The following is a 57671-nucleotide window of genomic DNA, read 5'->3' as shown; positions in this document are numbered from 1 at the left end:
TGAACTACAAGAACGGCGATGCCCTGCAATATCGACGGACGATGCAGCCGCGGGCTGCCGGTGCAAAACCGAGCAGCAACCATATCCAGTGGTGTTCAAACCGCTATCGCAGCTACCGGACATCCGACAATACATACCAGCCATTGGCCGGTCCAAGAACAGGCTGCAATTCGCCCTTCCAGTAAGAAAAAGCCGGGCTCGACGCCCGGCTTTTCGTCTGCCGGTCAGGCAGCGGCGGATTTTGTGTGCGCGCGTATCAAACGGCCAAGACGCTTGATGCCTTCATCGATCATCTCGTCATTGGCGCATGAATAGCTCAGGCGCAGCGTGTTGGCCCCTGTGCCATCGGCAAAGAAGGCGCGTCCGGGAACGAACGCCACTTTTTCACTATCGATGGATGCGGCAAGCAGTGCGGCGCCGTCCATGCCTTCCGGCAGCGTGACCCAGATGAACATGCCGCCTTCCGGCTTCGTCCAGCTGGTGGTTTCAGGCATATATTTCGCCAGCGCCTCGAGCATCTTGTCCCGGCGGTGCTTGTAAACCTTGTGCAGCTTCGCGACCTGGGTGCCAAAACCCTGGCTTGCCACGCGTTGAATGGCGATCTGGTTGATCGTGGATGAATGAAGATCCGCTGCCTGCTTCATCAGAACAAGCTTGCGAATAACCGGCTTCGACGCCACCACATAGCCGACGCGCAGACCCGGCGCCAGCGTCTTGGAGAAAGAGCCGCAATAGATGGTGCGGGTCTTCTCGATGTCCCCGTCGTGACGGGCAATATCGAGCGCCAGGATCGGCGAAATCGCATCGCCATTGTAGCGAAGATACTGATAGGCCGCATCCTCGATGACGGGAATGTCGAGTTCGTCGGCTTGCGCGAGCAGTTTCTCACGACCGGCACGATCAACGGTTTCCCCGGTCGGATTGCTGAAATCGGCAGACAGATAAGCGAACTTGACCTGCCCGCCAGCTTTCTTCGCCGCCTGAGCATAGGATTCCGGCGTGCGATTGCCGTTGATCGCCAGCGTATCGTAATTGGGCTCGTAGGCATTGAAGGCTTGCAGCGCGCCCAGATAGGTCGGCGCGGTCACGAGCGCCGTGTCGGCAGGCGACAGAAACAGCTTGCCCAGATAATCGAGCGCCTGCTGCGAACCCGATGTGATGAACACATTGTCTTCCGTGCAGGGAATACCGATCTTGGCAAGCTCTCCAACCAACCAGGTGCGCAGCGGCTTGTAGCCTTCCGAAACGGAATATTGCAGCGCCGCATTGGCTTCCGGGCCACCCAGAATATCCTTGTACGCAGCCTGGAATTCTTCATGCGGGAAAAGAGCCGGATCAGGAATTCCGCCTGCAAACGAAATAATATCGGGGCGCTCCAGGAGCTTCAGCAGTTCGCGAATTTCCGATGCGCGCATACGTTTCGAGCGCGTTGCAAATACATTTTCCCAGTCCAACACGGGAAATCTCCTCAATTAGACTATCCGTACATTTTACGGAATTTGTAATAGCGAAGTCTCCTCAAAACTTGGCTATTGGATATGAAGCTCTAGCGCACTTTTCGGCAGACGAGAACATCTTTTCCCATGCTTCTATGGAATAAAGATATTCGGAATTGTTTTGGGCCTCAAAGTGCATGAAACGAAAAATCCGGTGCGCAATTCGGGTAGTTTTTGTTCGTGACGGACCATTGGCAAAGCCTTCTGCCCGTACCAAGGATGAAGGGGCGCACGAAACGCCCCCAGACACCGAAGGAAATTTCCCGATCCCGCGAATAGATGACCCTGGCGGACCGAACGCCGCCAGAGCCGGATCATCGCTGATTTTAGTTGCGGGCCTTGTCGACCAGCTTGTTCTTTTCGATCCACGGCATCATGGCGCGCAGCTTGCCGCCGACTTCCTCGATCTGATGGGCATCGTTGAGACGACGGATGCCCTTGAAGCGCGCACCGCCGGCCTTCCATTCCTGCATCCAGTCCGAGGTGAACTTGCCGGTCTGGATATCCTTGAGAACGCGCTTCATCTCAGCCTTGGTTTCCGCGGTGATGATGCGCGGGCCGGTGACATATTCGCCCCATTCGGCAGTGTTGGAGATCGAATAGTTCATGTTGGCGATGCCGCCTTCGTAGATCAGGTCCACGATCAGCTTCATTTCGTGCAGGCACTCGAAATACGCCATTTCCGGCGCATAGCCAGCTTCGACCAGAACTTCAAAGCCGGTACGGATCAGTTCGACAACGCCACCGCAAAGAACAGCCTGCTCGCCGAAGAGATCGGTTTCGCACTCTTCCTTGAAGGTGGTTTCGATGACGCCCGAACGACCGCCGCCAACGCCCGAAGCGTAGGAGAGCGCCAGGTCATGGGCGTTGCCCGAGGCATCCTGATGAATGGCGATAAGGCAAGGAACGCCGCCGCCGCGCTGATATTCGCCGCGAACCGTGTGGCCTGGGCCTTTCGGGGCGATCATGACGACGTCAACAGACTTCTTCGGCTCGATGAGGCCGAAATGCACATTGAGACCGTGCGCGAACGCAATGGCCGCACCGTCACGCAGATTGTCGTGAATGTGTTCCTTGTAGATGTCGGCCTGCAACTCGTCAGGCGTCGCCATCATCATCAGGTCGGCCCACTTGGCGGCATCGGCAACATTCATCACTTCGAAACCGTCAGCCTGGGCCTTCTTTGCGGTCGCAGAACCTTCACGAAGGGCCACACGCACGTTGGCGGCACCGGAATCCTTGAGGTTCAGCGCATGGGCGCGGCCCTGGCTGCCATAACCGACGATAACCACCTTCTTCGACTTGATCAGGTTAACGTCTGCATCCCGATCGTAGTAAACGCGCATTTCCTTATTCCCTTCGTTGAGATTGTTCTTCGGCTTTCTTGCGTCCGCCGATGTGTTAGGCCCCGTAAAGGGCGAAAAACTGCTTGGTGGCTCGCCGGGCATCCCGGATAACCACGTCATCAGTCAGCTCCAGATGGTCGCCAAGCAGCAACCGTATTTGCATGTCCCGGACGACGAGCCCGAAAAATGTGCGGAACGCCTCGTCGACATCATCAAAGGCAAGCAATCCCGCCTCCTGCCCCATATGAAGAATGGGCTTGAGACGCCTGGCCATAGCCACCGGACCATTGGCCAGGACGATATCGCCCATGGCCGATTTGCCGGAGGCTGCATGGCTGACCGCCAGCCGGTTCAGGGCAATTGAGGTCTTCCCCGACAGGACCAGCAACCAGTCGCGCGCGAAATGCTCCAGGCTTGAGAAAAGGGATTCCGCATCGAGCTTCTCGCGGGTCAGCGGCACCACGCGGACCTTCGATGCCTGCCAGCGAACCATCGCCGTCAGCAGACCGTCGCGATCGCCGAACCATTTGTAGAGGCTTTCTTTCGAGCAGTTGGCGGCACGCGCAATGCTTGCCGTCGTCAAAGCGCGATCCCCGCCCTCCACTAGAAGGCGCAACGCCTGCTCCAGAACATCGTTCTGACGCGGCGAAAGAGCTTGCTGCTTTTGAGCCTGCAATTCGTCGCTGGTATCAGTCACGGGTTTTCCCTCCACCTTGTACCGTACGGTACGGTTCCCAATTTATAATTATTGTTTCGTCAGCGGTCAAGCATGTTTTCCAAAATTACGGTTGCCTGATGTCGGAATAATTTGCGTCGACATTAAATACGAAAGAGCGCCTTCCCGACATCGGAAAAGCGCTCTTCGAAACAATCGATTCAGGTGGCTTACAGATTCACCTGCGTTCCGATTTCCACCACACGGCCGGTCGGAATCTGGAAATATTCGGTCGCGTCCGACGCCGTTCGCGCAAGCAGGATGAACAGCTTGTCCTGCCAGAGCGGCAGACCGGAATGGGCCGAAGCCTTGAGCGACCGGCGCGACAGGAAGAACGACGTCGTCATGATATCGAATTTCCAGCCAAGCTTGCGACAAATGCCGAGAGCACGCGGAATATTCGGCTGCTGCATGTAGCCGAAGGTCAGCGTCACCTGCATGAAACGCTCATTATATTGCGAAACACGCGCGCGGTCGGCGCTTGAAACCCATGGCTTCGATGCGGTCACAACCGTCAGTATGACATTGTTCTCGTGCAAGACCTTGTAATGTTTCAGGCTGTGCATGAGCGCCGTCGGAGCGCTTTTGGGGTCGCCCGTCAGGAATACGGCCGTGCCCGGCACGATGGTCGGCGGGCGCTTGGCCATCTGTTCCACGATGAGATCGAGGGGCACCTCAGCCTTGCGGGTCTTGTTGAAGAGGTGCCGCGTCCCACGCACCCATGTCCACATGATAAGGACGAGCACCATGGCGATGCCGATCGAAGCCCAGCCGCCTTCATGAACCTTGATGATGTTCGCGCTGAAGAACATGATATCAATCACGAGAAAGCCCAGAATGATCGGCAGGGCGCGGCTCACGCGCCAATTCCAGATACGGGTCATGACGATATAGAGGAGAACGGTCGTAACCAGCATGTTGCCGGTCACGGCGATGCCATATGCGGCGGCCAGATTGCTGGACTTCTCAAAGCCAAGCACCAGAATAACCACCGCCAGCCCCAGAAGCAGGTTGACGCGCGGAATATAGATCTGACCGTGCAGTTTTTCCGATGTGTGCTGGATTTCCAGACGCGGCAGGATGTTGAGCTGAACGGCCTGACGCGCCACCGAATAGGCGCCGGTAATGACCGCCTGGCTGGCGATAACGGTAGCCGCTGTTGCCAGCAGAACCATCGGCAGCAGCGCGAAGCTTGGCATCATCTGGAAGAATGGCAGCGCAGCAGCCTCCCCATGAGAAAGAATGAACGCAGCCTGCCCGAAATAATTGAGCAGCAGGCAGGGGAACACGATCCACAGCCATGCACGCACAATCGGTTTGCGTCCAAAATGGCCGAGATCGGCATAGAGAGCCTCGGCGCCCGTCATTGCGAGGAACACGGCGCCAACCGTGACGAACGCAACACCGGGACTGACCGTCAGGAAGCGCACCGCATAATAGGGATTGAGCGCCATCATGACCGTCGGGTCGTCGAAAATATGCCACAGACCCGATGCGCCGAGCGCCAGGAACCACAATGCCATGATCGGCCCGAAGACGATGGCAACCTTGCCGGTGCCCAACTTCTGCACCGAGAACAGCGTCACCAGAATGACGACGGTTATGGGAACCACGAATGGCGTAAGATCGGGAGCGACGATCTCCAGACCTTCCATTGCCGAGAGGACCGAGATTGCGGGCGTGATAACCGCATCGCCAAAGAACAGCGCCGCGCCGCAAATGCCCACGCCCAGGATGAGGTCCGGCCGGCCTTTCAGCGCGCCCCTGACAAGCGCCATCAGCGAAAGAATGCCGCCTTCTCCATTATTGTCGGCGCGCAGCACGAACAGGACATATTTCACCGTCACAACCAGCGTGAGCGCCCAGAAGATCAGCGAAACCACACCCAGAATGTCGCTGCGGGCGAGAATGCCGTCGGTCGCCGCCGCATGGAGAGCCTCGCGAAAAGCATAGATCGGGCTGGTGCCGATATCACCATAGACAACCCCCAGCGCGCCCAGCACCAGTGTCTTCATGCTCTCATTATGCTGCTCTGCATCCTCGGCAAAAGCGACGCTCTCAGGAACGCCAACGGCAGGCATAGCCTCCTGTGCCGGCGTGTCATTGCCATTTAGCTCGCCGCTCATATGCAGGCACCTCGCAACTTCCTGAAACGGTTCTGGCTGGACTTATTAGGGACAGAATTGGGAGAATGGATGTATTCGCAATAAGTTGCGAATTGCAGCATTGCCGCGCCCCTGCTCGAAGCAGCTTCAGTCATCGGCATCATGCCGATTGAACACAGCAACCTGTCCGATTGCGACAATGATCAGATTGCCTCGGCGCGGACAGCAAACATCGGAAAACTGCTTCAATGCTCCCTCATGCAATCCCGCGCGCCCCCAACGCGCTTGAATAGTGGCGGACGCCTAAAGCTTGTATCGCTCGAATGCAAATGCACTTTTTGCAAAGCTCCAAACCAAGCCATGCACTAAACGCATTACGCCAAGGCTGCGATGTAGCGGCTCACCGTCACCGGCATTCCATACATCAATGCGTCGGCCGTCAATCCATGTCCGATAGAAACTTCGCTCAACTGCGGGACACGTTTCACCAGCGCGGGCAGATTGTCTACTGTCAGATCATGCCCCGCATTGATGGCAAGCCCCAGCGCGGAAGCGGCCTTCGCAGCCTTCTCCAGACGATCCAGCTCACGCGCGGCGGCAGCCGGATCATCATAGGTCGCTCCATAGGGACCGGTATAAAGCTCCACACGATCCGCGCCGATATCCTTGGCACGATCATAGCCAAGCGGATCGGGATCGGCGAACAATGACACCCGCATCCCACTCGCCTTCAGACGGGCCACGACCGGCGCCAGAAAATCGGCTTTCGACACGAAATCCCAACCGTGATCCGATGTCGACTGGGTCGGATCGTCAGGCACCAAGGTCACCTGTTCGGGCTGATGCTTCTCCACCAGATCGAGAAAGGCCTCGCTCGGAAAACCTTCAATATTGAATTCGGCCTGCGGAAACTCGTCATCGATCAAGGCGCGGATATCACCGAGATCGGAAAACCGGATATGACGCTGATCCGGGCGGGGATGGACGGTCAATCCCGCCGCACCGGCGACAAGGGCGGCACGCCCCAGACCGGTAACGCTTGGCCACGGCAAATCGCGGCGGTTTCGCAGCATCGCAATGGCGTTGAGATTGACCGATAATTTCGCAGGCATTGGCGACTCCCGGATGAATATTCCGCTTTATAACGCCTGCCGCGAAAAAATGTGAGTGTTTTGCCGTCGCACCACCGGCGCAATCCCCAATCGTGAAATCTGCGTGTAACAAACTGGGTTTGCAGGGCTTTTGCCGTTCGTATCAATTTACAGCGCAACCGCAACCTTTGCCCCCGCTTCGGCGTTTAAACAGATCAATGATGGAGGTCTACAATGCGAAATGAGGACATACCCGTCATTCGCCGCATTCCAACAAACCGGGACGATGTTTTCGCTTTTGCCATCGAAGGACATCTCGACGATGCGTCGCTGGAAAATCTCTACGGGCTTCTCGACGCAGCCTATGAAACACATGACGAGATCGATCTCCTGATCCGTCTCACCGGCTATGAAGGGGTCGACTGGACGGCTGTCTTTTCGGAAAGCATGATCTCCATGCGGTCGAAATCGCTCAAGAAGCTCCGCCATTATGCCATTGTCGGCGGCCCGTTGTGGATTCAGGCCAGCATCACCCTCATGCAGCCCTTCCTGTCCATAGAGCTGCGCGCATTCGAGGCAGATGAAGAAGACGAGGCGTGGGAATGGCTCGGTGCAAAACCGGCGGAAGAGTAATCACTTCACGACAGTCAGACGTTCGGCCGCCCGTGTGATTGCCGTATAAAGCCAGCGCTCACGCGTGTCGCGAAAGGCAAAACTCTCATCGAAAAGCACGACATTGTCCCACTGCGAACCCTGCGCCTTATGAACGGTCAGGGCATAGCCATAATCGAAATCGTCGTAACGCTTCTTGGTCTGCCACGGAATTTCACTGTCGGGCTCTTCAAACTGGGCTTTCAAAAGCTTGATCTTTGCAACGCCGCGATCATCGTCCTCGGGCGTTACAAGCAGGTTGATACCGGGCTTTACGGTTTCCTTGGACGATGTCATCACCTTCCATAGCGATCCGTTGAGAAGTCCCTTGGCAGGATCGTTGCGCAGGCACACCAGCTTGTCGCCCGCTTGCGGATAATCCGCCGTAAAGCCCTTCAATTCCCGCAGGCGCTGGTTGTAGCGGCGTCGGGTCCGGTTGGTGCCGACAAGCACCTGATCGGCAGCCAGCACCATTTCCTGATTAACATCACCCTTGCCGATAACCCTCGCAGCGCCGTGGTCGCCATAGGAAAGCTCGCGTCCCTCACGCACATCGAGCGCCATGCGGATGATCGGATTGTCCTGTGCCTGACGATGAATCTCGGTCAGGAGATAATCCGGCTCGTGTTCCGTGAAAAACCCGCCGCCGGAAATCGGCGGCAACTGTCCCGGATCGCCAAGCACCAGGATAGGCGTGCCGAAACTCATCAGGTCCCGCCCCAGCGCTTCATCGACCATGGAACATTCGTCGACAACAATCATCGCCGCTTTCGCGACAGGGCTCTGCCGGTTGAGCGAAAAGGTTGGCGCGATGGAGGTCTTGCCGGTGGTTTCGTCCTCAATCGCTTCTTCACCGCGCGGACGATAGATCAGTGAATGAAGCGTGCGGGCATTGCTGGCGCCTTTTGAGCGCAGCACCTGTGCGGCCTTCCCGGTAAAGGCGGCAAACTGCACATCGCCATCCACATGCTCGGCAAAATAGCGGGCGAGCGTCGTCTTGCCCGTGCCCGCATAGCCGAACAATCTGAAAATGGGGCTGCGGCCGTCTTTGAGCCATTGCCCGACCGCTTTCAGCGCCTGATCCTGTTCCGGTGAAAACTGCATGATCCTTTCAGACAGGATTCGCCGCCTGAAAACAAGATCAAACCGTGATCAAGCATTTTTGCTTATCAAAGTGGCAAATCTGTCGAGATCGACATTGCCGCCACTGACGATCACCCCCACGCGCTTGCCCCGCAGTTTCGACGCCATCTGCCGCGCCCCGGCAAAAGCGAGACAGCCGGTCGGCTCGACAACCATTTTCATGCGGCTTGCGAAAAACTTCATTCCCTGGACCAGTTCATCGTCGCTGACGACCAGTATATCGCGAACGGTTTCGCGGATGATGGCAAAGGTCATGTCACCAAGCGCCTGTGTCTGGGCACCGTCGGCCAGGGTCTTCGGCACATCGATATGGACTATCTTGCCGGACCGGAACGATTGCTGCCCATCATTGCCAGCTGCCGGTTCCACACCATAAACATCGCATCCCGGCGACAAGGCCTGTGCAGCCAAAGCCGAACCGGCAAGCAGGCCGCCGCCGCCGAGACAAACGAACAATGCATCGAGAGGCCCGGTTTCCTCGATCAATTCCTTGGCGGCAGTTCCCTGTCCGGCAATGATATCGGGATGATTGAACGGCGGGATGATGGTCAGCCCGCCCTCCTCCGCCAGCCGGTTTGAAATCGCATCGCGATCTTCTTCATAACGGTTATAGGTCACTACCTTCGCCCCATAGCCGCGCGTCGCATCAAGCTTCGCGCGCGGTGCATCCTCGGGCATGATGATGGTCGCGCCGATACCGAGCAATTTTGCCGCAAGCGCTATTGCCTGCGCGTGATTGCCGGACGAAAACGCCAACACGCCGCGAATCTTCTGCTCATCCGTAAACCGCGACAGGGCATTGAACGCGCCGCGAAACTTGAATGCGCCGATGCGCTGGAAATTCTCGCATTTGAAAAAGAACTGCGCATCGCTTTCGCGATCGATCGTGGAGGATGTAAACACCGGCGTATGGTGCGCATAGCCTTCGATCTGCTTCGCGGCGGAGATCACATCATCATAAGTCGGAAGCTGGTTGCTCATTGGCCCTTCACCCTTATTTCAGCATCGGCCACAGGCTCAGAACAAGCAACAGGGCCATGATAAAATTGAACCATTTCAAGCGGACAGGATCGGAAAGCCAGTTGCGCAGCAATGTGCCAAATCCTGCCCAGACGGAAACGCTCGGCAAATTCACAATCGCAAAGGCAGCGCTGACCAGAAGTACCGCGACATAGTAATTGTCGTGGCTGGCATAGGTGGCGATGCCTGTGATGGCCATAACCCAGGCTTTGGGATTGACCCATTGGAACGCCGCCGCCTGCAAGAAAGTCATGGGCTCAGCTTTATCCCGCTGTTTTGCCTCTCCGATGGAACGCGACATGGCAATCTTCCAGGCGAGATAGAGCATATAGGCGCCGCCCGCGAACTTCAGCGCGGTATAGAATGACGGCACGGTTTCGATCGCGGCGCCAAGACCGAACCCCACCGCCAGCAGCAAGACGAAAAACCCGACGCCGATCCCCAGCATATGCGGAATTGTGCGGCGAAAACCGAAATTCACGCCGGAGGCAAGAAGCATCAGATTGTTTGGTCCCGGCGTAACGGAAGAGACGAAGGCAAAGACGAGAAGCGCCAGAAAAATTTCAACAGACATTGGACGGCCCCATTTTATAGGGACAAATTAGCTCAATAAAAAACCGGCACAATCGAAACATTGTGCCGGTTTCAGTCGATATTGTATCGATTTCGAGCGAAAGACCTACATGCCTTCCGGACCGCGGTTCATGGCGGCAACACCCGTGCGGCAGGTCTCGACCAGACCAAGCGGCTTCATGATCGAGATGAACTGGTCGATCTTCGCGGCCTTTCCGGTGATCTCCAGGATGAAATGATCTGTCGTCGCATCCACCACCTTGGCTTTGAAAGCGTCGGCCAGCCGAAGCGTTTCCGCCCTTGCTTCACCTTTACCGGCGACCTTCACCAGCGCCAGTTCCCGTTCGACAGGACGGTCGTGGCCGTGTTCGGCGGCGCGATGACTAAGATCGACGACACGGTGAACCGGCACGATGCGCGCCAGCTGGTGGCGGATCTGGTCGAGCACGTGCGGCGTGCCGCGCGTCACGATTGTAATGCGCGACAGATGCTTTTCGTGCTCGGTTTCCGAAACCGTCAGGCTTTCAATATTGTAGCCGCGACCGGAGAAAAGGCCGATCACGCGGGCAAGGACACCCGGTTCGTTGTCGACGAGGACGGCGAGCGTGTGCGTTTCCGGCGTTTGCGTTTCGGCAGCGATGAAATAGGCCGATCCGGAAGCTAGGTTCTGTGCATTCATGGTTTCTTTCCTCCGGGATCAGACGAGCGCGCGGCCCTTGGCATCAATGGCATTGGCGACGGCTTCGTCCGTCGCCTCATCGGGCAACAGCATTTCGTTATGCGCCTTGCCCGACGGGATCATGGGGAAGCAGTTGGCGAGATTTGCCACGCGGCAATCAAAGATGACCGGCCTGTCGATATCGATCATTTCCTGAATGGCGGCGTCGAGATCGCCCGGCTTTTCGCAGCGGATACCGTGCGCGCCATAGGCTTCGGCCAGCTTCACGAAATCCGGCATCGCCTCGGTGTAGGAATGCGACAGGCGGTTGCCATGCAGAAGCTGCTGCCATTGGCGCACCATGCCCATATACTGGTTATTCAGGATGAAGATCTTGATCGGCGCATCATGCTGGATGGCCGCCGACATTTCCTGAATGCACATCTGGATCGAGGCATCGCCCGCAATATCGATAACCAGCGCCTCAGGATGCGCGATCTGCACGCCGAGCGCTGCCGGCAGACCATAACCCATGGTGCCGAGGCCGCCGGACGTCAGCCAGCGGTTCGGTTCCTCGAAGCCATAGAACTGCGCGGCCCACATCTGGTGCTGGCCGACTTCGGTGGTGATGTAGGTCTTGCGATCCTTGGTCAGTTCATAAAGCCGCTGAATGGCATATTGCGGCATGATGACGTCCTTGTTCGGCGCATAGGCAAGCGAATTGCGGGCACGCCAGCTATCGATCTGTTCCGACCAGGCACCGATTGCCTGCTTTTCCGGCTTCCTTTCAGCAGCACGGAACTGACGAACGATGTCTTCCAGAACATGCGCGACATCGCCGATGATCGGAATATCGACACGCACATTCTTGTTGATCGAAGACGGGTCGATATCGATATGGATTTTCTTCGAATTCGGAGAAAATGCGTTGAGACGTCCGGTGATACGGTCATCGAAGCGGGCGCCGACGCACAGCATGACATCGCAATCATGCATGGTCATGTTGGCTTCGTAAGTGCCGTGCATACCGAGCATGCCGAGCCAGTTCTTGCCCGATGCCGGATAGGCGCCGAGCCCCATCAGCGTGGACGTGATGGGGAAATTGCCGATCTCGACCAGCTCGCGCAGCAGACGGGAAGCCGCCGGGCCGGAATTGATCACGCCGCCGCCGGAATAGATGACGGGCTTCTTGGCATTGACGAGCAGACGGACGGCATCGGAAATTGCCTGCGCATTGCCGTCGAGAACCGGACGATAGCTGGTGCGCGGCGCGGTTTCCGGCGGCGTATAGATGCCCCTGGCGAACTGGATATCCTTCGGAATGTCGACGACGACGGGACCGGGGCGACCGGTGGATGCGACGTGAAAGGCTTCGTGCAGGATGCGCGCCAGATCGTTGACGTCCTTTACCAGCCAATTGTGCTTGGTGCAGGGGCGCGTGATACCGATCGTATCGCATTCCTGAAACGCATCCGAACCGATCAGCGTCGTTGGAACCTGACCGGAAATGCAAACCAGCGGGATGGAGTCCATCAGGGCGTCCTGCAGCGGCGTGACGGCATTGGTCGCCCCCGGACCGGACGTAACGAGCATGACGCCGACCTTGCCGGTCGAGCGCGCATAGCCTTCCGCGGCATGTCCCGCGCCCTGTTCGTGACGGACCAGAATGTGCTGAACCTTGTCCTGCTGGAAAAGCTCGTCATAGATCGGAAGCACGGCGCCGCCGGGATAGCCGAAGATGCTCTCCACACCCTGATCGATCAAAGCCTGAATGACCATTTCCGCGCCGGTCATTTCGCGTGGATTGCCTGCTTCCTGCGTTTCTGCGGCGTTTGCGTCCGCCTCATGTTTACCTGCAGTCATTGTTCTCTTCCCGTCGTCTGCATTGCATTTCTGATCTGGATAATAAAAAAGGCCCCCGAGGGAGCCTGTCTTTCGCGCATGGGAGCTTTCGCCGGATGGTTACACCATCCTGCCCATGCGCGCCCGTACCACAAGAATAATAATCGTGTTCATGGTGGCGGACACTAATAGCCGGATTTGGCGTCGTCAACGCATAAATACATCGCCTGTGATATTTTCTGAAGGTTCACCGGCCTCAAACGATAACTTTATTTCAACGGAAGATTCCTATCCTGACGCTAAACCTCCTGTTGAAAGTTGGGCGAAGTGGGCAATATGGGCGAAATCGGCGACAATTCCGGGGCGCGGGAACAGGATGCATATGTTCAGCGCAACCGCACGGAAGGCTATGTCATCCAGTGCGATGGCGAAGGCGCCATCGTTTCTGCGCTATCTGGCCCCTCCTCCGCCGCCTCCGACGATTATTGGGCGGTAGGCCAGCTCATCTCCATTCAGACAGGCACCAATCGTGTGGTGGGACTTATCCGCAACGTGCTCGTCCCCGGCGATGTCTGGATACGCGGCGGCGACAACACACTCCATGTCCATGTGGAGTTTCTGGGCGAGGTTCGCGCGCAGCCGAACGGACAAACCACGTTCAATGGCGGCATTTCGCAGTTTCCCCACCCCGGCGCTATCGCTCACCGTATCCGCGCCACCGACCTTGCCGCCATTTATGCGCAAACCGGCCGCAGCAGCGTTTCAATCGGCACGCTGACACAGGATGCAACCGTTCCCGCCTATATTTCGGTCGATGATCTTATTTCACGACATTTCGCCATCGTGGGCACAACAGGCGTCGGCAAATCCAGCGCGGTCATGCTGCTGCTCCGCCGCATCGTTGCCGAAAAGCCTGATCTGCGCATCCTCATCCTCGACCCGCACAATGAATTCGCGAGCGCATTTCCCGATCTGGCCGTGGCGGTCGATCAGACGAATATCGAACTGCCCTTCTGGATGCTGCGGCTCGATGAGTTCGCGGATGTGATTTTCCGCGGACGCGCACCGGACCCGATGGAGCTCGACATATTGCGCGATCTGGTCCAGCTTGCCCGCGAAAAAATGCACGGCAACGAAACGTCAGCCACAAAAACCTTGCGGCGGCAGCTTGCCGACCATCGAAGTGTCAGCGCCGACACGCCGGTTTCCTATCGCCTGGCTGACCTGACAGGCCTTATCGACGAGCGCATGGGGCTTCTCGACAGCAAGGCGGAACGACCCTATCTGCGAAGCCTCAAGGCCCGTCTGGAATCGATCTCTGCCGATCCCCGCTTCCGTTTCATGTTCGCCGTCACCGGCGGTCCTGAAACAATGCGCCAGGCTATTGGCCGCATTTTCCGCATTCCGCAGAACGGCAAGCCGATCTGCACATTCCAGCTTGCAGGATTGCCGTCCGAGGTTGTCAATGCCGTTGCTTCCGTCCTGTGCCGCCTGGCCTTCGATATCGCCCTTTCGAGCGAGGGCAGCCTGCAAACGCTCGTCATCTGCGAGGAAGCCCACCGCTACATTCCCTCCGACCGCGATGCCGGGTTCTGGCCGACAAGGCAGGCAATAGCGCGGATCGCCAAGGAAGGTCGAAAATACGGCTCCTATCTCGGGGTCATAAGCCAGCGCCCCGGCGAGCTTGACCCGACAATACTTTCCCAATGCAATTCCGTCTTCGCGATGCGGCTCGGCAATGAGCGCGACCAGGAAATTATCAAGGGCGCCATTCGCGGCGGCGCACAGAGCATGGCAGGTTTCCTGTCGTCCATCGCCAACCGCGAGGCCATAGCCTTCGGCGAAGCTTTCTCGACACCGATGCGTCTTACATTCGAGACCATTCCGTCCCACCAGCTTCCGGGCCGCGGCAAGAGCGAAAGTGCCCTTTCCGTCTGGCGCAGCAATGACAGGCTATCGCTCGACCGTATCGTTGAAAAATTGCGGGCTTTTGAAAGCAGTTCCCAGACGGAGCCGGTGGACCGGCTTGCAGATGAGAACCATTTGTGGGGCAATCCGGTTTCCACCACCCGCCGCGACCCCGCATCGGTGGATGATATGTCGCCCTCTTCACCAAGGACGCAGCTACCCCCCAGCCTCGACACGCGGCAGAGCATTGAAAAGATGGGGGAACTCGTGCGCAGCTTTCGCAAGGACCGCGAGCGTTAAACTCACGCGCAGACGCGGTTGCGGCCCATGTTCTTCGCGGCATAAAGCATCTTGTCGGCGCGGCGATAGAGGTCCTTCGATGTCTCGCACCGGTCCCATATGGCAAGACCGATACTGACGGTGACGCCAAGCTTTTCATCGCCCAGATCGATTTCGAGCGTCGATATGGCCTTGCGGATGCGATTGGCGAGCTTGATCATCAATTCCGCGTCCATGTTCGGTGCAAGAACTGCGAATTCCTCGCCGCCAAGCCGGGCGACAACGTCATGATATCGCGTATAGTCCTTGAGACACCGCGCCACCTCCTGCAGCACGATGTCGCCAATGTCGTGGCCATAGGTATCGTTCACGGCCTTGAAGTGATCGAGATCGATAATCATCAGCCCGACAGGGCGCTGGATCCGGTCGAACTGGACCAGATATTCCTTCAGCGCTTCATCGAAATAGCGCCGGTTCTGCATGCCGGTCAGGCTATCCGTCAGCGCCGCATGTTCGAGGGTTTGCGACCGTTCGGAAAGATCCTGCGTGATGACCTGCAACTTGCCGCGGTCCAGGGCATCGGTTCGTATTTGCGGATAAATCAGAAACAGCCCGCAGGCGATGGTCGCTATCAGCACCCATATCGTGACATGGTTCAACTGGCCAAGGGTCGAAACCAGTTCAGACGCGCTTTCATCAAGCGCCAGTATCTGCAATTGCCTGATCTCGACATGAGCCCGGTAGAGCAACAGCCCGATACCGAACATCAGAACAATCAGAATAAAAAATGCCCGCTCCGATTTATGAAATCGCATAGCCCGCGCCCGCCTCTCCAGTTCCAGAGAGTGCCAGCGACTTATTTCAGTGTCGTTAATTGAGCGAAGGCATCGTCAGAATTTGCGTGCACGCACCAACTATCATCCAGCTGGTTTCGAAACCATGTCGACTGGCGCTTTGCATATTGCCGGGTGGCGATGACCGAACGCTCTATGGCGTCTTCCCGCGATATCGAGCCTTGCAGAAATGCCGTGATCTCACGCACGCCGATAGCCTTCATCGCAGGCAATGCGGGATCGAGATCGAGCGCCAGCAATGCCCTGACCTCATCGATCGCACCATTGTCCCACATCAGGGAAAATCGCGTCGCAATTCGCTCGGAAAGCCATGTCCGGTCAGGCAGCAGCACGATCTTGCGGGCGCTGCCGTCATCCACCAGCGCCTGCCCCTTTGTCTGCTGCCAGTCAAGAAGTGACTTTCCGGTGGCTTCGAGCACTTCCAGCGCGCGAACAATACGTTGGCTATCCGAAGGCTGAAGGGTCGCGGCCATGGCCGGGTCGCGTTCGCTGAGAACCCGGTGAAGAAGCTCCGGCCCCTCCGCTTCCATCCGCCCTCGCCAATAGGCGCGAACATCGGCTGGCATCTCCGGCATTTGCGACAGCCCACCGAGCAGCGCTCTGAAATAAAGCCCCGTGCCGCCGACAAAGATCGGAGTACGACCCCTCGTGGCAGGCTGCGATAACAGGTCAGCCACATCATCCAGCCATCGCCCTGTCGAATAGGATATCGACGGGGCGACCTGTCCATAGAGATGATGTTCGGCAGCGGCCATATCCGCCTTGCCCGGTCGGGCGGTCAGAAGATCAAGCACGTCGTAAACCTGCATGGAATCGGTGTTTACGATGAAGCCGCCGGTCTCATGCGCCATGCGAATGGCAAGTGCCGACTTGCCGCTGGCCGTCGGGCCAGCTATCAGGATTGCATTCGTGACCGCATCCTCACTCATCGCCGGAATTGCTCTCCATGTCCCAACAGGTTTCTCTCGTCGCCACTTTGATCGCCAATCCGGCCAAGGCCTCGCTCACATCAGCGCTTGGGATTAAAGCCTCGGCGGCGGTGAATGCAACCGGGCTTTATTGGCTGGCCGACGACATTGCCTGCGACATCGCGCTTCCATTGGGGATCAGCAGTGAAGAAGCCGAGGCCCTGCTGCGCCATTCGCTTGATGGCGCGCCGGTCGATGTGGTGGTGCAGGAACAGGAGCGCCGACGCAAGAAAATTCTGATCGCCGACATGGATTCCACGATGATCCAGCAGGAATGCATCGACGAACTGGCCGAAGAAGCGGGCCTGCGCGAGCATGTGGCGGCAATCACCGCACGCGCCATGAATGGCGAAATCGCCTTCGAGCCCGCTTTGCGCGAGCGTGTGGCCCTGCTGAAAGGCCTGCCGCTGAATGTAATCGACAAGGTCATTTCAACCCGCATCACACTGATGCCCGGCGGACCGGAACTCGTGCGCACCATGCGCAAGCATGGCGCTTACACGGCGCTCGTATCCGGTGGCTTTACCTCATTCACCCGGCGTATCGCCGAAATGATCGGCTTCAACGAAGATCGCGCAAACAGATTGATCGATGACGGCGTGCACTTGACCGGCCTCGTCACCGAACCCATCCTCGGTCGGGAAGCCAAGGTCGAGAAGCTTGTGGAAATCGCCGACCGTCTCGGTCTGGCGCCGGAGGATGCAATTGCGGTGGGCGACGGCGCAAACGATCTCGGCATGATCCAGCTTGCGGGCACCGGCGTAGCGCTCCACGCCAAACCGGCCGTGGCGGCGCAGGCCCGGATGCGGATCGACCATGGCGACCTCACCGCCCTCCTCTATATTCAGGGCTACCGAAAAACGGATTTCGTCCAATGATTATTCTCGAAACGCCACGCCTCATCATCCGCAACTGGGAGGATCGCGACCGCGATCTGTTCCATCGCATCAATTCCGATGACGAGGTCATGCGTTTCTTTCCCTTTCGCAGGGACCGTGCGCAATCGGATGAATTGTTCGACCGCCTCCGTAAGATGATTACTGAAACCGGCCTTGGCTTCTATGCACTGGAAGAAAAGGAAAGCGGTCAGTGCTTAGGCTTTGCAGGGCTCGCCCGCACCGACCTCGAACCGCACTTCCCGGACGGCACTGTTGAAATCGGCTGGCGGCTGGCAACCCCTTTCTGGGGCAAGGGCTATGTTACCGAAGCCGGCAAAGCGCTGATCGAATATGCTTTCGGCACGCTTGGACTTACGGAAGTCGTTTCCTTTGCCGTCCATGATAGTGATCGATCTACAGCCGTCATGCAGCGCATCGGCATGAGCCGCGATCCGGGAAGCGATTTCGATCATCCCGGCGTGCCGGGTGAAACGCCGCATTTGAAACGCCATGTCGTCTATCGCATTCAGGCAGCCTGACCGGCGACCCAGCCGGAAGACCAGGCCCATTGGAAGTTATAGCCGCCCAGCCAGCCGGTGACATCGACAACCTCACCGATGAAAAACAGGCCCGGAACGGATTTGGCTTCCATGGTCTTGGAGTCGAGATCGCGCGTATCCACCCCGCCGAGCGTAACCTCCGCCGTGCGGTAGCCTTCCGAACCGGCAGGCTTGATGCGCCAGTCATTTATCGCGGCCTCGACACAGCGAAACATCTTGTCGGACATATCCGCCAGATGACCCGTCGCGCCCATATCCTCAGCTATGGTCTGCGCAAGTTTCCGCGGAAGATAAAGCGCCAGCGCCGTCTGCAATGCCTGTTTGCCATTCTGTTTGCGCTGCGCGCGCAGCGCTTCGAAAATATCCGTTTCCGGCAGCATCGCGATGCGGATTTCATCGCCTTCCCGCCAGTAGGAGGATATCTGCAAGATTGAAGGGCCGCTGATACCGCGATGGGTAAAAAGCATCGCCTCGGCAAATTTGGTCTTGCCACAGGAAACAACAGCATCCACCGCCACACCGGCCAGCGGCTTCAGCCGTTCCAGCGTATGCGGCTCGAACGTCAGCGGCACCAGTGCCGGCCGTGTTTCGACGACCCGCAATCCGAACTGTGTCGCGATATCATAGCCGAAACCCGTCGCCCCCATCTTCGGGATTGACTTTCCGCCGCAAGCCACGACCAGCGATCGACAGCGTACAGGCCCATCCGACAGTTGCAGGGAAAAGCCATGCGCAGATTTCTCAACCGAATGGACGCTACAACCAAGCTTCAGTCGCGCACCGTGGCGCTTCATCTCACCCAGCAGCATTTCAATGATCTGTGACGCCGAACCGTCACAGAAAAGCTGACCCAGTGTCTTTTCGTAGTGGGCAATCCGATGGCGCTCAACGAGCGCGATGAAATCACGCTGCGTATAACGGCTCAAAGCCGAGATGCAGAAATGCGGATTCTGCGAGAGATAGTTCTTCGGGCTTGCATGGAGATTGGTGAAATTGCAGCGGCCGCCGCCCGATATGCGGATTTTCTCACCGGCGGCTTTTGCGTGGTCCACCACCAGCACGGAACGTCCGCGTTTGGCTGCTTCGATGGCACACATCATGCCTGCCGCGCCAGCGCCTATGACCATAATATCGACTGTTTCCAACGCACCCTACTCCGAATGGCGCCGGTCCATAGCATACCGAAGGCAAATGAAACAGAAGGCTTTGCCATTTCGAACGGCAAATGAAAGATCACCGGAATCTCTTTATGCACTTCCGGCGCCAAGGGATTCAAACCGCAAAACAAAACGGCATTGCAGATTTCCCTGCAATGCCGTTTCTGCGATAAGCTCAATTCAGGATCAGTTGATCCGGACGGTCACAAAACGCAGCTCTCCCGAACGGGAAGCCAGCATCAGAAGCGCGTTCTTGCGTCCTTCGCGTCGCAGCGCATCGATGCGCTTTTTCACATCGTCCGGCGTCTTAACCGTCACCTGTCCGATATCGACAATGACATCGCCGGTTTCGATGCGTTTCTCGCCCGCAGCGGAGCCGGGAGAAACATAAAGGATCGCGACACCCTCCACATCCTCGGCAATACCGAACTCGCCACGAACATCGTCATTCAGTTCGCTGAGTTTCATTCCAAGCATGCTTGGGGCTGCGTCGCTTTTCTGTTCCTTTTTCGAGGTATCGGGTGTTTCCACGCCTTCGTCGCCGCCCTCGGCCTCGGGAAGCGGAGCCTGGTCTTCCGTCGCGGCCTCGGTGCTCTTGTCATCCTCGACCAGACGTCCGAGCTTGACCTTCACCGTCTTTTCCTCGCCCTGGCGAACGACAACGATCTCGACCTCCTTGCCGACCGGCGTTTCCGCAACCAGTCGCGGAAGATCGCGCGCGGTATCCACCGGCTTGCCTTCATACCGGATCACAACATCCCCGGCTTCGATAGCCTTGTTGTCGACGCCGGAATTTTCAATCAAACCGGCAATCAGCGCACCCTTGGCTTCCTTCAATCCAAGACTCTGGGCAATATCTTCGGTGACAGGCTGGATGCGAACACCAAGCCAGCCGCGACGAACCTCGCCAAACTCCTTGAGCTGGTCGATAACCCCCACGGCCATTTCCGCCGGGATGGCAAAACCGATACCGATGGAGCCGCCCGACGGCGAGATGATCGCCGTGTTGATGCCGATCACCTTGCCGTCCATGTCGAACAGCGGACCACCCGAATTGCCCCGGTTTATGGCCGCATCGGTCTGGATGAAATCATCATAGGGACCGGAATTGATGTCGCGCTTTCGGGCCGAGATAATGCCGGCGGTTACGGTTCCGCCAAGGCCGAACGGATTGCCGATCGCAAGGACCCAGTCGCCGATACGCGCCTTTTCCGAATTGCCGAACTGAACGGCCTTCAGCTTATGCTTGGATGGGTCCACTTTAAGGATCGCCAGATCGGTCTTGATGTCTTTCCCGACCAGCTCCGCCTTCAGCTTGGAACCATCGTTGAAATTGACCTCGATTTCATCCGCATCGGCAATGACGTGATTGTTCGTGACGATGAATCCTTTTTCGGCGTCGATCACGAAGCCGGAACCCAGTGACTGGACCTTGCGCGATTCGTCGCCCTGCGCACCGTCCTTGTCGCCGAAGAAATCCTTGAAATATTCCTGAAATGGAGACCCCTCGGGAACCTGCGGCATGGGAACAGCGCCATCATCCTCGCCATCATCCTTGACGGTCTGCGATGTCGAAATGTTCACGACCGCATCCAGCAGCCCCTCGGCCAGATCGGCGACGGAAGCCGGTCCCTGAGCAGCTATTGCCGGCGGCGTCCCTGCCGAAAGAGTGCCAGCGACGGTCATCGCCCCCAATGCCACGGTTGCGAAAAGGGTGCGAGCAAAGCCCGCCTTTGGTGCAATTGCCATGAAGCCCTGCTCCGTTCCTGTCTGCTTGCAGTCGTTTGATTAGCGATAACTCGCCGCAAAATACGGCCTGTTTGCGGCCCCGCATAGATTACAGACAATAAATAGCGGAAGAAAAGCGGCTTATCCCCTGACAAGCCAGACAATGCCGACGCCGATTGCAAGCGCTGCAATTCCGGCAATGCGCAACGTGGTCTCCGGCGTTTCGCTCGCCTCGCGAGCAAGCTTGCGCGCCAAAGAAGGAAAGCCGCCGTAGAGCAGCCCTTCGAGAACGAAGAGAAGACCTACGGCGGCTAGAAAATCGCTCATGAGCGTTCAACCCGTATTACTGGGCAGGCGTTGCCAGCTTGCCACCGGCATCCCGGAAGAACTTGAAGAACTCCGAGTCCGGCGAGAGAACCAGCGTCGTATCCGGCGTCTGGAGCGCATCCCGATAAGCGGACATCGACCGGTAGAAGGCGAAGAAGCCGGGATCCTTGCTTGCAGAGCGCGCGAAGATTTCACTGCGCTGGGCATCGCCCTCACCGCGAAGGATTTCCGATTCCTTGCGCGCTTCGGCAAGCGTTTCCACGACCTGACGATCGGCAACCGCGCGAATGCGCTGGGCGGCTTCACGGCCGCGGGCACGCAGGCGCTCGGCTTCGGCCAGACGTTCCGCCTTCATGCGGTCATAGGTCTGCTGCGAAACTTCTGCCGTCAGGTCGGTCCGGCGAATGCGCACATCGGCGATGGTCAGGCCAAGCGAGGTGGCATCGGGACGCAGCTGGTCACGCACTTCGCGCATCATGTCGCCGCGTTCTTCCGAAAGGGCCGCCTCGAAGCCGCGCTGACCGTAAACGCTGCGCAACGCAGCATCCAGACGCGTGCGCAGACGCTGTTCGGCAAGCAGCGTGCTGCCCGAAACGGTTTCACGGAACTTGCGCGCATCGGTGATGCGGTAGACGAGGAACGCATCGACATCATAGAACTTGCCGCCCGAAACCTGAACGCGGATATCGTCCAGATCGAAGCGCAGCAGCCGATCGTCGATCAACTGCACCGTATCGGCATCGAGAAAGCCGAAAGGCAGCTTGAAATAGATGCCTGGCTCCGTCTTCACATCGACGATCTGGCCGAAGCGCAGAACGATGGCCTGCTGGCGCTCGGATACGATGAATGTCGCGGAGTAGATCAGGAAAGCGATGACGGCAAGGATGCCGCCAATGATTGGAAGCTTGTTCTGAGCCATTACTGATTACCTCCGCTCGGGGTCGTCGTCGTCGCATTCACACCGGAAACTGCACCCGGACGCGGCTGCTGGCGCATCAGTTCATTCAGCGGCAGATAAGGCACGACATCCTTTCCAGGTTCGACGATAACTTTCTTGGTGCCCTTCAGCACTTCTTCCATGGTTTCGAGGAACAGACGGTTGCGCGTCACTTCCGGCGCCTTCTGGTATTCACCGAGAACCGAGCTGAAACGCTGCGCCTCACCTTCCGCATCCTGAACGACACGGTTCTTGTAAGCGGCGGCCTCTTCGCGAAGCTGTGCCGCCTCACCGCGCGCCTGACCGAGCTTCTGGTTCGAATACTGGTTCGATTCTTCCACGAAACGGTCTTCATCCTGCTCGGCGCGCTGCACTTCATCGAAGGCGTCGGCCACTTCACGCGGCGGAGAAGCATCCTCGATGGAAACCGCATTGATCTGGATGCCGGCCTTGTAATTATCGAGCGTCTGCTGAACGATGTCGCGAACGCTCGCAGCGATTGCCGAACGGTTATCGCGGAAAACGTCCTGGGCCGGGCGGCGGCCGACGATCTCGCGGATTGCGCTTTCGGAAACCTGCTGGACCATCGCGTCCGGGCTGTCGACGTTGAAAAGATAGGCCCGCGGATCGGAAACGCGATAGAGAACCGAGAACTGCACGTTGACGATGTTCTGGTCGCCCGTCAGCATGAGGCCCTGCGTCGCGGTGCGGGAACCCTGCCCGCCAATATTGATCTGCTTCTCGACGATCTGTGCCTTTTCATAGGTTTCGATCGGCCACCAATGGAAATGCAGACCCGGCTCGGACACCTCGTCTTTCGGCTTGCCAAAACGCAGTTCGACGGCCAGTTCGTCCGGCTGCACGGTGTAGACCGACTGGTAAAGCCAGAAACCCAGAACAGCCGCGCCGATCAGGAAGAAAATGCCGCGATTGCTGCCGCCCTTGCCGCCGCCACCGGGGAAGACCTGCTTCAGGCGATCCTGTCCTTTACGCAGAATATCCTCAAGATCAGGTGGTGTATTCTGGCCGCCGCCACGCGGGCCCTTCGGACCTTGTCCCCAGGGGCCGCCATTGTTGTTGTTATTGTTGTTATCGCCGCCACCGCCCCATGGGCCGCCGCCACCATTCTGATTACTCCAGGGCATCCTCACCTCTCGTCCAGGCGACGGGAAAGCGAGCTGCCCATTCCCGTCATCAACTAATGTTTCCGTTTTATAGGTATCGGGAGGTCCGCTTTCAACGCGAAGACGACAAAATTCGTGAACTATGCTTTACACAGCACGTTTTTCGTACACGAAATAGCGCGTTGGATGGCTGTCCTTCTCTCCAGCCGGAATATCCTCCTGCCAAACCGTGCTCCATATCTGCGGATCGATTGCGGGAAAATGCGTATCTCCATCGATGCTGGCGAGAACACGCGTCAGATGAACCCTGTCCGCGAGCGGCAATGCCTGCGCATAAATATTCCCGCCGCCTATGATGCAAACCTCGCCGACACCCATATCGCCCGCCAGTTCGTGTCCGAGCGCAATTCCCTCCTCAAGCGAGGCAACGATGTTCGCGCCTTCAGCCCGAAATCCGCTATCCCTTGTCACGACAATATTGGGCCGCCCCGGCAGGGGCCGGCCGATGGAGTCCCAGGTCCGTCGCCCCATGACAACCGGCTTGCCAAGCGTCAGCGCCTTGAAGCGCTTGAGATCGGTCGAAAGTCGCCACGGCATATCATTATCGCGCCCGATGACCCCGTTTTCGGCGGCAGCGACAATGATCGAAACTATCGGCTTGTTTACGGACATGACGCGCCTCAGACCGCAATCGGCGCTTTGATGGTCGGATCGGCCTCATAGCCCTCAAGCTGAAAATCCTCAAAACGGAAGGCAAAAAGGTCCTTCACGTCCGGGTTGATCCACATCGTCGGCAGTTTCTTCGGCGTGCGGGTGAGTTGCAGGCGCGCCTGATCGAAATGATTGGCGTAAATATGCGCATCACCCAGCGTATGAATAAACTCGCCCGGCTTCAGCCCGACGACCTGCGCGATCATCATCGTCAGCAACGCATAGGAAGCGATGTTGAAGGGCACGCCCAGAAAAATATCCGCCGAGCGCTGGTAGAGCTGGCAGGACAGTTTTCCATCGGCAACATAAAACTGGAAAAGACAATGACATGGCGGCAGGGCCATTTCATCGACCAGCGCCGGGTTCCAGGCCGAAACGATCAGGCGCCGCGAATTGGGGTTTCCATGCAGCATCTTGAGAAGATTGGCGATCTGATCGATATGGCGACCGTCCGGCGCAGGCCATGAGCGCCATTGATAACCGTAAACCGGCCCGAGATCGCCATTCTCGTCTGCCCATTCATCCCAGATCGAGACACCATTCTCCTTCAGATAAGCGATATTCGTGTCGCCCTTCAAGAACCAGAGCAGTTCATGGATGATCGAGCGCAGATGCAGCTTCTTGGTCGTCAGAACCGGAAAACCTTCTTCCAGATTGAAGCGCATCTGATAGCCGAAAACCGACCGCGTGCCCGTGCCTGTGCGGTCGCCGCGGTCGACGCCATTATCGAGCACATGCTGGAGAAGATCGAGATAGGTGCGCATGGGGGATGATCCGGTGCCGATTCGTTTGAAACCACTATAAAGAAAACCCCGGTGCGAGACACCGGGGCTTCGGATTGACGCGATCGCGCACGGATCAAAGGCTGCCGAGTTTTCCGAGCTGCTTGGCAACCAGATAATAGAAGGTGACGCGGTGCTTGTTGCGGTCGCCCTTCATGACTTCGGCAACATGGGCAACCACTTCATCGCCCTTGGCTTCGTCGTCGATGCCGAGCTTCTTGGCAACCCAATTGGTGCGCACGCGCTTCAACTCTTCCGGGTCCGTTGCCGAAACGAGCGAGGAATCGCGATTGCGCAGCGCAATACCCAGATGCTTGACGATCTTGTCGACGACAGCTTCATCGGCAGCGGCATCGTAGCGACGGACATCCGCGAGATATTCACTCATATATCCACTCTCCTTCGATTGGGGTGTCAGTACCCCGTTTCAGCCCACGGAATCCGGCGACATCAGAAATTATCTGCCGACCCCGATATGTTGCGAGGATTGACCAGCAAAAGCAGGCTGTCAATGAAAAATGAACACAAGAGCGGGTTGCAGGTCCGGTCGCAGGGCGCCATTGGCAAAACCCGTTAAAAACCGCGCCCCCTCTTCCAATCCCGATCAACCGCGCCTATATAAAGCGTGTCGGCGCAAGCCGACTATGGTGATAAACGGACGGTGTAATAAACCCATTGGACCCGGGGGCGGTACCCGGCGCCTCCACCAGAATGCAGCTTGCCGATCAGGCTGTATTGTGGCGGGGGCGAAACAGGATCGACAAGGGTGTAAAGATCGCTCTTTTACTCGGCATGATACCACCGTTATCGGGTCAACAGAGTAGTTGCAAATGACAACAATGCTCAGGGTTATGCTGTCGCTGCCTAATGGCGGTGCCGGAAACCCACTCTAAAGCCCTTGGGGTTAGCACCTTAAGGCGGGGTTCGGAGGCACCTGGCAACAGAAGCCTCCACTTTCCCCTTTTGACGCCCTACGCAGCCGCTGCTTCCGTATCGAGTTCGTTCGCCTTGCGCGAAAGCACAATCTGCGTCAGCACGAAGGCCGTGAGAGCACAGCCGGCGATCCCGCCGATCATCGGCACTGCCGTCCCATCGAAGAACGAGCCGGTCACGCCGATCGCCACACCGCCAATCACGAAATGCAGCGTCCCCATCAGCGCGGAAGCCGTGCCTGCAATCTCGCCGTGATCCTCAAGAGCCAGCACCGCCGTAGTCGGAATGACGAGGCCGAGGAAACCGTAACCCACGAACAGGAAGCCCGCGATCAGCCAGAGCGACTGATGGCCCATGAGCGCGGCCGCGAACATTGCGAGCATTGCCGCCGCAAACCCGGAAACCGCAAATCGCATGACGCGACGAAGCCCGAAGCGGGACCCCAGCCAGCCATTCAACTGTGACACGCTGAAGAACGATACGGCATTGGCCGAGAAGGCAATGGCGTATTGTGTCGGGGTCAGACCGTAATGATCGATGAGGACGAAAGACGAATTGGCGAGATAGACGAAGAACGACGCGATGCCGAAACCGCCGACAAAGACCAGCCCGAGGAAATAGCGGTCCTTCAAAAGGCGGCCATAGCCACGCAAGGCGCTGCCCAGATTGCTTTCAAGACGCGCCTCCGCCGTGCGCGTTTCCTTCTGTGCCGTGGCGACCAGAATGACGCCAATGGCGGCGGCGACCAGAACAGCCCAGAAAACCCCGCGCCATCCAAAGAAGCTGATGATGACCGATCCGGTCAACGGCGCCAGAATCGGCGAAATGGAGAAGACCAGCATCAGAAGCGACATGAGACGCGCTGCCTCGACGCCTGTATGAAGGTCGCGCACCACGGCGCGCGGAATGACCATGCCAGCCGCGGCACCCAACCCCTGCACAAAGCGGAAAAGCACCAGCACATCTATATCGGTTGCAACGGCGGAACCGACGCTGCCGATAGCGAACAACACCAGACCGCCATAGAGCGGCAGTTTACGCCCAACCATGTCGGACAGCGGCCCGCAGAAAAGCTGCGCAACCGCAAGGGCAATGAAAAAGGCCAGAAGACTCATCTGCACGGCACCCGTTTCCGCATGCAGGTCAGCGGCAATGGTGGGCAGGGCTGGCAGATACATATCGATCGCAAATGGGCCAATGGCGGAAAGAAGGCCAAGAACAATGGCATTGCGCACAAGACTGGAAGCCATGGGAGACGCGCTTTCATCAATGTTTCGTGAGATTCCCGCACCGATTCCGGATCTCCGGTTTTGCTTGGGAGGATGGCGCCATCGGGCTCGCAAAATCGGCACAGGACAGATAATTATTTGTATTCGCTACCAGTTTCCGTTTCAGCTTTGGGATATCGACCTGTTTTCCACGATGGCCGACACTTGAAAACTTTGCAGCGAATGGCATTCTGGACTGAACGTCAAAACAGTTTTGACATTGATGTAAAATTAGACACCATTGTCCAAAACGTCAAGCTATCTTATGTTGAATGCATGAAACCTACTGACATGATCGACATGGCCACCCTGCCCGAGAAGCGCGCCCCATCCGAAAAGGGCCTGAGTTCCGCGGCTATCAAGCCCGGACAGTGCATGAAACGGGATTTTATCCTCTGCTCCGCGGCGCGTGTCTTCAATCGCGACGGGTTTCAGGGCGCGAGCATCGACCTCATTGCCAGCGAGGCTGGCGTGTCACGCCAGACGATCTACAATCACTACCGCGACAAGGAGGCGCTGCTTGCCGCCGTCGTGGACGATGCACTGGCGCGCATGAATGCGAGCCTGTTCGCGGTTCTGGCTTCCTTTCCGCAGACGGGAGAGGATCTGGAACAGAACCTTGTGGCCTTTTCCATCCGCATGAGCCGGAACTGCATCTATGATTCGTCGGGGGCCTTTCTGCGCAAGCTCATGCAGGCGAACGACGCCAATCTTCCGCTTGCGGCCAATATTTGCAGCACCAAAGGCCCGGCGCAGGCCATTCCTGCCATCGCTGCGCGTCTGGCGCGGCTTGCCATGGACGGCCATCTTCGTATCGATGACCCGGACCTCGCCGCACGCCATTTCATGGCGCTGATCAACGCCGACACCCACTACCATATGCTGACGGGCCAGGGCGTGGATGACGCGATTATCGAAAAAAGCGCCGCCAACGGGGTGCGGACATTCCTGATGGCTTTCGGAAACCGCTAGTTCAAAAATTGCACATCTTTCGGCGCCAGACACCGCACTGTCGCATTTTCAGGTCATATATCATCGCATCCTGTGAGAACGAACTTGACATCGGCCTGCGAATCCGTGGGATAAGCAAACCATGGTACAGGACCTAATCCGTTACGATATTCTCGCTCAGGAAGCCCTTCGCGGCGTCATTCGCAAGGTTCTTGCGGAAGTGGCCAAGGCTGGCTTGCCCGGTAACCATCATTTCTTCATCACGTTCCTGACGGGAGCGCCCGGTGTGCGCATTTCCTCGCGCCTGAAGGAGAAATATCCCGAGCAGATGACGATCGTTTTGCAGCATCAGTTCTGGGACATGCATGTGACGGACCAGCTGTTCGAGGTTGGCTTGTCCTTCGGCGACATCCCGGAAAAGCTGACTGTACCTTTTTCAGCCGTTCGGGGCTTCTACGATCCTTCGGTCAATTTCGAACTTGAGTTCGACGTGGCGGTCGCACAGCCGGAAAGCGATAATGACGAAGGCGGCAATGTAGCCCCCATCGAAATTCTCCCGACGGAAACGCCGGTCGAGAAGGCAGAAAAGCCCAAATCGAAGTCGCGCAAGACCGCGGCCGAAAAAGAAGAAGCCGCAGCCAAGGACAGCAAGCCCGATGAGGGTGCCGACAGGCAAGCCAAGCCTTCTGCCGATGTTGTTTCCCTGGATGCCTTCCGAAAGAAATAGCCTGACTGTTTTCGTGTTGGCCGGACAGTTCATCGTTGATTGCAATCAATGGTGAAAACCGGACAGGCGTTTTATACACTGTCCTGACGGCAACCAGATCGGGATCGAGTTCGATGATTCGTGTAATCGCTCAGGCAGTACTGTGGGTCAGCGGTCTCGTGGCTGCTTTCTTTGTGGCAAAAGACGAACCCAATTTTCCTCTTCTGCAAATGACGGTGGGACTGATACTTCTTGTTCTGGTGTCCCTGGCCGTCTGGTGGTTCACCAATCCCAGAGACCCACAGAAATAGCACCACCCTATTACGCGCTTGCGAGACAGAGCCGAAACGCGGTAATTTTTCAGGAATCCTCAACATTTCCGCGTGGTTTCATGAGCGATATCGTCAATTTCAGGCAGTTCAAAAAGCAGAAGGCCCGCGCCGAGAAAGAAAAGCAGGCCGATCAGAACCGCATTCATTTTGGTCGAACCAAGTCTGAAAAAGCCCTCGCCCGCACGGAAGCGACAAAAGCGGAACGTTTTCTGGATCAAAACCGTTTGCAGAAGAACGAACGGTCGGACGACGAAAAATGAACGCTTCCGGCCGGTTACGCAAACATTCCGTCAGCATTCGCGGCCATGCGACCAGCTACACGCTTGAAGACCCATTCTTTGAACTGATTGAAGAAATCGCAGCCATTCGGCAAGTTTCCGTTGCCGGCCTGATTGCCGAAATCGACAGCAAGCGTGACAGATCGATCAACCTGTCCTCGGCACTCCGGCTTCATGTCCTCGACTGGCTCAAATCCAGGATGGCTCAAGGCTGAGGCGCTGGTGCGGCGGGTGCCGGCTCCAGACTTTTCAGAAATTCGTTGAGCGATTGCCCGCCCTCCGGCGATGCCAGAGGAGCATTCGTCCCGCCTCCCGGCTTTTCCGCCTCAAGGCGCCGCGCTTCCTCGGCGGTCTTACGGGCCATTTCACGGGCACTGGCTTCCGCACGCCGCCTCGTTTCTTCCTCGCGCTGCGAACGATCACGTTCCGCTTCATCCGCTTCAAAAAGCCCGAGTTGTCGACGAAGGCGCTGCTTTTCCATGAGGCTTGCCTGCATCGATTCGACACGCTCCTGCTCGCGCTCGAGCGCGCGCTGGGTCAGGAACTGAACCAGCGGCTGCCGATCGAATGTCACCGCGGGCGCGTCGTAGCTGCCGCCAAGCGAAAAGGCGACCTGCGGAGAGATGCCCGTATCGGCGCCATCGCCGTTCTGGAACGTCAAGGTACCATTGCCGCCAAGCCCCAGTGTCGACAGATCCAATTGCAGATCACCGAGAAGGGCTGCATTTCCGTCAGTCAGATTGACGGCCGCCATACGCGCCACACCGCCGCTGATCGTGAAGTCGAACCGCGCATTGCCCGGCGCGAACAAGCCCTGCCCGGTTGCCTTGTCGGCAATGCCGACAAATTGCCTGGAAGCCAGCTTGTCGGAAGCGGAGGACTGATCCCCCATTGCATCAGCCGCCGCAATCATGGCAGGCAACGCCGTCCCATCCAGACCGCTGACGGTAAAATTCTCCACATCAAAACTTGCCGTTCCCGCAAGCGATCCGACCAGCGCCGCAACGCTCTCGCCGCTGCCATTCAGATTGATGGCGGCCTTCACCACACCACCGAGCGGCGCAGAACCACTCTCCAGCCGGTAAAAATCCTTGAGGTCCGCTCCGCTCCACTTCAATTCTGTCGAGAGAAGCGCGTTCTTGTCGCTGTTGCTCAACGACACATTGCCGACAAGATATCCACCGGCCCAATTGCCGGTCAGTTCATTCAACTGAAGGCCATCCATGGTTTTCTGGAGCCGCGTGGAAAACGCCGTGGCGGTCCCGAAACCGTCCATATGAGCCTGCGCAACATTGAGCTTCACATCCAGCAGCAGCGGCAGGGACGACCGAACCGCGAATGCACCGCGCGGCCAGATCGTCTTTGCGGTGGGCTTTGCCGGCTCGAATGCATCCTGCCCGAGCATGATCGCGGCGAGACTGTCGACCTCCAGCGTGGCAAGCTTTGCCTCACCCTTCAGCTGCGGCAGACCGCTATCGGCAAAATTGGCCTCCAGCCGCGCAGAAACATCTTCTCCATCCAGTTTCCCCGCCAGATTGGGAAACCGCAGGATACCCTTTGCAAACTGAAAGTCACTTGCAAGGTCTGCTGAAAGCCCTTCACCGAATCCGGGCAGCGCAAAACCTGCCGTTGCGATGAACGGTTGCAGATCGGCGGATTTCAATTGGGCCTTGCCGCTGGCGGCGATATCCCCGCCGACCAGCGAAATCACACCATCGGCCATCGCCGACGCATCCGGCGCCGTGAGCTTGAGCAAAGTCCGCATGCCTGCGCTCGGCGCACCCTGCATGCTCAGATCGGCGGTCAACTCGCCGGCAAGTCCCAGGGGCAAGGTGGGCAAGCCGATCAATGCGAGCACGGCTTCACCCTGTTTCGATGTTGCCGTGCCGTTCAATTGCATCTGCAACGGCTCGCTCTCGCCCTCTCCGCCGCTCGCCGTGCCTGACAGATCAAGCTTCATCCCACCGGCTTTTCCGGTAACGCTGAATGAAAATTCCCCGACACCGGCGGCACCCTTGCTGTTCGCCTCGACAGGCCGCGCACTTTTGCCCTTGGAGGCAGCGCTCTTCGCCGGTGCATTGCCGTCCTGTGGCGCGGAAGGCGCCACCGCATTGGCGATGACGTTGATTTCGCTATCCTCGAAAAGCCCCGGAAAATTTGCCGCCCGCAAGGAAAGCGCATGAAAGAGCGGCAACTGCGGATAGCGATTGGCCATCAGCGAAAGGAAGCGCGAAAGGTCGCCGGACAGGATTGTCGCGTCGAGCGAGCCGGATGGCGTATTGGCAAAGGGCTCATATGTTCCGGTTGCCGTCAACGTGGCGCCCGCTACGTCGCCAACCAGAAGCCGGTCGAAATCAAAGCGGCCATCATGCAGCCGGAGCGCCATGTCGACATTGGCAGCTTCCATATCCTGATAGCGGACCGGCCCCGCCTTGAATGCCAGATTAAGCGCCTGTCCATCGAGAAATTCCAGCCCGTCGCCACTGGAGAAAAAGCCCGTAAACGCCTGCAAGGCTTCGCTTTCCACCGCGCCGCCATTGAGGGTAAGCGTGATTGCAGGCTGCGCCAGACCCTTGACCTCGCGAACAAACGAGCCCTTGAGCGCGGTCTGCCCCAATCCGATTTCGAGATTATCGATCCGTTGTACCCCGTCACGAAGGTCGACTTGCCCGGAGAACCCGGCACCGTCGAGCTTGCGCACGGAATCATCCACCGTCTCGTTAAGCCAGTTCGCAAGTCCCGAGGGCTGGCGCGAAGCCACCAGCATATCGCCCTTGAAACCGAAATTTGCTCCGACCGAGAGCGTTCCCTTGGCTTCCACCTTGGTCCGCCCCGGCAGATCGGCAGCAAATTGCCGGATATTCCAGTTATTCCCATCGGGCTCCGCGCTCACCGTAACGGAACGGATCGTCGTGCCGCCCGCAATCACCGCAGGCAGGCGCAAATCCACATTGCCGGGTATGGTTGGGATAGGCAGTTGCTCAAGCACGCGGCGCGCTATCGCAATGCGGTCGGCAACCGGCATGGCGGAACCGGATTGTTCTTCGCCGACAGCCTCGTTCGCCCCCCAGAAAAGCTGCTGCCCATCGGCGCTGATCTCAAACCGCGGCTTGTCTCCATAATCGATGAATGCCTTGCCATTCACGACATAGGGATTGTCGGCCGGGCCCTGCTCCATGCGGAACTCACTGGCATCGAAGCGATTACGGTCTGCCTTGAATTTACCGGTTACGCGCACACCGCTGAAAAAGGGCGTTTCCGTCGGCGCCTTCTGATCCTTAGCCATCTTGGCGAGCATATCGGAAGACCGAAGCGAAAAGTCACCGGCATAGTCGAGCCGCCCCTCGGTCACGGTCACATCGCCATCGGTCTCGAATGCAGCCGGGATTGCCTCCGGCGAAATGCGCGCACGCACGCGCAACGATCCATCCGGCTTCGCCTCGCCGCTTGCAAGGTCGATTGCCAGTTTTTCACCCTGTAGCACCAGCGTTCCATTAGCCTGCCACGGGCCTGCAAGGCTGTTTGCGGAGATCACCGCATTGAGTTCGCTTGCGGTATGGCTGCGGCCACTCGCCTCTTCGCGGAGGATGATCGTTCCGTCCTTGACGGAAAGCCGCTCCAGCCTGATCTTCGTCGGATCGAGCGGCGTCGACGGGCGAATTGCCCAATCCACCTTGCCATCCCTGTCGAGCGATATCGTCGCGCGTGGGCGGTCGACACGCATGTCGAAGATCAGAAGCTGGCCGCGCAGGAACGGCATCAGCTCCGCATCCATCGAAAACGTATCGACGGTCATCACCGGATGGGCAGCATCCGCCCCCACGCGAATATCGGAAAAGGCAACGGAGGGAAACGGCAAAAGCCGCGCGGAAACATCGCCCGCAACCCTCACCGGACGTCCCAGAACACGGCTTGCTTCCCGTTCGAAATCGGCGCGATAGCCACTCCAGTCAACAAAAGGCGGCACGACGAGTGCTGCCGTCAACAGCAGCACGAGAAGCCCGCCGACGATGACGAATATGCGGCCCAAGAACCAGCTCCGGTCAAACAACAGATTGCAGGTGAGCGCGAAACAAAGGGTGAATCACGCAGTCTTTATTCGCGCAACATAACGGCATCGATCCGGCGACAACAAGGCAAATTGCATCCCCGCCGCATCAATATGCGCGTCCATCTGAATCGGATTCTCGGCAAACGCATCCAAGCGGCTGATTTGAATCATCAAATCAGTATTTTGCCGGGGTTCATGATGTTGTCCGGATCAAGCGCTTGCTTGATGGCGCGCATATAGTCCGTCGCCCCGCCAAGCTCCATGGCCAGATATTTCATCTTGCCCTGCCCGATGCCGTGTTCGCCGGTGCAGGTGCCTTCCATGGCGATGGCGCGTCTGGCAAGCCGATCCATGAAGGCTTCCGCCCGCTCCATTTCCGACGCATCGTCGGTATCGAGCAGCAGGAGAAGATGGAAATTGCCGTCGCCGACATGCCCGACAATCGGCGCGATAAGACCAGTTTCGGCAAGGTCTTTTTCCGTCTCGCCAATGCAGTCGGCAAGGCGCGAGATCGGCACGCAGACATCGGTGGAAACGCCCTTGCAGCCCGGACGCAGTAGAAACGAGGCAAGATAGGCGTCGTGCCGCGCCCGCCACAGCCGGTCGCGTTCTTCGGCATCGTGCGTCCACTGGAATTCGCCGCCGCCATTGCCTGCCGCGATTTCACCGAACAGTTCCGCCTGCTCGGCCACACCGCTTTCCGTGCCGTGGAACTCCACGAACAGATAGGGCTGCGCTTCGTAAGGCAGCTTGGAATGCATGATGAGCGCCTGCATCTGCAAAGTGTTGACGAGTTCGATACGCGCCACCGGAATGCCCATCTGGATTGTTTCGATCACCGTGCGGCAGGCCGAATCCACATCCGGGAACGGGCAAATGCCGCCGGAAATCGCCTGCGGAATGCCCTGCAATTTCAGCGTCAATTCGGTGATGATGCCAAGCGTTCCTTCCGCGCCCACAAGCAGCCTTGTGAGATCGTAGCCCGCGGCCGTCTTTTTCACCCGCTTGGAAGTCTCGATCAACCGGCCATCGGGCATGACGGCCTTCAGCGCCAGAACATTTTCGCGCATCGTGCCATAGCGCACCGCATTTGTGCCGGAGGCGCGCGTGGAAGCCATTCCGCCAAGTGTTGCGTTTGCGCCCGGATCGATCGGGAAGAACAGGCCCGTATCGCGCAGATATTCGTTCAACGCACGCCGCGTAACGCCCGGCTCCACGACGCAATCCAGATCTTCCGCGTGAACGGCGATCACCCGGTTCATCCCCGTCATGTCAAGCGACACACCGCCCGCTGGCGCATTCACCTGCCCTTCAAGCGAGGACCCCGCCCCAAAGGCAATCACCGGCACGCGATGCTCGGCGCAGATGCGCACCACATCCTGCACATCCTGCGTATTTTCAGCAAAGATGACGATGTCCGGCGCCTGCGTCGGCACATAGGTGGTGGTGTGGCCGTGCTGCTCGCGAATGGCCTGCCCCGTCTGGGCACGTTCGCCGAAACGCTGTTTCAGGATGCCGACCGCTGCCGCAATACCGTCTTCATTGCGGGCGAGCGCGACCACATTTTCCAGTGACATGGTTCATTCTCCGAAATTCATATTCAAACGGCAGGCAATGCCAGCGCAACCGGGTCCTGCCCCAGATGTCCGGCAATGGCACGTACGACCAGATTGTGATCCTCGCGCTGCGGCAGGCCGGAAACGATTGCAGCGCCGATGACGCCCGCGCCCGAAACGCGGATGGGAAATCCCCCGCCCGCCAGTGCATATTCATCCACATCAAGCGCCTTGTGCGGCGCGAACATGCGGTCCTCGCGGTTCTGTTCCAGCACCAGCCGGTAGGTTGCGGCGTGGAAGCGGCGCACGACATTGAATTTTCGCCGCAGCCATTCCGTGTTGTCGGCGGTCGCGCCCGCGGTCGCGGCAAAGAACAAACGGCGGTCCCACAGCGCGATGTCGATAGCGATGCCGAGCTTGTCCTTCACCGCGATATCACGAATGCGCTGTCCCAGCGAAAAAGCGTCGTTCTCGTCGAAAGACGGGAAAATAAGCGCCTGTTCCTGCCGGATTATCTGCCCGATCGCCTGTTTGCTGTCGTCGCTCTGCGCCACTCTTCGTCTCCCGCAATTATGGCCGTGGTCATTCTTTTGCGCTTTCGATCACGCGATTGCAATAAGGGTTATGCGCCATCAAACTTGATTGATCGGACGCAAGCGGCTAGTGGAGCCTTATGGTTCAGAACCCCAATATAGATGTGCCTCTGAAAGGCGATCAAATACCGGACTTCGTCGAGACCGCCGTGTTCAAGCGCGACGTGTTCTCCGAAACCCATGCCGGCTATTTCGCAGGCGATCCGGAAACCCGCATCATCCGCCGCGTGGTCAGCGCCGCGCCATGGTGGTCGAAGCCGCTGGCGTGGATTCTGGCGCGCCGCGAAATCCGCGGCCTGAAGACCGTGCGCGGCATTGAAGGTGTTCCGCAACTGCTTGCCACCGACAAGGACGGGCTTTACCGTTCGTGGACGGAAGGGACGCCGCTGCACCTGGCACGGCCCTCCGATCCGAAATGGTATCGCACCGCGCATCGCATCCTGCGCGACATGCGCCGCCTCGGCGTGACGCATAACGACCTTGCCAAGCCGCAAAACTGGCTGATGACGCCCGACGGCGAAGCTGCCGTCATCGATTTCCAGCTTGCAAGCGTTCATCGCCGTCGCGGCGCGCTCTATCGCCTGATGGCCTATGAGGATTTCCGCCATCTCATCAAGCAGAAGCGCGCCTTCGCAAAAGACCTGATGACGCCGACGGAAAAGCGCATTCTGGCGCGCCGGTCGCTGCCGTCGCGCATCTGGCTGGCGACGGGCAAGAAAGTCTACAACTTCATCACGCGCGGCATTTTCAGCTGGTCGGACGGTGAAGGCACCGGCGACAGGATCGACAATGAAGGCCCGGCAATTCAGGCCGCACTCAAATCCGATCCGCGCGTGAGCGATGTTGCACTTGCGCTCTATTCCCTGCCCGCCAAGGGCGTTGGCATCTATGCTTTCGTGGAAACGCTGAACGCCGACGAAAAGAGCCTGCGTGCAAGGCTCAAAGGACAGAAGGTTGAACTGATCCAGCCGGTCGCCCATCTGCCGCGCCGTGCCGATGGCACGGTCCGCGACGACATTCTGCGGCTGATCGCCATGAACCAGATGACGGAGCTGGACGATCTCCTGCAACGCGAACCGGAGATGCGCGGGCTTGTCGAGGCTCTGGCGGCACACCGGCTGAACTTCACCGACCGGCGCGTTACTCAATTGGAGTAGCCGAATATTTTAACCCTTTCGCTGGTCTTTCAGCCACGAATCATTACATTCGGGTCAGATGTCCGATTTTCCCGACGATATGCCGTTTTTCGGCGATGACGACGCTCCGGCTGGCCGCGCGCCTGCTCCCGGCAGCATTGCCGCACGCGCCATGGCCGCACGCAACCAGCAGCGTGGCGAGCCCGATTACCTCAAGGGCCTGAACCCCGAGCAAAAACAGGCGGTGCTCACCACCGAGGGCCCGGTGCTGGTGCTTGCAGGTGCGGGCACGGGCAAGACACGTGTGCTCACCACGCGCATTGCCCATATTCTTTCGACCGGCCTTGCCTATCCGAGCCAGATTCTGGCCGTGACCTTCACCAACAAGGCCGCGCGCGAAATGAAGGAGCGTATCGGCCATCTGGTCGGCGGCGCCGTGGAAGGCATGCCGTGGCTCGGCACGTTCCATTCCATCGGCGTCAAGCTTTTGCGACGACATGCGGAACTTGCAAATCTGACTTCGGATTTCACGATCCTCGATACCGACGATGTGATCCGGCTCATCAAGCAGCTCATCCAGGCCGAAGGGCTGGATGACAAGCGCTGGCCGGCCCGCACCTTCGCCAACATGATCGACGCCTGGAAGAACAAGGGATTCGGCCCCGCCGATATTCCCGAAGGCGACGCGCGTTCGTTCGGCAACGGGCGCGGCCGCGAACTTTATCAGGCCTATCAGGAGCGTCTGCGCACATTGAACGCCTGTGATTTCGGCGATCTTCTGCTGCACCCGATCCGCATCTTCCGCAACCACCCTGATATCCTGCGCGAATATCACGCGAAGTTCCGCTATATTCTGGTGGACGAATATCAGGACACCAACACAGCGCAATATCTCTGGCTGCGCCTGCTGGCGCAAAGACCGCGACCCAGAAATACCGCACCTGACACCACACAAGGCGGAAATGTGCCCATACAGCCCGCTAGGGCGTCCGAAGGCCCCCGCGGAGCCGGTGAGCGCAGCGAACTCGGCGTGAGCGAAAACAAAGTGAACTTGTGTTGCGTCGGCGATGACGACCAGTCGATTTACGGATGGCGCGGGGCGGAAGTGGATAATATCCTGCGCTTCGAGAAGGATTTTCCGGGCGCGGTCGTTATCAAGCTTGAGCGCAACTATCGCTCCACGGCGCATATTCTGGGCACTGCCGCGCATCTGATCGCGCATAATGAAGGCCGCCTGGGCAAGACGCTTTTCACCGAGGCGCCCAATCCCGACGATCCACGGGTCAAAGTCCATGCGGCGTGGGATTCCGAAGAGGAAGCGCGCGCCGTGGGTGAAGCCATCGAGCAGGCCCAGCGACAGGGGCACCTCCTCAACAATATGGCGATCCTTGTCCGCGCTTCCTTCCAGATGCGTGAGTTTGAAGACCGTTTCGTCACGCTCGGCCTCAATTACCGCGTCATCGGCGGCCCGCGCTTCTACGAGCGCCTCGAAATTCGCGACGCCATGGCATATCTGCGCGTGGTGGCGCAACCAGCCGACGATCTGGCGCTGGAACGTATCATCAACACACCGAAGCGCGGTCTTGGCGAGGCCGCGATCCGCCAGATCCATGATTATGCTCGCGCGCGCGACATCTCCATGTTTGCCGCGGCCTGCGACCTCATAGAAACCGAGGAACTGAAGCCGAAGCCCCGTTCGGCGCTGCGCGAGGTGGTGGAGAATTTCCTGCGCTGGCAGTCCCTGATCGACAACACGCCGCATACGGAACTGGCCGAAACGATTCTGGACGAATCCGGCTACACCGCCATGTGGCAGAACGACAAATCGGCGGAAGCGCCGGGCCGGCTTGAAAATCTCAAGGAACTGATCCGTTCCATGGAGGAATATGAAAGTCTGCGTGGTTTCCTTGAACACGTCGCCCTTGTCATGGATGCCGAGCAGAACGAGGATCTGGATGCCGTCAACATCATGACGCTGCATTCGGCCAAAGGTCTGGAGTTTGAAACCGTCTTCCTTCCCGGTTGGGAGGAAGGGCTGTTTCCGCACCAGCGCGCGCTTGACGAAGGCGGACGTTCGGGGCTGGAGGAAGAGCGCCGCCTTGCCTATGTCGGCGTGACCCGCGCGAAGAAAAACCTGCATATCTGGTTCGTTTCCAACCGGCGCATTCACGGCATGTGGCAATCGACCATCCCGTCGCGCTTTCTGGAGGAACTGCCGGAAGCGCATGTGGAGGTGGCAGAACTGGAAGGCAATTACGGCGGTTACGGCGGCGGCTATGGACAGTCCCGTTTCGACAAGGCCGACCCGTTCCAGAACTCCTATTCGACGCCGGGCTGGCAACGTGCACAGCAGAACCGCTCCGATGCCACCCGCAACAATTGGGGCTCGCGCTCCGGCAGCCGCGTGGAGCGTATCGGCTATGGTGAGACGGACTCCGGTTTCGGCGCGGGGCGCGGCTCGGTAAAAGGCCGCACGATAGACGGCGAACTGGTGGCGAAATCCGTGGCCGACAAGCCATCGGCCTTCAAGCCTGGCGACCGTGTGTTCCATATCAAGTTCGGAAACGGCACGATCTCGCTTATCGACGGCAACAAGCTGACCATCGATTTCGACAAGGCCGGACAGAAGCGCGTTCTCGATAGCTTCGTCCAGCCGATCTGAGCTCACATCTCCAATGAAGGGTCACAGCAGCCGGATTATTCCGGCTTGCCCTTCGTCCACGTGACATCGCCCTTGTAAAGCGGAACGGTCGAAAGCGACGTCTTGGCCGAACCATCCTGAACCTGCGTCGCATGGGCGAGATAAAGCAGCGTATTGTTTGTCTTGTCGTAAATGCGCGTGATGACAAGCTTCTTCCAGATCAGGCTGGTCCGCTCGGAGAAAACCCGCTCCCCGCCCTTGCCGAGTTTGATGTCTCCGATGGTGATCGGCCCGGTCTGCTCGCATGAAATGGAAGCGTTGGACGGGTCTTCGAACCAGTTGCCCTTTTGCAGGCGGTCGATCATGCCGCGCGAAAACGACGCCAGATGACAGGTCACGCCCTGCACCTTCGGGTCCTGCACCGCATCGATGACAATATCGTTGCCCAGCCAGTCAACCCCGACCTTGCCGACCTCTTCGGCCGGGGCCGCCGAAGCAGCGACGACCAGCATGGGAGCGAGCAAAATTCCGGCGAAATGCTTCAGTCCGACCATATCTTCCAGCCTCCAGAACTGTTGTGACGCGAAGGTGGGTGAACAATTGCGGCTTTGCAAGAGCCGGGCTTCAGCCGCTCCACTTTTCAAGAAAAGCGTCGATCTCAAGCGCCTGAATATCCGGCACCGCTTCATAAAGCTTTTCCACCGGCCAGTTCCACCATTCAAGTTCAAGCAGCCGATCGATGACGGCATCATCGAAGCGCTTGCGGATGAAACGGGCGGGAACGCCGCCGACGACATGATAAGGCAGCACATCCTTCGTCACGACAGCATTCGCGCCGATCACAGCGCCATGGCCGATCTGGACGCCCGGCGTGATGACCGCGCCGTGGCCGATCCAGACATCATTGCCGATGACGACCCGCCGCGCCTGTCGCCGTGCCCGAAAAGCGCCGTCAACGCCCAGATAACGAAAATATTCATTCGGTCGATAGCTGACCTTATGCGTGGTCAGCCGCTCCATCGGATGTTCGAGCGCATTGATGCGGACATTCGCGGCAATGGAACAGAATTTGCCGATCTCGGCATAGATCCCCTCGCCGTTCCGCTCGAAATAGGTGAAGTCGCCGACCGTGACCTCGCGAAGAATCACGCGCTCGCCAATATCGGCATACCGCCCCAGCTTGACGGATTTCAGCTGGGCCGTCGAATGAATGCGCGGTTCGCTGTTCTGGAAACGAAGATCATCCGACGACGTCATTGCAAATTCACCTCAAGCTTCCATGCAGCGCAATGACAGCCGGAAAACCGGACCTATGCCGCTGCCTGCGAACCATCCTCCCTGCCGGAAAGATAAGCCTTGATAACATTCGGCAGAACATCGTCAAACTTCGCAAGAAGGATTTGGTGAATTCGGGCACGGAACGCGGGATCGAAACGCTCAAATCCCTGCACGCAGCCAAAAGGTGCTGATGCGGCTTCGATTGCCTGCAATTCCTCCGCCCACCGCTTCTCCTGGACAAAATCCAGATAGGCCAACGGCCGCGCCGGGCGAACGGAACCTTTGTGCCGCAAGATTTCCAGATGATTGGCGAGGGCGACCGTATTGAACTGCTCGATATCGCGATAGCGGAAACTGACCTGCTTGTTCAGAACCTCCGGCTTCTCTGCGAAAAAGGCCGCAAGCGTGCTGCGCCGCAGCGGATGCGGGTGATGATGGATCGACATGAAGCGATCCTTCATGCCAGCGGCAACAGCGCCTTTCCATTGCGCCATGCGGAATTTCGGGAATGTGTATTCGTATCGCGATATCTTGCCGAGGAAATGACGCAGCCTGTACTTCCAGCGCGTATTTTCAGGCCGCACCCAGTCGCCGTGCAGGACAGGACGTCCGTTTTCATAAAGATCGGAAATTGTCAGCGGAGCATTCACGAAGAAATCATCGTTGGAATAAATGAAATGTTCCGACAATCCGGGAATTCGCCACATGGCGCCTTCGATGGCGCGGGCATTGAAGGATGGACGGGCCGCCGGCAGACCTTCAAAAATATCATCATGCGACACGATCCGGATGAAGGAAGAATCGCATTTGCCTTCATGCTTGAAGGCATCGAGAAAACGCGGCTTCTGATGATCGGTGATGATGAAAATGCGCTTAATGAACGGCGCGAACTTAATGACCGAAGCGATGTTGTAATAAATCTCGCCATTGTCGAGATAACGTTCGCTTGTTATGGCTTCAAAATGCGTGCGTGTGGAATCGGGAGCGAATTGTTTTCTGGCAGCCATATGCGCAGGGTCCCGCCCATCGACCCATGCGATGACGTAATCGATCTCCACTGTGCCCCCTCCCAATAAATTGCGATCTGATGACGGAAATATAACAATTCGATCTTTCTTGCAAAAAAAAAGAACGGCCCCGCTCTTCAACTTTGGTCTGGAGGATGTACTGCCCACCTTCCCGCCATCACGCGACAAATAGTCAAAAGTTTCAGAAATTATTGAAAATTGAGCAGATGGCAGTAGATTAAAGCCACGCTCTTCATGATGGCAGAATGCGGCTTTATCGCCCGTTCTGCATTGCATAAAGAAAAGATAGATTGTCGAGCAGCGCGTCAGGCGCGTTCGGAAATTCAAGGCTGACTGGACATGAAAAAATTCCTGCCCATCTTCATAATCGCCTTTATCGTCGTCATCGTCGGCGCTGCGGGGCTCAATCTTTTCCGCGACAAGCAGGCGGCGAAAGAACCTTTTGGCGGCCCGCTCAACCTTGTGACCATGGATGGAGCGCCCTTTACCGAGAAGGATTTGCGCGCTTCCCCGGCAGCCATCTTCTTCGGTTTCACGCATTGTCCGGATGTCTGCCCCACCACGCTCTATGAGCTGGACGGCTGGCTGAAGCAGCTTGGACCGGAAGGGAGCGACATCAAGGCCTATTTCGTCACCGTCGACCCGAAGCGTGACACACAGGAAGTCATGAAGACCTATGTTGGCAATGTGTCCGACCGCATCATCGGCATCACCGGCACGCCGCAGAATATTGCCGATATGGTCAAGTCCTACCACGTTTACGCCAAGAAAGTTCCGGGCGAAGACGGGGATTATACGATGGACCACACCGCATCCGTCTTTCTGCTCGACAAGGGCGGCCGCTTCCGCAGCACAATCGCCTATCAGGAAAACCCGGATACGGCGCTGGAAAAGTTGAAGAATCTGGCCAAAGCCGCTGCAAAGAGCTAAGGAGAAGCACGGACGCATTTCCAGCAGAGAGCTTTTTACTTCATGGCCCAGTCACGACTTTTCTTTTCGGCGGATAAAGCGCAAGCCGAGCGCATCTACACCATTCTCGAACAGGCTTTCGAGGATGACGGCTTTCCCATCGCTATCACCGAGATTGACGAAGACCGGCAGATTTTCGAGGTTTCGATCTATGTCGAGGACGATGCCGAAGGCGTCGCGAGCCGGATCGATACGCTGGTTGGGCCAGGTCTTTTCGCCGTCGAGGAATTGCCTGACATCGACTGGGTCACGCATTCGCTGGAAGGACTGAAGCCGGTCCGGGCCGGGCATTTCTTTGTCCACGGCTCGCACGACCGCGACAAGATCGAAGCGGGCGACATTCCCATCGAAATCGATGCGGGCCTTGCTTTCGGCACCGGTCATCACGGAACGACGGCGGGATGCCTCGAACTGATCGAGGAAACCCTCAACAACGAACATCCGACCAATGCGCTCGACCTTGGCACCGGCAGCGCCGTTCTCGCCATCGCCATTGCCAAGCTCGCTCCCATTCCGGTTCTGGCGACCGACATCGACCCCGTTGCCGTTACGGTCGCTGCCGAAAATGCCGCCAAGAACGGCGTGGCGGAACATATCGTCACGGCGACGGCAGAAGGTTTCGGCCATCCGATCTTCCGCTCCTATTCGCCATTCGACCTGATCGTCGCCAACATTCTGGCCAATCCGCTGATCGAGCTTGCCCCATCCCTCAAGGCGCATCTGGCCCCCGGCGGCTCCATCATTCTTTCCGGAATACTTGACAGCCAGCACGATGCGGTGCTCGCTGCCTATCAGGCACAGGGACTGACCCACCGGAAAACGCTGCATCGCGAAGGCTGGGTGGCGATCCACCTGAAATGACAGGCCGTATAAATCACGGCATTTTCCTGTTTTGAGCGAGTTACACAATGGCTTTTCAGAGTTTCGACGTCACCACAAATCCGGCCAATGGAGCCCCGCGCGTTGCAAAACTGCGTGAGAAGATGGCCGAACTCGGCCTTGATGGTTTTCTGGTCCCGCGCGCCGACGAGCATCAGGGCGAATATGTTCCGCCCCATGCGCAGCGTCTTGCCTGGCTGACCGGCTTCACCGGATCGGCAGGTGCGGCGCTCATCCTCTGGAACAGCGCCTATGTTTTCGTGGACGGACGCTATGAATTGCAGGTCCGCGCCCAGACCGACCCGAAAGTCTTTTCCTATGAAAGCCTTGTCGCAAACCCACCGGCGTCCTGGCTGGCGGAAAACGGCAAGGGTCTGAATATCGGCTTCGATCCATGGCTCCACACCATTTCGGAAGCGCGCAGCCTGCGCGAAGCACTGGAAGCGCAGGGCGGTCAGCTCATTCCGGTCGAAATCAACCTCGTCGATGCCGTATGGGACGATCAGCCGGAAGTGCCGACGGCGGAAGTCACGATCCAGCCCGCCCGTTTCGCAGGGCATGAAGCGGAAGACAAGATCAAGGAAATGCAGGCAGCCGTTGCCGCAAGCGGTGCCCGCGCGACCGTCCTGACCGACCCGTCATCGGTCGCTTGGGTGTTCAATATCCGCGGCAAGGATGTGTCCAACACACCGCTTCCGCTGAGCTTTGCCATTATTCCTGCAAAGGGTGAGCCGGAGCTTTTCATCGACGAACGCAAGCTCGCCATCGAACCGCGCGCTTATCTGACCCAGCTTGCCAGGCTCTCGGCGCCTGCCGATCTGGAAGGGCACCTCAGCACACGTGCGGTCAGCGGCGAGGCCATTCTTCTCGATCCCGTGCTTGCTGCCGAAAAACTTCGCCTTATTGTTACCAGCGCGGGCGGAAGCGTGATTGAAGGCAAGGACCCTGCCCGCATTCCGCGTGCGATCAAGAACAAGGCCGAGCTTGACGGCTCGCGTGCCGCCCATGAGCGCGACGGCGTGGCGATGGTCAATTTCCTGTCCTGGATCGACGCCCAGACGCCCGGCACGGTCGATGAAATCAGCGCGGCGCAGAAACTCGAAGAATCACGTGCCAATGCGGGCCGCGATTTCCAGATGCCGCTTGAGGATATTTCTTTCGACACGATTTCCGGCGCAGGCCCCAATGGCGCGATCATCCACTACCGCGTCAATACCGACACCAACAGAACGCTCGCAGACGGTGAACTCTATCTGGTCGATTCCGGCGCACAATATCGCGACGGCACGACGGACATCACCCGTACCGTGCCCATCGGCAAGGTCACGCCGGAGACGGTCAAGGCGTTCACGCTGGTGCTGAAAGGTGTGATCGCGATCACGACCGCCCGCTTCCCGAAAGGCACGCGCGGGCAGGATATCGACGTTCTGGCACGCATCGCGCTGTGGAAGCATGGTTTCGATTACGCGCATGGCACTGGCCATGGCGTCGGCTCTTACCTGTCGGTCCATGAAGGCCCGCAGAGCATTTCGAAAAAGGGTGCGCAGGAATTGCTGCCGGGCATGATCCTTTCCAATGAACCGGGCTATTACAGGCCGGGTTCTTTCGGCATCCGCATCGAAAACCTCATCATCGTCACCGAACCGGAAGTACCGGAAGGCGGCGATATTCCGATGATGGGGTTCGAGACGCTGACATTCTGCCCGATCGACCGGCGGCTGATCGACAAGTCGCTTTTCACTGATGAAGAAATCGACTGGCTGAACAACTATCATGCCAGCGTGCGCGAGAAGCTGTCAGGCCATCTCAAGGATGCCGAACGCCAATGGCTCAAAGCGGCAACCGCGCCGCTTTGATAATGCCTTCACACGGTGAAATGGCGTAGCGCGATCAAAAGCGCTACGCCTGCAAAGAACATGGTCATCATGCTGAGCCGCAGCGAAAGCACGATACAGACCGCGAGCACCAGCAGTTCCCGCCAGCCGTGATCCGAAGCAGGCGCGGCCACAATGGCCGTCAGAACGGCCGCCGGCACGGCATTGAGCGCCGCTTCCACCCGATAATGCACGCGGCTGAAACGTGACAGCACCAGATGCCCGCCAATACGGGTGAGATAGGTGCAAAGCGCGCCCGCGAGAATGATCCAGATCGTGGTGGACATTTACGCCTCCCCTTCGCGTGGCTTGGCGATAATTGCCGCAAGCGCAATGCCGCCCAGCGCCCCCAGCGAAACATGCCACGGAGAGCCCACGAATTTGTAGGCCGCGACGGCGGAAATCGCGCTGACGATGACAACCGGCAGCCAGTTCTGCCGATGGCGAAAACTCATCACCATGCCCAGAAAATAGATCGGCAGCAGGAAGTCGATGCCAAAGGCATAGGGATCAGTAATGAGATTGCCGAACAGCCCGCCGATCAGCGCTTCCAGAACCCATGTCAGATAAAACGTCAGCCCTAATGCCATATACCAGACGAAGGTGACTGGCTTTCCGGCTTCCGCCCGCTGTTCCACTTCCGCATACTGAATGTCCACCAGAACGAAAAAGGCCAGCGCCTTCTGCCATGGCTTGAAATGACGGATACGCCGCCCCGTGGTTGCGGAATAAAGCACATGCCGGAAATTGACGGCAAAGATCGACATGACGATCATCCATGGCGCGATGTTCTGGCCGAACAGATCAAGCCCCACCATCTGGCTGGCGCCCGCATAGATGACGGCACTCATGAACACCGCTTCGGCGAGCGACAATCCGTTATCGACGGCAAGTGCGCCAAACAGCAGGCCAAAGGGCGCCCCGGCAACCACAAGCGGAAGTCCGCGCCGGACACCGTCAAGAATATCGGCGCGCGCTGAAGCCCTGACGGGCCGAAAAGTCTGATCCACGAATATTCACTCCTCCGAACGAAGAGTAACTAGGAAATTCTGTTGCCTGTTGGAATACGGCTTCCCAAAAATCATACTATTAAATAGGGATGCCGCATTTGCGCATCACTCATGAATTCGGCTGATACATTCATGAACGATCATGATTGTTGCGGAACGGTCTTTTCGATTGTGTGCATCCAGTCGACAAGCGGACGCGCCCGTTCGGTAAAGTCGACAAGGCGATCCGCCAGATCGGGATTGGTAATCGTTGCAGGATCGATTTCCATCCGCACGGAGAAATGCCGATTGCGAATTGCTTCCAGCAGATCATCATCGGTGACGGCCTCGAAACCACGCGGCGTGCGTTTCAGCCGATCATAATCGCTGATCTTCAAACCGTTTTTCTTGAGTTTCGCGACCATGGCGCGGAATTCTTCCGGCTTTTCGGCAATCGATGTGCGTATAGCCAGAAGCAGTTCTTTTCGCGGCCCCCACCAGGCAACACAGGCATAGCAGTCGCGAACACCCGGCAGGCCGATGCAGACATAAAAACACCCGCTCTCGTCCCATTTCGTGCCCGATCGTGACAGCAACGCGGACAGGTGACGGTTATAGGGGGCCTTGTCCTTGGAAAACCGCGTATCGCGCTTGATGCGAAACTGCGATTTCACCCGGTCGCCCTTGAACGGCAGACCGGCCTTTTCGAAACGACCCGTCAGTTCGTCGACCAGATCGCCAAGCGGATCCTTCAATTGCTGTTCGAAGAGATCCTTGTTTTCGACAAACCATTCCCGGTTCTGGTGAAAATCCAGCGCTTTCAGAAACGGGATCGCTTTTTCACCAAAACCGCTGAAAGGAGCCATCATGCTTCTCCAACCAGTGTGAACCACGCATCTTCATCGATCACTTCGATGCCCAGTTCCGATGCCTTGGCAAGCTTGGACCCCGCCCCCGGACCGGCCACCACGAGATCAGTCTTCTTCGACACGGAACCGGCGGTCTTTGCCCCGTAGCGCTCGGCCATGGCCTTGGCCTCATCGCGCGACATGCGCTCCAGACTGCCGGTAAAAACCACCGTCTTGCCTTCAACCGGCGAGCCGGTGGAAACGCGCGCTTCCTCATCAAGCGGCGTCACTTCCGCGAGAAGAGCCGCCAGCACTTGCGCATTATGCGGCTCGGCATAAAAATCCACGACCGCTTCGGCAACAATGGAACCGATGCCCTCAACCGCAATCAGTTCCTGCCAGGCTTCATTGCCCTTGTCGGCACGGTCGCCTTCTTTCGGCGGCACAGCCTCCTGTGCAGCTTTTTCAAAGGCGGCATAAGACAGATAGGCCCGCGCAAAACGCTTGGCATTCACCTCGCCCACATGACGGATGCCGAGGCCGAACAAAAAGCGATGCAAGGCAATCTCACGCCGGTCATTGATCGCGTCATAAAGCTTCTTCACGGACGTCGCGCCAAAGCCTTCGATGTTTTCAAGCTTCTTGAGAGACCCCGCCTGCCGCTTTTGCAGCGTGAAGATATCCGCAGGCGACTTGATCTTCAGGCTGTCATCTTCGGCGTGGAAGAAGAACTCAACCTGCTTTTCACCAAGGCCTTCAATATCGAAAGCGTTGCGCGATACGAAATGACGAATGCGCTCGACCGCCTGCGCCGCACAGGTCAGACCGCCGGTGCAGCGATAGACCGCCTCCCCCTCTTCGCGCACGGCATGGCTGTGACAGACCGGGCACACATGCGGGAACTGGAAAGGCACGGCATTGGCCGGACGCTTTTCCAGCACCACATCGACAATCTGCGGGATAACATCGCCCGCGCGCTGCACGATGACCGTATCGCCGATGCGGATATCATGCTCATCCGCGCGGATGCGCTCGCCCTTGAGGCCGATGCCCTTGATATAGTCTTCATTGTGCAGCGTGGCATTGGTGACAACCACGCCGCCGACAGTGATCGGCTCCAGTCGCGCAACCGGGGTCATTGCGCCGGTGCGCCCGACCTGAATGTCAATGTCCCGCAGGATCGTCGTAGCCTGTTCTGCCGGAAACTTGTGCGCAATCGCCCAACGCGGGCTGCGGGAGCGGAAACCGAGCCGCGTTTGCAAGTCCAGCCGGTCAACCTTGTAGACGACGCCGTCAATATCATAATCGAGCTGCGCTCGCTCAAGGCCGATGGCGCGGTAATGCGCAAGAAGCTCATCCGCGCTATGCAGCCGCCTGGTCAGCGGATTGACCGGGAAACCCCATGCGCGGAAAATCTCAACCATGCCATGCTGCGTATCGGCAGGCATGTCCGACATTTCACCCCAGGCATAGGCAAAGAATTTGAGCTTGCGGCTCGCCGTCACCTTGGCGTCAAGCTGGCGCAGCGAACCTGCCGCCGTGTTGCGCGGGTTCACATAAGTCTGCTTGCCTTCGGCTGCCATCTGCTCGTTGAGCGCGAGGAAGTCGCTCTTGGCCATATAGACCTCGCCGCGTACTTCCACGACGGAAGGCGCACCCGCCGGAAGTCTGTTCGGAATTTCTGCAATGGTGCGAATATTTGCCGTCACATTCTCGCCGGTCGTGCCGTCCCCGCGCGTCGCGCCGCTCACCAGAATTCCGTTCTCATAACGGATCGACATGGAAAGCCCGTCGATCTTCGGTTCGGCGGTAAAGGCGATGGAATTATCCGGCAATTGCCCCAAAAAGCGATAGACGCTGCCGACGAAATCACGCACATCCTCATCCGAAAACGCATTGCCGAGCGAGAGCATCGGGCGCGCATGGACTATCTGGGCGAATTTGGAAACCGGCGCAGTGCCGACCCGCAAGGAGGGGCTGTCAGCCCGCACCAGATGCGGAAAGCGCGCTTCGATTGCATCGTTGCGCCGCTTCAGCGCATCATACGCGGCATCCGAAATCTCTGGCCGGTCATTGGCATGATAAAGCTCGTCATGATGAGCAATTTCGCGCGCCAGCCGCTCCAGTTCGGAAATGGCTTCAGGCTCGGTCAATTTTTCGACGGGAATATCGGTCATAAGCGGAGCAAAACCTGCTGATTCAATTTTGCCCAACATAACCAAGAAATACGGCTGCGCCTACGAAAACAGCGAACTGCACAGTGACTGCTGACAGGCTTTTAAATAGCCAGCGCACTATTCTCGGCAAGCAGCCGCTCAGCAGCGGCACGCGCTTCATCGGTGATGCTGGCGCCGGCCAGCATACGGGCAATCTCTTCCTGCCGCTCGTCCACCCCGATGGATCGGATCGACGTCGCCATACGATCTTCATCGGTTGCGGATTTGGCAATCAGGAAATGGGTGGAGGCGCGGGCCGCCACCTGCGGCGCATGGGTAACGGAAAGCACCTGCACACGACCGGAAAGCCGGGCAAGGCGCTGGCCGATGGCATCCGCCACCGCACCGCCCACGCCGGTGTCGATTTCATCGAATACGAGCGTCGGCGCAGAACCGCGATCCGCAAGCGCTACCTTCAGCGCCAGAAGGAAACGCGAAAGCTCGCCGCCGGAGGCGACCTTCATCATCGGCCCGGCGCGTGTGCCCGGATTGGTGCGCACCCAATATTCAACCGTATCGATGCCTTCCGCCGCGCGGGCTTCCGCATCGGTCGTCATTTCGACGATGAATTCAGCGCGTTCCAGCTTGAGCGCCGGCAGTTCGGCCATCACGGCAGCCTTCAGATGCTCCGCCGCTTCTTTCCGCGAGGCTGAAAGCCCGGCTGCCGCTGCATCATAGGCAGCCCGCAATTCAGACGCCTGACTTTCAAGCTGGATGAGCTTTTCCGCGCCCGCATCGAGATCGGCAAGATCGGCATCCATCTTGTCCCGCAGAGCGGGCAGACCCTCCACCGCGACAGAATATTTGCGCGCGGCAGCGCGGAGCGCAAAAAGCCGCTCCTCGACCTGTTCCAGCACGCGCGGATCGAAATCGATCTCGCGCATCGCATGATCGATACCATCCTGCGCGAGAGCCAGACTGTTGAGCGCTTCGTCGATTGCCTTGCAGACCGGCTCCAAAAGGTGCGGCGCTTCCGGAATCTTGCGCTCCAGACGGCGCACAAGGCTCGCAAGCGTCGGCACGGGCGAGCCCTGCCCCGAAAGAAGCTCACCGGCTTCGTTCACGTCACCGGCGATCTTTTCGGATTTCATCATGATCGCGCGGCGTTCGGCGAGTTCTTCTTCCTCGCCCGGCTGCGGATCGAGCTTGGTCAGTTCTTCAACCGAGGAACGCAGATAATCGCCTTCACGCTCGGCCTGCTCGACGCGGGCGCGATGCCTGGCCAGTGCGGTTTCCGCATCGCGCCAGGCCCTATGGCGCTCGCGAACCACTGCGGCCTCTGGTTCCAGGCCGCCGAAAGCATCCAGCAATGTACGGTGAAGATCGGTATCGATCAGCGCACGGTCATCGTGCTGGCCGTGGATTTCCACCAGCCTGCGCCCAAGTTCACGCAGAAGTGCTACGCTTGCCGCCTGATCGTTGATGAAGACGCGCGTGCGGCCATCGCCCATCTGGAGGCGACGCAGGATGATGTCGCCATCATCGTCGAACCCGTTATCGCGCAGAAAATTCCGGGCGGGATGTCCACCCGGAACATCGAACACCGCTGTCACCTGCCCCTGATCGGCGCCATGACGCACCAGTGAGGCGTCGCCGCGCGCGCCAAGGGCCAGCGACAGCGAATCGAGCAGGATGGACTTGCCCGCCCCGGTTTCCCCGGTAAGCACGGACAAGCCCGTCTTGAACTCGATGTCGAGCCTTTCAATCAGAACAATATCGCGGATCGACAGGTGCGACAGCATGTGAGAATCAGCTTATGAGCCGCCGCCGGTGATGAGCGACGAAGCCTTGGCCAGCCACGAATTGCCATTTTCACGCGGCTGAAGACCGCCGCTCTGCAAAAGCTTGTAGCTGTCCTTGTACCACTGGCTGTCCGGATAGTTCTTGCCGAGAACCGAAGCGGCCATCTGGGCTTCCGAGGTCAGGCCAAGCGCATAATAGGCTTCGACGAGACGGGCCAGCGCTTCTTCCACCTGGCGGGTGTTGGAATATTCCTCGACCACGCCGCGGAAGCGCTTGATGGCCGCCAGATATTCCTTGCGTTCCAGATAGTAGCGGCCGACCTGCATTTCCTTGCCGGCCAGCTGGTCACGGGCAAAGCGGATCTTGGCCTTGGCGTCATCCGTATATTCGGAATCCGGGAAGCGATCGACCACTTCCTGCATCGCAGCGATTGCGCGGCGGCTTGCAGCCTGATCGCGGGTCACGTCCGGGATCTGGCGGAAATAGGAAAGACCGATAATGTAATAGGCATAAGCGGATTCAGGCGAAGTCGGGTAAAGCGTGTTGTAACGCTTTGCCATCGAGATCGCTTCTTCGTAATTGCCCTTGCGGTAATTGGTGAAGGCAGCCATCACAAGCGCCTTGCGTGCCCATTCCGTGTAGGGGTGCTGACGATCGATGGCGGCGAACTTCTTCGCGGCTTCATCGAGGCGGCCCGCATCCAGATTGGCAAGACCTTCATTATAGAGTTTGTCGGCAGGATCGATCGTCTCGACATATTTGGTGAGATCGATGTCGTCGTCCTTGCTGGCACAACCGGCGAGCGGGATCAGAACGGCGATGGCGCCGGTCAGCAGCGCGGTTTTCGTCACACCCTTGAATTTGAAACTCGTCATGCGGTCTCCGACCTTCTGGCAGCGTCATTCCTGATTGGAGTTGCCGTGCTTCTAGCACCGCATGGCTGCTCCATCCATACAAATCATTCAGCTTCAGCGAATGTACCAACATAGCTGACGCCGTTTTGGCCGTCCATAAACCACATGCAGGCGAAATCGGCAATCGTCTAGTGGCCTGAAATCCGCCGGACGGCTGATCGAAACGCAGAACCAGTGTGAATTGTCCCCGGTATTGGCCACCCGCATGGGTGGATATTCCCCGATCAATCCACCGCTGAACGGCGCACCGACTCGATTGCGAGGTGAACCGGCGAACACGGCTCAATTAAGGCCATGAGCCGATATGCACCTTTTTCTGCCTGATGTCAGAGCGCCCAGGGCGCGGCGATATTCGGTTTGACGGCCACGAAATCGGACGCGCTGGAATTGCGGCGAACACCGGAGGCCTCGACAATATCGAACGCCGTCTTGTCGGACAGCAGCGCCTTCACCGTTTCCGCATTCAGCCTGTGGCCGCTGCGATAAGAACGGAAGCAACCGATGAACGGAAGGCCCGCCAGCGCAAGATCGCCAACGGCGTCGAGCGTCTTGTGACGGACGAACTCGTCCTTGAAACGCAGGCCGCCGGGATTGATGACCGAATTGTCGTCACCGATGACGAGCGAATTGTCGAGCGACGACCCCAGCGCATGGCCCGATGCCCAGAGCCGTTCCACATCCTTCATGAAGCCGAAGGTACGCGCGGTGGACAGTTCCTTGCGGAAGGTCGCCTCGTCCACATCTCCGGCAAATTTCTGTCGCCCGATCAAAGGGCACTCGAAGTCGATCTCGACTTCAAATCGCGTCCCGGCGAAGGGGCGGAATTCCCCCCATGAGCCGCCGGCCTCGACGCGCACGGTCTTGAGAATACGAATGAAGCGCCGCTTTGCTTGCTGCGTGACGACACCTGCCTCGTCGAGCGCTTCGATAAAACGGGCAGACGTACCGTCGAGAATGGGAACTTCCGGTCCATCGACTTCCACGACAAGATTGTCGATACCGAGAGCGGCGACTGCCGCCATCAGGTGCTCGACCGTATCGATCTTGGATTCTTTCGGGCCAAGCGAGGTGCACAGGTCCGCCGCGCCGATCTGCGAAACATGGGCGCGTACTTCTGGGGCCTTGCCTTTCAGATCGGACCGTTGAAATGTGATTCCCGTATCGGCATCGGCGGGAAAGAACGTCGCCGAAGCCGGAGCCCCGCCATGAACGCCGACACCCGAAAGCGTGACCGCACGACCAATTGTCTTTTGATAAGCGCTCAAGACAGTTCCAATCTGCTGAATAAAACGGACACAGGCTGCTCAAACAGAATTTCAACACAGCCCATTTCGCAATTCCCAATGTCTATATGGATAGATATGGCTAAAATTGCGACAGGAAATACAGAAGGGTCACAAACTTGTGCTGCCCAACCCGAACCCCATTGCCGCTAAAATAATGAGTTGCGCGACCTGAACAAAATCACGCTTTCTTACGAATGCCCGGATTGTGTTTACTGCAACGAAAAAGCCGCGGGAGTTACCCGCGGCCTTCTTCTGCATTGTGCGAAATGGCTCAGTTCGACTGACGGCGCAGGAAAGCCGGGATTTCGAGCTGGTCTTCTTCCGAAGCCGCACGCGGCTGCGGACGGCCCTGATCGTCAAGCTGGCCGCGGCGCGGTGCATAGATCGACGCATCCTGCTGCGGGGCGCGGCGTTCGGCCGGGCGCATGCCGGGTTCACGATGCTGCGCCGGTTCCAGACGGGCTGCAGGCTGATCTTCATCGCGGCGCGACAGACCATGGGTCAGGCGCTTGAGAAGGCTCATCGGGCCGCGCGGCTCTTCCTGTACGGGCTGCTGCGGCGCGCGACGGGCATTGATTTCGGCCTGGGCAACCGGCGGGAAATCAGACACGGCAGGCATGCGCGGCGCCGGGCGCGGTTCGCGAACCGGCTGTTCATGCATCTGCGGCTGCTGATAGGCCTGCTGCTGTGCGGCCTGATGCCCTGCCGGCGCCTGCGGCATCGGTGCACGGGCAACCGGCGCGCGTTCGAAGGATTCCGGTGCAGGCGCCTGGAAGATGCGGCTCTGCGGGCGGAATTCCGGCTCGGCGGAAGCGGCGGGCGCAGCCGGTGCGGCTGGCACTTCGGCTTCGGCGGACTGGATCGCCTGGGCAATCGGGTCAACCTGACGCGGCTGTTCAACGACCGGCGGACGAAGTGCGCCATGCGGAGCCATCGGCTTCACCTGGGCGGTCTGCTTTACCGGCTGGCGAAATTCCAGCGGCGCAGGCGCCGCGTCTCCTAACTGCTTATCGATACCGGTAGCGACGACAGAAACGCGGATGACGCCTTCGAGGCCTTCGTCGAAGGTTGCGCCGAGGATGATGTTCGCATCCGGATCGACTTCCTCGCGAATGCGGGTCGCAGCTTCATCGACTTCGAACAGGGTCATGTCGCGACCGCCGGTGATCGAGATCAGCAGGCCCTTCGCGCCGCGCATCGAGGTTTCGTCGAGCAGCGGATTGGCGATTGCCGCTTCTGCGGCAGCCATTGCGCGGCCTTCGCCGGACGCTTCGCCCGTGCCCATCATGGCCTTGCCCATCTCGCGCATCACCGAACGAACGTCGGCGAAGTCGAGATTGATAAGGCCTTCCTTGACCATCAGATCGGTGATGCAGGCAACACCCGAATAGAGCACCTGGTCGGCCATTGCGAAAGCATCGGCGAAGGTGGTCTTGTCATTGGCGATGCGGAAGAGGTTCTGGTTCGGAATGACGATAAGCGTATCGACATTCTTCTGCAGTTCTTCGATGCCGAGATCGGCTGTCTTCATGCGGCGGGCGCCTTCGAAGTGGAAAGGCTTGGTCACGACGCCGACGGTGAGGATACCGCGTTCGCGGGCAGCGCGCGCCACGACCGGCGCAGCGCCGGTGCCGGTGCCGCCGCCCATGCCTGCGGTCACGAAGCACATATGCGTGCCGTTCAGGTGATCGACGATTTCGTCGATGCATTCTTCAGCAGCCGCACGGCCAACCTCTGGCTGGGAACCAGCACCAAGACCCTCAGTGACGGCAGCGCCGAGCTGGATCATGCGTTCGGACTTCGACATCGTCAAAGCCTGAGCGTCGGTGTTGGCCACGACAAAATCCACGCCGCGCAGACCGGCATTGATCATGTTGTTGACCGCATTGCCGCCGCCGCCGCCGACACCGAATACGGTGATGCGGGGCTTCAGCTCGGTGATATCCGGCTTTTGCAGATTGATAGTCATAGGTCCTTGTTCCTCTTAAGCCTTACCACCGCTTCGCCGCCGCGGTGTGGATTGGTTGTTACCCAGATGGTCACGCCCCAATAAGTCGACATGCTAATTCAACACGCTATTTCAACAGCTTACACAATACTTGCTACTCAGAAACTCTCTTTCAGCCATTGGCTGACACGTTGAATGCGCCCACCCGTACCGGTCATGAGACCGGAGGACGCTGCTTTCACCGACCGTTCTTCTATCCCGGCCACCTGCGGGTAGATCAGAAGTCCAACGGTCGCGGCAAAAGCTGCCCCCTTAGCCGCCTCAGGCAATCCCGCTATTCCTAGAGGACGCCCGATTCGTACATTTCTTGCAAGGATCCGCCTGGCAGCCTCGGGCATTCCCGGCAGCTGGCTTGCGCCGCCGGTCAGAACCACGCGCTTGCCGACAATATGTCCAAGGCCCGACTGGTTCAGCCTGTCGCGCACCAGTTCCAGCGTCTCTTCCACTCTTGCACGGATAATCCGCGTCAGTACCGAGCGCGGATATTGATTGGGTACATCCCGCTCATCGTCGCCGATGGGCGGAACGGAGATGAGGTCACGGTCATCGGCAGCGCTCGGCAGGGCGGAGCCATACATGACCTTCAGGCGTTCGGCGTCTTCCATCCGGGTGGAGAAGCCGCGCGCCACATCCATCGTCACGTGATTGCCGCCGATAGCCACTGCATCGGCGTGGATAAACTTGCCTTCGGAGAAGACGGAAATCGTCGTCGTGCCGCCACCCATGTCGATGCAGGCCGCGCCCATCTCCGCTTCGTCACCGACCAGAGCCGCAAGGCCGCTCGCATAAGGCGTCGCGACGATGGCTTCCACCGAAAGGTGGCAGCGATTGATGCAAAGCTCCAGATTGCGCAGCGGCGCCGCATCGGCGGTCAGCACATGCATGTCGACGCCAAGACTGTCGCCCAGCATTCCGAGCGGATCGCGAATGCCGCGTTCGCCATCGAGCGTATAGCCGACCGGCAGCGAATGAACGAGGTGGCGTTCGGCGGCGAGCGCCTGCTTTGCGCCAGCCGCCAGAACACGGCGAATATCGGTCTGCTCGACCTCATGGCCGCCCAGATTGACGCTAGCCGTGAAGGTTTCGCTCTTGAGGCGACCGGCCGAAATATTGACGATAAGGCTGTCGACCGTCAGGCCGGCCATGCGCTCTGCCGCATCGACCGCAAGGCGGATCGACTGCTCGGCCGCATCGAGATCGATGATGACGCCCGACTTGACGCCGCGCGAACGCTGATGGCCGATGCCCAGCACTTCCATGCGGTGCGTGCGCCCCGGCAGCAGCGCGCCGCCTTCATGCGGGCGCAGCCTTGCGATGACGCAGGAAACCTTGCTCGACCCGACATCCAGAACCGTCAACAGGCGCACCTTGCGCCCTGCGGTCCCGCCTTGTGATGATCCCTTGCCGCCAAGAATACTCATACGCGTTTCCCCGTGCGGGATAGTTCTTTTTTACGCTCCGCCAGAAACTTCTGGCGCTGTTCCATGCCGGTTGCGGTCAATTGAACCGTCACACGATCTTCCAGGCGAAGATCGACCGCGGCAATATCGCGGGACAGAAGATGCTTCTGCTGATCGAGCTTCTCGACCTGCGCCAGCGCCTTCAGCGGATCGGTTTCCGGCAGCATGATGCGCACGCCATTGTCCAGAAGCAGGTCCCAGCGGCGATCGCCGACGCGGATATAGGCGCGAACCTTTCCGGCCAATCCCGGATAGGCGGCAATCTCGTCCACGAAACCCTTGACCTTCTTTTCAGCGCCCGCGCCCACGACAAGCGGCAGCGAATTGTAACGGCCGGGGCGGAACGGAACGATGGCGTCGCCTGCGGCATCGATCAGCGAAAGTTCCTTGTCGTTCTGCCAGATCGCAAAGGCCTTGCGCTCCTGAAGCGAGACGAGGATCGTGCCTGGATAGACCTTGCGCACTTCCGCGCTTTCCACCCAGGGCAGTTTGTCGATGGACTGGCGTGCCCCTTCGGCGCTCAGGCCGACGAGCGAGGTTTCGCCGTCGAGATCGAGCTGGCCCAGAACATCGATATCGGAGGTTTCGTTATTGCCGACGACCTTCACATCCTCGATTGCGAAACCGAGCGTGGAGGCGGTCGCCTTGACGACCTCGGGCGTATGCCCGCCGACCGCCATGCCATAAAGGCCGGTCGCGCCGAGAAAACCCAGCATGCCGACCGTACCGGCATGGCGTGGAATGTTGACATTGCCCTGGAAGAGACGGACGGCAAAGCGGAACGGCTTGCGCAGAAAGCGCGGCAGGACAAAAGCGACACCCATCGCACCCGATGCATCCCGCATCGAGCCCGAGCGCCCATATCCGTCCGATTTTCCGTT

At 58.5% G+C, this 57671-nt stretch carries 52 protein-coding genes and 1 other RNA gene (3 of these 53 running past the window's edge); 15 read left to right on the top strand and 38 right to left on the bottom strand.

Annotated features, from left to right (window positions below):
- Positions 1 to 185, top strand: the end of a protein-coding gene (locus AVM02_RS03030) for a BA14K family protein (RefSeq protein ID WP_411505594.1). 235 nt of this gene lie to the left of the window's left edge; the window shows 185 of its 420 coding nt (coding positions 236-420); the start codon falls outside the window, past its left edge; its stop codon occupies positions 183 to 185.
- A gap of 39 nt (positions 186 to 224) precedes the next feature.
- On the opposite strand, the gene AVM02_RS03025 is transcribed toward AVM02_RS03030, so the two are convergent.
- From AVM02_RS03025 to AVM02_RS03005, 5 genes are all read right to left on the bottom strand, one after another.
- Positions 225 to 1457, bottom strand: coding sequence for a PLP-dependent aminotransferase family protein (locus tag AVM02_RS03025; RefSeq protein WP_411505548.1), 1233 nt, complete (start codon positions 1455 to 1457; stop codon positions 225 to 227).
- Between the two features lie 365 nt (positions 1458 to 1822).
- On the bottom strand, positions 1823 to 2842 hold the full coding sequence (gene ilvC / locus AVM02_RS03020) for a ketol-acid reductoisomerase (RefSeq protein ID WP_411505547.1): 1020 nt from the start codon (positions 2840 to 2842) through the stop codon (positions 1823 to 1825).
- Positions 2843 to 2897: 55 nt separating this feature from the next.
- A complete protein-coding gene (locus AVM02_RS03015) occupies positions 2898 to 3539 on the bottom strand; it encodes a TetR/AcrR family transcriptional regulator (RefSeq protein ID WP_411505546.1) in 642 nt (213 codons plus the stop codon).
- A 188-nt stretch (positions 3540 to 3727) separates the two neighbouring features.
- On the bottom strand, positions 3728 to 5683 hold the full coding sequence (locus tag AVM02_RS03010) for a potassium transporter Kup (RefSeq protein ID WP_411505545.1): 1956 nt from the start codon (positions 5681 to 5683) through the stop codon (positions 3728 to 3730).
- Between the two features lie 353 nt (positions 5684 to 6036).
- The gene (locus tag AVM02_RS03005; protein WP_411505544.1) at positions 6037 to 6774 is read right to left on the bottom strand and encodes a pyridoxine 5'-phosphate synthase; all 738 of its coding nucleotides are present in this window, start codon (positions 6772 to 6774) and stop codon (positions 6037 to 6039) included.
- A 213-nt stretch (positions 6775 to 6987) separates the two neighbouring features.
- Between AVM02_RS03005 and AVM02_RS03000 the strand changes: the two genes are divergently transcribed.
- The gene (locus AVM02_RS03000) at positions 6988 to 7386 is read left to right on the top strand and encodes an STAS/SEC14 domain-containing protein (protein ID WP_411505543.1); all 399 of its coding nucleotides are present in this window, start codon (positions 6988 to 6990) and stop codon (positions 7384 to 7386) included.
- Here AVM02_RS03000 and AVM02_RS02995 read toward each other — a convergent pair whose 3' ends face one another.
- The 5 genes from AVM02_RS02995 to AVM02_RS02975 all read right to left on the bottom strand — a co-directional run bounded on the left by AVM02_RS02995 (position 7387) and on the right by AVM02_RS02975 (position 12661).
- A complete protein-coding gene (locus AVM02_RS02995; RefSeq protein WP_411505542.1) occupies positions 7387 to 8508 on the bottom strand; it encodes an ATP-dependent RecD-like DNA helicase in 1122 nt (373 codons plus the stop codon).
- A 48-nt stretch (positions 8509 to 8556) separates the two neighbouring features.
- Positions 8557 to 9528, bottom strand: a complete 972-nt coding sequence (locus tag AVM02_RS02990) for a threo-3-hydroxy-L-aspartate ammonia-lyase (RefSeq protein ID WP_411505541.1) — start codon at positions 9526 to 9528, stop codon at positions 8557 to 8559.
- Positions 9529 to 9541: 13 nt separating this feature from the next.
- The gene (locus AVM02_RS02985; RefSeq protein ID WP_411505540.1) at positions 9542 to 10141 is read right to left on the bottom strand and encodes a LysE family translocator; all 600 of its coding nucleotides are present in this window, start codon (positions 10139 to 10141) and stop codon (positions 9542 to 9544) included.
- Positions 10142 to 10246: 105 nt separating this feature from the next.
- A complete protein-coding gene (gene ilvN, locus AVM02_RS02980; protein WP_411505539.1) occupies positions 10247 to 10819 on the bottom strand; it encodes an acetolactate synthase small subunit in 573 nt (190 codons plus the stop codon).
- 18 nt (positions 10820 to 10837) lie between these two features.
- Positions 10838 to 12661, bottom strand: a complete 1824-nt coding sequence (locus AVM02_RS02975; RefSeq protein ID WP_411505538.1) for an acetolactate synthase 3 large subunit — start codon at positions 12659 to 12661, stop codon at positions 10838 to 10840.
- Between the two features lie 315 nt (positions 12662 to 12976).
- Between AVM02_RS02975 and AVM02_RS02970 the strand changes: the two genes are divergently transcribed.
- Complete coding sequence (locus AVM02_RS02970) at positions 12977 to 14848, top strand: ATP-binding protein (RefSeq protein ID WP_411505537.1); 1872 nt, start codon at positions 12977 to 12979, stop codon at positions 14846 to 14848.
- A gap of 2 nt (positions 14849 to 14850) precedes the next feature.
- On the opposite strand, the gene AVM02_RS02965 is transcribed toward AVM02_RS02970, so the two are convergent.
- Positions 14851 to 15642, bottom strand: a complete 792-nt coding sequence (locus AVM02_RS02965) for a GGDEF domain-containing protein (protein ID WP_411505536.1) — start codon at positions 15640 to 15642, stop codon at positions 14851 to 14853.
- A 41-nt stretch (positions 15643 to 15683) separates the two neighbouring features.
- Entirely contained in the window at positions 15684 to 16610 is a 927-nt protein-coding gene (gene miaA, locus AVM02_RS02960; RefSeq protein ID WP_411505535.1) for a tRNA (adenosine(37)-N6)-dimethylallyltransferase MiaA, read from the bottom strand.
- A gap of 17 nt (positions 16611 to 16627) precedes the next feature.
- Between miaA and serB the strand changes: the two genes are divergently transcribed.
- Entirely contained in the window at positions 16628 to 17527 is a 900-nt protein-coding gene (serB, locus tag AVM02_RS02955; protein ID WP_411505534.1) for a phosphoserine phosphatase SerB, read from the top strand.
- Positions 17524 to 18066 (top strand): GNAT family N-acetyltransferase, encoded by a 543-nt coding sequence (locus AVM02_RS02950; RefSeq protein WP_411505533.1) that lies wholly within the window; start codon positions 17524 to 17526, stop codon positions 18064 to 18066. The genes serB and AVM02_RS02950 overlap by 4 nt, the downstream gene beginning before the upstream one ends.
- On the opposite strand, the gene AVM02_RS02945 is transcribed toward AVM02_RS02950, so the two are convergent.
- The 8 genes from AVM02_RS02945 to AVM02_RS02910 all read right to left on the bottom strand — a co-directional run bounded on the left by AVM02_RS02945 (position 18054) and on the right by AVM02_RS02910 (position 25241).
- Positions 18054 to 19232, bottom strand: coding sequence for an NAD(P)/FAD-dependent oxidoreductase (locus AVM02_RS02945; RefSeq protein WP_411505532.1), 1179 nt, complete (start codon positions 19230 to 19232; stop codon positions 18054 to 18056). The genes AVM02_RS02950 and AVM02_RS02945 overlap by 13 nt on opposite strands.
- Positions 19233 to 19430: 198 nt before the next feature.
- A complete protein-coding gene (locus AVM02_RS02940) occupies positions 19431 to 20993 on the bottom strand; it encodes a Do family serine endopeptidase (protein WP_411505531.1) in 1563 nt (520 codons plus the stop codon).
- A 120-nt stretch (positions 20994 to 21113) separates the two neighbouring features.
- Positions 21114 to 21299: a DUF2065 domain-containing protein gene (locus tag AVM02_RS02935; RefSeq protein WP_411505530.1), complete on the bottom strand. Its 186-nt coding sequence runs from the start codon at positions 21297 to 21299 to the stop codon at positions 21114 to 21116.
- A gap of 16 nt (positions 21300 to 21315) precedes the next feature.
- On the bottom strand, positions 21316 to 22218 hold the full coding sequence (gene hflC / locus AVM02_RS02930; protein WP_411505529.1) for a protease modulator HflC: 903 nt from the start codon (positions 22216 to 22218) through the stop codon (positions 21316 to 21318).
- Positions 22218 to 23381, bottom strand: coding sequence for an FtsH protease activity modulator HflK (gene hflK / locus AVM02_RS02925; RefSeq protein ID WP_411505528.1), 1164 nt, complete (start codon positions 23379 to 23381; stop codon positions 22218 to 22220). The genes hflC and hflK overlap by 1 nt, the downstream gene beginning before the upstream one ends.
- A gap of 126 nt (positions 23382 to 23507) precedes the next feature.
- Positions 23508 to 24032 carry a dihydrofolate reductase gene (locus AVM02_RS02920; RefSeq protein ID WP_411505527.1) on the bottom strand — a complete coding sequence of 175 codons (525 nt, stop codon included), beginning with the start codon at positions 24030 to 24032 and terminating at the stop codon, positions 23508 to 23510.
- An 8-nt stretch (positions 24033 to 24040) separates the two neighbouring features.
- A complete protein-coding gene (locus AVM02_RS02915) occupies positions 24041 to 24835 on the bottom strand; it encodes a thymidylate synthase (RefSeq protein WP_411505526.1) in 795 nt (264 codons plus the stop codon).
- 94 nt (positions 24836 to 24929) lie between these two features.
- Positions 24930 to 25241, bottom strand: a complete 312-nt coding sequence (locus AVM02_RS02910) for a DUF2853 family protein (protein ID WP_411505525.1) — start codon at positions 25239 to 25241, stop codon at positions 24930 to 24932.
- 200 nt (positions 25242 to 25441) lie between these two features.
- Here AVM02_RS02910 and ssrA point away from each other — a divergent pair.
- Positions 25442 to 25808: a transfer-messenger RNA gene (gene ssrA, locus AVM02_RS02905) on the top strand.
- Positions 25809 to 25824: 16 nt separating this feature from the next.
- On the opposite strand, the gene AVM02_RS02900 is transcribed toward ssrA, so the two are convergent.
- Positions 25825 to 27036 (bottom strand): multidrug effflux MFS transporter, encoded by a 1212-nt coding sequence (locus tag AVM02_RS02900; protein WP_411505524.1) that lies wholly within the window; start codon positions 27034 to 27036, stop codon positions 25825 to 25827.
- Positions 27037 to 27330: 294 nt separating this feature from the next.
- Here AVM02_RS02900 and AVM02_RS02895 point away from each other — a divergent pair, with 294 nt between their 5' ends.
- The 4 genes from AVM02_RS02895 to AVM02_RS02880 all read left to right on the top strand — a co-directional run bounded on the left by AVM02_RS02895 (position 27331) and on the right by AVM02_RS02880 (position 29536).
- Positions 27331 to 28026, top strand: coding sequence for a TetR/AcrR family transcriptional regulator (locus tag AVM02_RS02895; RefSeq protein WP_411505523.1), 696 nt, complete (start codon positions 27331 to 27333; stop codon positions 28024 to 28026).
- A 121-nt stretch (positions 28027 to 28147) separates the two neighbouring features.
- Positions 28148 to 28732, top strand: coding sequence for an SspB family protein (locus tag AVM02_RS02890; protein ID WP_411505522.1), 585 nt, complete (start codon positions 28148 to 28150; stop codon positions 28730 to 28732).
- A 370-nt stretch (positions 28733 to 29102) separates the two neighbouring features.
- Complete coding sequence (locus AVM02_RS02885) at positions 29103 to 29303, top strand: DUF4169 family protein (RefSeq protein WP_411505593.1); 201 nt, start codon at positions 29103 to 29105, stop codon at positions 29301 to 29303.
- Positions 29300 to 29536, top strand: coding sequence for a ribbon-helix-helix domain-containing protein (locus tag AVM02_RS02880; RefSeq protein ID WP_411505521.1), 237 nt, complete (start codon positions 29300 to 29302; stop codon positions 29534 to 29536). The genes AVM02_RS02885 and AVM02_RS02880 overlap by 4 nt, the downstream gene beginning before the upstream one ends.
- Here AVM02_RS02880 and AVM02_RS02875 read toward each other — a convergent pair.
- The 3 genes from AVM02_RS02875 to AVM02_RS02865 form a co-directional block, all read right to left on the bottom strand.
- Complete coding sequence (locus AVM02_RS02875; RefSeq protein ID WP_411505520.1) at positions 29527 to 33351, bottom strand: AsmA family protein; 3825 nt, start codon at positions 33349 to 33351, stop codon at positions 29527 to 29529. The two genes, AVM02_RS02880 and AVM02_RS02875, sit on opposite strands and share 10 nt — an antisense overlap.
- Positions 33352 to 33542: 191 nt before the next feature.
- Positions 33543 to 34949, bottom strand: a complete 1407-nt coding sequence (locus AVM02_RS02870; protein WP_411505519.1) for an FAD-binding oxidoreductase — start codon at positions 34947 to 34949, stop codon at positions 33543 to 33545.
- 23 nt (positions 34950 to 34972) lie between these two features.
- Positions 34973 to 35482: a heme-degrading domain-containing protein gene (locus tag AVM02_RS02865; RefSeq protein ID WP_411505518.1), complete on the bottom strand. Its 510-nt coding sequence runs from the start codon at positions 35480 to 35482 to the stop codon at positions 34973 to 34975.
- Between the two features lie 119 nt (positions 35483 to 35601).
- Between AVM02_RS02865 and AVM02_RS02860 the strand changes: the two genes are divergently transcribed.
- Both AVM02_RS02860 and AVM02_RS02855 read left to right on the top strand, forming a co-directional pair.
- Positions 35602 to 36678, top strand: a complete 1077-nt coding sequence (locus tag AVM02_RS02860) for a serine/threonine protein kinase (RefSeq protein ID WP_411505517.1) — start codon at positions 35602 to 35604, stop codon at positions 36676 to 36678.
- 58 nt (positions 36679 to 36736) lie between these two features.
- Positions 36737 to 39319 carry an ATP-dependent helicase gene (locus AVM02_RS02855; RefSeq protein ID WP_411505516.1) on the top strand — a complete coding sequence of 861 codons (2583 nt, stop codon included), beginning with the start codon at positions 36737 to 36739 and terminating at the stop codon, positions 39317 to 39319.
- Between the two features lie 35 nt (positions 39320 to 39354).
- Here AVM02_RS02855 and AVM02_RS02850 read toward each other — a convergent pair whose 3' ends face one another.
- From AVM02_RS02850 to AVM02_RS02840, 3 genes are all read right to left on the bottom strand, one after another.
- On the bottom strand, positions 39355 to 39852 hold the full coding sequence (locus AVM02_RS02850; protein WP_411505515.1) for a CreA family protein: 498 nt from the start codon (positions 39850 to 39852) through the stop codon (positions 39355 to 39357).
- 70 nt (positions 39853 to 39922) lie between these two features.
- Positions 39923 to 40555, bottom strand: a complete 633-nt coding sequence (locus AVM02_RS02845; protein WP_411505514.1) for a DapH/DapD/GlmU-related protein — start codon at positions 40553 to 40555, stop codon at positions 39923 to 39925.
- Positions 40556 to 40608: 53 nt separating this feature from the next.
- Complete coding sequence (locus AVM02_RS02840) at positions 40609 to 41583, bottom strand: hypothetical protein (protein ID WP_411505592.1); 975 nt, start codon at positions 41581 to 41583, stop codon at positions 40609 to 40611.
- 360 nt (positions 41584 to 41943) lie between these two features.
- Here AVM02_RS02840 and AVM02_RS02835 point away from each other — a divergent pair, with 360 nt between their 5' ends.
- Genes AVM02_RS02835 through AVM02_RS02825 form a run of 3 tightly spaced genes read left to right on the top strand, consistent with a single transcriptional unit; the run spans position 41944 to position 45308 of the window.
- Complete coding sequence (locus AVM02_RS02835; protein WP_411505513.1) at positions 41944 to 42534, top strand: SCO family protein; 591 nt, start codon at positions 41944 to 41946, stop codon at positions 42532 to 42534.
- 42 nt (positions 42535 to 42576) lie between these two features.
- Entirely contained in the window at positions 42577 to 43434 is an 858-nt protein-coding gene (locus AVM02_RS02830; RefSeq protein WP_411505512.1) for a 50S ribosomal protein L11 methyltransferase, read from the top strand.
- A gap of 47 nt (positions 43435 to 43481) precedes the next feature.
- Positions 43482 to 45308 (top strand): aminopeptidase P family protein, encoded by a 1827-nt coding sequence (locus tag AVM02_RS02825; RefSeq protein ID WP_411505511.1) that lies wholly within the window; start codon positions 43482 to 43484, stop codon positions 45306 to 45308.
- An 8-nt stretch (positions 45309 to 45316) separates the two neighbouring features.
- On the opposite strand, the gene AVM02_RS02820 is transcribed toward AVM02_RS02825, so the two are convergent.
- Positions 45317 to 45613, bottom strand: coding sequence for an AzlD family protein (locus AVM02_RS02820; protein WP_010659742.1), 297 nt, complete (start codon positions 45611 to 45613; stop codon positions 45317 to 45319).
- Positions 45614 to 46336 (bottom strand): AzlC family ABC transporter permease, encoded by a 723-nt coding sequence (locus tag AVM02_RS02815; RefSeq protein ID WP_411505510.1) that lies wholly within the window; start codon positions 46334 to 46336, stop codon positions 45614 to 45616. It lies immediately after the preceding gene.
- A gap of 140 nt (positions 46337 to 46476) precedes the next feature.
- Complete coding sequence (locus AVM02_RS02810; protein ID WP_411505591.1) at positions 46477 to 47181, bottom strand: DUF2461 domain-containing protein; 705 nt, start codon at positions 47179 to 47181, stop codon at positions 46477 to 46479.
- Positions 47181 to 49340, bottom strand: coding sequence for an NAD-dependent DNA ligase LigA (ligA, locus tag AVM02_RS02805; protein WP_411505509.1), 2160 nt, complete (start codon positions 49338 to 49340; stop codon positions 47181 to 47183). The genes AVM02_RS02810 and ligA overlap by 1 nt, the downstream gene beginning before the upstream one ends.
- Positions 49341 to 49441: 101 nt before the next feature.
- The gene (gene recN / locus AVM02_RS02800; protein WP_411505508.1) at positions 49442 to 51121 is read right to left on the bottom strand and encodes a DNA repair protein RecN; all 1680 of its coding nucleotides are present in this window, start codon (positions 51119 to 51121) and stop codon (positions 49442 to 49444) included.
- 12 nt (positions 51122 to 51133) lie between these two features.
- Positions 51134 to 51997 carry an outer membrane protein assembly factor BamD gene (locus tag AVM02_RS02795; protein ID WP_411505507.1) on the bottom strand — a complete coding sequence of 288 codons (864 nt, stop codon included), beginning with the start codon at positions 51995 to 51997 and terminating at the stop codon, positions 51134 to 51136.
- Between the two features lie 365 nt (positions 51998 to 52362).
- On the bottom strand, positions 52363 to 53301 hold the full coding sequence (gene lpxC / locus AVM02_RS02790; RefSeq protein ID WP_411505506.1) for a UDP-3-O-acyl-N-acetylglucosamine deacetylase: 939 nt from the start codon (positions 53299 to 53301) through the stop codon (positions 52363 to 52365).
- A 292-nt stretch (positions 53302 to 53593) separates the two neighbouring features.
- Complete coding sequence (ftsZ, locus tag AVM02_RS02785) at positions 53594 to 55291, bottom strand: cell division protein FtsZ (RefSeq protein ID WP_411505505.1); 1698 nt, start codon at positions 55289 to 55291, stop codon at positions 53594 to 53596.
- 137 nt (positions 55292 to 55428) lie between these two features.
- The gene (ftsA, locus tag AVM02_RS02780; protein ID WP_010659734.1) at positions 55429 to 56751 is read right to left on the bottom strand and encodes a cell division protein FtsA; all 1323 of its coding nucleotides are present in this window, start codon (positions 56749 to 56751) and stop codon (positions 55429 to 55431) included.
- Positions 56748 to 57671, bottom strand: the 3' portion of a protein-coding gene (locus AVM02_RS02775; RefSeq protein WP_411505504.1) for a cell division protein FtsQ/DivIB. 12 nt of this gene lie beyond the right edge of the window; the window shows 924 of its 936 coding nt (coding positions 13-936); its start codon lies beyond the right edge, outside the window — the gene reads right to left on this strand; the stop codon is at positions 56748 to 56750. The genes ftsA and AVM02_RS02775 overlap by 4 nt, the downstream gene beginning before the upstream one ends.
- On the bottom strand, position 57671 holds a 1-nt sliver of the coding sequence (locus AVM02_RS02770) for a D-alanine--D-alanine ligase (protein WP_411505503.1). Its footprint extends 926 nt past the window's final position; only 1 of the gene's 927 nt is visible here; its start codon lies off the right edge, out of view; its stop codon straddles the right edge of the window (only 1 of its three bases is visible, at position 57671). The genes AVM02_RS02775 and AVM02_RS02770 overlap by 13 nt, the downstream gene beginning before the upstream one ends.

This window comes from Brucella anthropi, from assembly GCF_046630315.1.
GTDB lineage: Bacteria > Pseudomonadota > Alphaproteobacteria > Rhizobiales > Rhizobiaceae > Brucella > Brucella anthropi_A.
This window is presented reverse-complemented; position numbering and strand designations above follow the sequence as displayed.

Coding starts and splice junctions, on each gene's coding strand:
- AVM02_RS02795 (WP_411505507.1), bottom strand. CDS start 51,997: ATGACGAGTTTCAAATTCAAGGGTGTGACGAAAACCGCGCTGCTGACC.
- AVM02_RS02895 (WP_411505523.1), top strand. CDS start 27,331: ATGAAACCTACTGACATGATCGACATGGCCACCCTGCCCGAGAAGCGC.
- AVM02_RS02910 (WP_411505525.1), bottom strand. CDS start 25,241: ATGAGTGAATATCTCGCGGATGTCCGTCGCTACGATGCCGCTGCCGAT.
- AVM02_RS02860 (WP_411505517.1), top strand. CDS start 35,602: ATGGTTCAGAACCCCAATATAGATGTGCCTCTGAAAGGCGATCAAATA.
- AVM02_RS02870 (WP_411505519.1), bottom strand. CDS start 34,949: ATGTCACTGGAAAATGTGGTCGCGCTCGCCCGCAATGAAGACGGTATT.
- AVM02_RS02810 (WP_411505591.1), bottom strand. CDS start 47,181: ATGGCTCCTTTCAGCGGTTTTGGTGAAAAAGCGATCCCGTTTCTGAAA.
- recN (WP_411505508.1), bottom strand. CDS start 51,121: ATGCTGTCGCACCTGTCGATCCGCGATATTGTTCTGATTGAAAGGCTC.
- AVM02_RS02885 (WP_411505593.1), top strand. CDS start 29,103: ATGAGCGATATCGTCAATTTCAGGCAGTTCAAAAAGCAGAAGGCCCGC.
- AVM02_RS02835 (WP_411505513.1), top strand. CDS start 41,944: ATGAAAAAATTCCTGCCCATCTTCATAATCGCCTTTATCGTCGTCATC.
- hflK (WP_411505528.1), bottom strand. CDS start 23,381: ATGCCCTGGAGTAATCAGAATGGTGGCGGCGGCCCATGGGGCGGTGGC.
- AVM02_RS03000 (WP_411505543.1), top strand. CDS start 6,988: ATGCGAAATGAGGACATACCCGTCATTCGCCGCATTCCAACAAACCGG.
- serB (WP_411505534.1), top strand. CDS start 16,628: ATGTCCCAACAGGTTTCTCTCGTCGCCACTTTGATCGCCAATCCGGCC.
- AVM02_RS02995 (WP_411505542.1), bottom strand. CDS start 8,508: ATGCAGTTTTCACCGGAACAGGATCAGGCGCTGAAAGCGGTCGGGCAA.
- AVM02_RS02900 (WP_411505524.1), bottom strand. CDS start 27,036: ATGGCTTCCAGTCTTGTGCGCAATGCCATTGTTCTTGGCCTTCTTTCC.
- ilvC (WP_411505547.1), bottom strand. CDS start 2,842: ATGCGCGTTTACTACGATCGGGATGCAGACGTTAACCTGATCAAGTCG.
- AVM02_RS02840 (WP_411505592.1), bottom strand. CDS start 41,583: ATGGCTGCCAGAAAACAATTCGCTCCCGATTCCACACGCACGCATTTT.
- AVM02_RS02820 (WP_010659742.1), bottom strand. CDS start 45,613: ATGTCCACCACGATCTGGATCATTCTCGCGGGCGCGCTTTGCACCTAT.
- ilvN (WP_411505539.1), bottom strand. CDS start 10,819: ATGAATGCACAGAACCTAGCTTCCGGATCGGCCTATTTCATCGCTGCC.
- AVM02_RS02880 (WP_411505521.1), top strand. CDS start 29,300: ATGAACGCTTCCGGCCGGTTACGCAAACATTCCGTCAGCATTCGCGGC.
- ligA (WP_411505509.1), bottom strand. CDS start 49,340: ATGACCGATATTCCCGTCGAAAAATTGACCGAGCCTGAAGCCATTTCC.
- miaA (WP_411505535.1), bottom strand. CDS start 16,610: ATGAGTGAGGATGCGGTCACGAATGCAATCCTGATAGCTGGCCCGACG.
- AVM02_RS02990 (WP_411505541.1), bottom strand. CDS start 9,528: ATGAGCAACCAGCTTCCGACTTATGATGATGTGATCTCCGCCGCGAAG.
- ftsZ (WP_411505505.1), bottom strand. CDS start 55,291: ATGACTATCAATCTGCAAAAGCCGGATATCACCGAGCTGAAGCCCCGC.
- AVM02_RS02920 (WP_411505527.1), bottom strand. CDS start 24,032: ATGTCCGTAAACAAGCCGATAGTTTCGATCATTGTCGCTGCCGCCGAA.
- AVM02_RS03005 (WP_411505544.1), bottom strand. CDS start 6,774: ATGCCTGCGAAATTATCGGTCAATCTCAACGCCATTGCGATGCTGCGA.
- AVM02_RS02935 (WP_411505530.1), bottom strand. CDS start 21,299: ATGAGCGATTTTCTAGCCGCCGTAGGTCTTCTCTTCGTTCTCGAAGGG.
- ftsA (WP_010659734.1), bottom strand. CDS start 56,751: ATGAGTATTCTTGGCGGCAAGGGATCATCACAAGGCGGGACCGCAGGG.
- AVM02_RS02975 (WP_411505538.1), bottom strand. CDS start 12,661: ATGACTGCAGGTAAACATGAGGCGGACGCAAACGCCGCAGAAACGCAG.
- AVM02_RS02915 (WP_411505526.1), bottom strand. CDS start 24,835: ATGCGCACCTATCTCGATCTTCTCCAGCATGTGCTCGATAATGGCGTC.
- AVM02_RS02830 (WP_411505512.1), top strand. CDS start 42,577: ATGGCCCAGTCACGACTTTTCTTTTCGGCGGATAAAGCGCAAGCCGAG.
- AVM02_RS02940 (WP_411505531.1), bottom strand. CDS start 20,993: ATGGCAATTGCACCAAAGGCGGGCTTTGCTCGCACCCTTTTCGCAACC.
- AVM02_RS02970 (WP_411505537.1), top strand. CDS start 12,977: ATGGGCGAAATCGGCGACAATTCCGGGGCGCGGGAACAGGATGCATAT.
- AVM02_RS02950 (WP_411505533.1), top strand. CDS start 17,524: ATGATTATTCTCGAAACGCCACGCCTCATCATCCGCAACTGGGAGGAT.
- AVM02_RS02965 (WP_411505536.1), bottom strand. CDS start 15,642: ATGCGATTTCATAAATCGGAGCGGGCATTTTTTATTCTGATTGTTCTG.
- AVM02_RS02855 (WP_411505516.1), top strand. CDS start 36,737: ATGTCCGATTTTCCCGACGATATGCCGTTTTTCGGCGATGACGACGCT.
- AVM02_RS02845 (WP_411505514.1), bottom strand. CDS start 40,555: ATGACGTCGTCGGATGATCTTCGTTTCCAGAACAGCGAACCGCGCATT.
- AVM02_RS02985 (WP_411505540.1), bottom strand. CDS start 10,141: ATGTCTGTTGAAATTTTTCTGGCGCTTCTCGTCTTTGCCTTCGTCTCT.
- AVM02_RS02850 (WP_411505515.1), bottom strand. CDS start 39,852: ATGGTCGGACTGAAGCATTTCGCCGGAATTTTGCTCGCTCCCATGCTG.
- AVM02_RS02825 (WP_411505511.1), top strand. CDS start 43,482: ATGGCTTTTCAGAGTTTCGACGTCACCACAAATCCGGCCAATGGAGCC.
- hflC (WP_411505529.1), bottom strand. CDS start 22,218: ATGGCTCAGAACAAGCTTCCAATCATTGGCGGCATCCTTGCCGTCATC.
- AVM02_RS03010 (WP_411505545.1), bottom strand. CDS start 5,683: ATGAGCGGCGAGCTAAATGGCAATGACACGCCGGCACAGGAGGCTATG.
- AVM02_RS02890 (WP_411505522.1), top strand. CDS start 28,148: ATGGTACAGGACCTAATCCGTTACGATATTCTCGCTCAGGAAGCCCTT.